The sequence below is a fragment of the Mesorhizobium sp. WSM4815 genome, from assembly GCF_055811575.1.
Map to the genome: position 1 here is coordinate 7685 of NZ_JBVVQS010000080.1, position 57671 is coordinate 65355.

Sequence of the window (57671 nt, forward strand, 5' to 3'; positions counted from 1 at the left end):
CACCCCGTTGGGGCGGGGGGGGCGCCCCCCGGCGGGGGGTTGGGGGGGCGCCCCCCCGTTTTTTTTTGTGGGGGGGGGGGCTTTTGCGCTTCCCCGCTGGGGGGCCCCCCCCGGGCCCCCCCCACGCTAGTGGTCGGAAACCACCTGCATTAGCATCGCAGGAACGACGATACGGTGAAATGGCTTCACCAACGCGAGATAGCTGCTGCCCACCAAATTGTGGGTTTTGACTGCGGTCGAGACCGAGATCTCATGCTCGGTCGATGTGCGTTCCTTGACTTCCAATAACACGCGGAAAGCGAGATGCCAGTCATCGAGACCGAACACGACACAATTGGAGGACTGCCTGACAACTGGCAAGAAGCCAAGATGGGGGTCAGATTTACTTCTCCGCTCCGGTCCAGTTTTCAAGCCGAAAGGCGTCACAATGCCATTTCGCAACGCCAGCAGCCACTTGATCCAACTTGGCTGCCTCCCGAATACCTGCTGCGAAACGCCGACCGCGTCCAAGGCGAGACCTGTTACAACCAATGCATAAGTGTCGCCGAAGTTTGCGCCGGGAAGAAGCCTGTCAGCGTGCGCAAACGGCCTGGCAAAAGGTTTCGCCACAACTTGCGGCCGAGGAGGGCGATGCCTGGCGATGCACATCATTGGGCCTTAGTCCCCCGCACGCCAAAGCACAGGCCGATCAGAACAAGCACGAGTAGCGGAAAGCCGCTTGGCAGCATGATCAGCGTAGCAACAGTTCCCCATCCCAACAATGCCAAGCCGACGAACCGTGGCACGACGATGCCCCTGCGCGTCATCCAGAGGAGGAGCAGGCCCAGGACGATCAATGGGATTGCAAAGCTGCCGATCGTCGACCAGAAGGCGAATCCGCTGAGGATCAGGCCGGGACGCTGATCAGCTAGCGGCCCCCAGTGGTCCCATGTCCACAATGCGCCCCCGAGCCAACCTGGCGCCTGGATCAAGGCGTCGCCGCCCAGAACGAACAGGTGGGCGATTCCGACAGACGTTAACCCGTAGATCGAGTACTTCAACATTTCCTATCCTATTAAATGACTGTGGAAGCTGTTCGACTATTTGCACTTGCCATCCCCCGGAAGCCGCCGTGCAGGCCAGTGCGATTTCTGCGAGCATGCTGCCCGTACCGTCGCCGTCAGCGTTACCGTCATTGATAATCTTGGCATGGTTCTGTTCCGCCCTCATTCGCCTCTTTTGCGGCCCACCTGTTGCCGGGATTGTGACCACGTCGGTATGAAAGCACCTACTCCGCGAGCTCTATACGTACCCGTATACATCGACTTGGTTGTCGAGTCTATACGGCACCGTATAGAAGTGCTATGAGCGGCGTTCCGCGGAGCATGCGAGGAGTTTCATGGCGCAGCGATCGGCAGGTCCCTCAAAAGAGGATTGGGTAGGCGCTGGCCTGACGGCCCTTATCGAAGGCGGTATCGAGTCGGTCAGGATTGAACGCTTGGCCGTCTCGCTCGGGGTCAGCAAGGGGCCCTTCTACTGGCGTTTCAAGAATCGGGACGAGCTACTCAAGGCTATCATCGAGTTTTGGAAGCGGGATTTCACCACTCTGCTCATTGACCAGACCCGGGAGTTTGCCACGGCGCGCGAACGATTGGTTGTACTCGCTGAGTTGTCTTTGGTTCAGCGAATGGGGTCCGTGGACGTTGCGCAGGCCGAGTGCGCTTTGCGGGCTTGGGCTGCACGGGACCCAATGCCCAGGGCTACAGCGGCGGAAGTCGACGCGGCTCGTATCGATCACCTGACCAAAGAGTTTGCCCTAGCGGGCGCTCCACAGCCATTGGCCGGACGGTTGGCCAAAGCGGTCTACGTTGCCCTTCTCGGGCTCTATATGCTTCGCCAATACACTCCGGAATTGGCGGACGACCAATCATTCTTGACCGCGGTTGAGACCGCTTTGGACGTCGCCGAGGCCGCATGCGAGCGCGGGGCCGGTGATATCTGAGTGCTCAGACGATAAGGTGGGCTGCCTGGCTGGTCGTGCTGTAGGCTTCCGCGCCTGGCTTCCTCAGCAATCCAAACGCCGTACAGTCCGCTCGGGCCCGTTGCTTGGTCCGTTCGGCGCCATTCGGCTTCCGCTTCTCCGAGAATGCCTGATGGGGATAAGAGCGTCATCGCTTCATTTGAAAAGGGCGGCAACGATCAGCGACGTGTCGAGATAGTGCATCAGTAACGGTCGCCATCCCGCATCGACCGTACCAGATCGGCAGAACTCTCGGCCTGAGGAGGCATGGTCGCGGTCAAGGATTGCAGGAGCGTCGCGTCGATCCGCTGCCGCGGTCTCGCCACGGCGGTGAGCCGTGCGACCGGTTTACCCCGCCGGGTGATGTCGATCGTATCTCCCGCCTCGACCCTATCCACTAGCTCGCTCAGATGGGCTTTGGCATCTGCCAAGTTGATCACACTCATGTCACGCTCCTGACTATGGAAATGGTCATATGCGTGTTGCGCTTAACACTTCCAGCGAGAGGTTTTTCACGCGTCACGTTCTGCCCCGGCAGCGCTCAATGACATGATCTGCGAGCGTGCCGCGTCCGAAGTGCTGCTGTCAGGCTGAAAATGCGTCCCGCTTTGAAGAATGCAGCCTCATCGATCGTCGAGGTCCGGCAACAACGTGGCGGCCAGCGCCTCTTCGGCGATGGCCACTCCGTGCTGACGCATCGCGGGCGCCAGCGCTCCGTCCCATGACGCTTCGGCCACCTTTCCCTCAAGCGGGTGCGCCAGGCCGGGCGCAGTCCGCACAGCGGCAATATAGTCCGCGGCGCCAAAGCGCCATGGCTCTGCACCGTGTTCTCGCATGACCTGGTTGCCGATACGCAATCCGGGCCAGTCGAAATCGCCGTGATAGCGCAGCTGCGCGCCGGCCTGTGCGAGTTGGGCCAATAGGCATCGTTGCGCGGCGGCCGGCATCCCGTCGGTACACACCAGCGGCGCACAGCCTGCCCCCCATCGGTCCGCGGCGATGGCGAGCAGGTTGGGATTTTCGCAGACGTAAACGTTGCGGTCCGCTACCTCCCATCGCTGCGGCGAGCGCAGCAGCGATCGCAACGACGCATAGGCCGGTTCTCCCAGGGGCAAACGATCGCTTTCGGTCGCGCCTGTCGGCAGGTTCAGGAACAGGGCCGGGCGTGCCAGCTCGTTGACCAGAACGCCTGCTCTGGCCCATGTCTCGCGTATCCGCTCCGCGCCGGCGGCCGGTTCCGCACCGACGTCCTCTCTCGAATCGCGTACCGTCTCGCCATCTTCGTCGGCAGCTGCGGCGTCGGAAGCGGGCATGGCGGTCTGGCGCAGGATCGCCAGCACGAGTGTCGCGGCGCCGCGACCATTGTCAAGCGCATGGGCATCGCTCAGCGCGTCCGCGGCCAGTTGCGAACGTGTTACGCCTTTTGCCGGTAGGCGCCGCAGCACCGCTTCGGCGCGCCGGAAAAGCTCCGCAGCCGCGACCGTATCCCGCCGAGCGAGCCGCTTGACAAGGCCGATGCCTGCCGGCGTCAGCAGCAGCTTGGCCAAGTCGGGATGGCTGCAACCATCTATCACGCTCGACCACAATTTTTGCTGTCGAAGGCGTGCTCCGGCGAGATGAACGATGGAGCCGTCAAGCCTTTCCAGGGCATCGCACAGCGATGTGGCGATGCCGGCGCGCCGCAGGTCGGCGTCGACGCGGCGGACGTCGATCTGCAAGGAGTTCGATCGGCGCTGCGGGCGGCCGAGCAGCGCCGCCAGTGCCGCGTGCTCCTCGTCACTGAGCCCGACGACGCGAATCTGATCGACAGCGCCTTCGAGCGGCGCGCGCTCGAAACGCTGGCGCAGCCGCTTGCGCAGCGAGGCAAGGTGGTCGCCACCGAGCAGGCGTTGAAGACGCGGGTCGACCTGATCGCTCATGCCGGCGCAAATCTGCGATCTGGATCGGCCTCGGGCTTCTTCTCTCGTCCGTCCCAGGTCCATCGCGAGACGAATACGGCATCGATGCCTTCGCGCCGCTGCAATTGGCAGATGGCGACACCTGGCAGTTCGGCATAACAGGCCCACTCGCGCTCGCTGGTGATGACGAAGTCCAGATCGAACTCGCGGATCAGCCCCATGCAATGCGCTCGCGCTGTGTCATCGATGCCGGCAAAGGCTTCGTCGAGCAGCATCAACCGTGGGGACAAGGCATAGCTGCTCTGGCTGTAGAAGCTGGCGACCGCGGCAAAGAGTGGCACCGTGAGGCCGAGCGCCCGCTCGCCGCTCGAAGCGGGTCCGGAAAGCTTGCGCCAATGGCCGTCCTGCCAGCGTTCGACGCGGAAGCGGTGCCAATGGCGATAATCGAGCGCGCGGGCCAGTTGGTCGAGCAAGGTGCCGCCGCTGTCCTTTCCGCCGGTGGCATCAGCGCGCTCGCGCTCGGCGGCGATGCGCTGCTGCAGCATCGCGCCGACGACGCGCCGGTCGTCTGCCGACCATAGGTCCGCGCTGGTGTTGAGCAGGCGCTTGCGCGCCACGTCGAGGCCCACCGGCGCGCCTTCCTCTTCGGACAGCGGCTGCCACAACAGGCGATATCGCACGCCGGTGGAGGTCGGGCGCTTGTGCAGTTCGACGTTGATGGCGTCGACCTGGCGTTCGGCGGCCTGCAACAGGCGCTGGATCTCTGCCGCGATTTCGGCCTGCAGATGGTTCTCCAGGACGGCGCGTTCGTTGGCGCTGAGCAGTTCGCCGCGCTGGGCGATCTCTTCGGCCAGCCGGATGGCGAGGCGGTCCGGCCGTTCGCGACGGTTCTGATAGACGATATCCACCCTGAAACCCCAATCGCTGGGATCAGCCTGGGCCTGGTGACCCAACGCGCTGAGTGCGCGCTGCAGCTCGTTAAATTCTTCAGCTATCTGCCGCCGGACGCGCGCCCACGCCTCATCGTCGTCCCTGAGATTCGACAGCTCCTGTTCCGCGCGTCTGGCCAGCGTCAGCGCGGGGTCGATCGTCCACGGGCTGCCCATGTCAGGCAGTTCGATATACGGCAGCCCTGCAGACAGCAGGCCGGTGCCTGCAAACAGCTGAAATCTGGAGATCGTCTGGGCGCGTGCTTCGCCGCGTTCCTGAAGCACGGCGTTCGCTGTCTCGGCCTGTTGCCCGGCGACCGCGCGTGCCTCACCCGCTTTGCGCAATCTATCGCCGGCGAGCTTCAGCTCGGCTTCGCCGGTTTCGACAGCGCGGCGGGCATCGGTCAGCCTTCGCTGCAGTTCCTCGACCTTGGCGCCGACCGTTTCCCGCAGCAGCTCGAGCCGGGCAGTGGCGTCTTCCGTTTCAATGCGGGCCGCCACGAGTTCCGCTTCGCGCTGCTGCACCTCGCTGCGCGCCTCGCCCTGGCGGGCACGCTGCCGTTGCAACTCGGGCAGTGCCAGACAAAACTCGTGAGCTGCTTGCTCGAGCCGGACCTGTGCATCGCGGTAATGATCCAGCGCCGCTTCGACGGCAGGCAGTGCATCGGGCGTTGCCGGCAGGCGCAAGTCCACGGCATCTGCGGCGAGCCGTTCCCGCACGGCTTTGAGCGCCTGTTCGGCCTCGCGGCTCCGCGTCTCCGCTTCGGTCAGTTTTCGCCAGCCAGACGCGCGGCGTGAGCGGCTGCGGTAGCGGCCATATGAGCGCGCCGCAATTCCTCGTCGGAAGGCGCAAGGCGCCATTCCTCGTCGGCCTGTTCGCGATCCAGCGCGAGCTGCTCGGCTTTTGCCCGCACGGCCCTCAATTCATCGGAGAGTTGCGCCAGGCGGCCAGCAATCTCGGCCAGGCGGCGCGCGCGGGCTCCGGCGCGGGCGGCGTGGCCAACGTAGACCGCCTCCGGCTTGCCCCACGCTCCGGACAGCGCGCCGAGGCGGAAACGGCCGTCGGTGGAGACCCAGGCCTCGCTATCGATCGGATCGTCATCCGCCGAGGCGATGCCCGACAGCACCCGATCAACGATATTGGCCGGCACGGCGCAGCCCGCGGGCACGGTGGCTTCCAGCCAGTCGCCGAGGGATGGAGAATGCTTTTGCCGTTCCAGCAGCTGGGTATCGTAAGGCAGGGTGCCGCCGTCGCCGGCCTGGAGGCGTCCGTCAGGCGATAACCAGGCGTCGAGCAACCCGGCCGCTTCGAGCGCGGCTTCAAGGCCGGCGCGTTGCGGTGCAGCTACTGCGCCGCGAAAATCGATCACTTGCCAGAGCGGCGCGCCCTGACGCGCGTCCCGGACGGAGGCATCACGCGTGTAGGGCAGGGGCGGCGCCATGTCGTCGCCGGCTTCGAGGCGTCCGCGTTCGCCTTCAAGGAGCCCGTATTCCATCTCCAGCGCCTGTCGCTGGCCGTCGAGCGCCACGCGACGCTGTGTCAGAGAGAGACTGGCTCCTTGATACGCCGATTGCAGAAGGTGGCGGGCAGGGTTGTCGCCTTGCAGCGACGCTGTCCATTCCGCCAGAGTCGTCAGCGCCGCCGGCCTGCTGTCGGGATCGATCTGCAGTTGCTTCAGGCCGATGAAATGACGGTCCCAGCCTTCCACCAGGTCCCGGCTTTGCCGTTCGACCTCGGCGTCAGCTCGGGTCCGACGCTCGGCGGCCTCTTCGGCTTCGACCTGCCGCTCACCCCGGATTTCGCGGCGCCGCGTGTAGGCAGCCTCGGCCTGAGCGACTTCGCCGTGGCGGCGACGCAGCAACCCGATCTGTTCACGCCGGCCGGCAACGAGGCTGCGAAGCTCGGCGCAGGCCGCGTCGAAAGCATGCTGCGTCAGTGCGGCCAGCGCGGAAGCCTCCAATCTGGCGAGGGGGTTTGCTGCGTGTTGGCCGGCGATGCCTGCGTCATCGGCGTGAACGGCGGTTTCCCGGCGCAGATCGGCCAATGCGCGTTCCGCCTGCCCCACGCGCCGGGTTGCCCGTTCGCTTTCCTCCGTGCTGAGCTCCAGTCGTCGGCCCGCCGCTTCGACGGCCAATGTCGCCCTCTGCATCGCCCGCAGTCGCGCCGCCTTCTCTTTTTCGGCATTTTCGAGGCGGTTGGCGTCCTGCATCGTCGGGTCGGAGCGCAAGGTATCGAGCCGCGCACGCCCGCGCGCCAGAGTGATCTCGGCGCTATCATGAGCGGTCCGCTCCAGCGCTTCCTGGCTTTGCGCTTCGTCGAAGCGAGCCTGGGCCTCACCTCGTGCTCGGCTGGCATTGTCGAACTCCGTCTGGGCCTGGCGCAACAAGCGTGCCTGCCGGCGGGTCAGCGTACCGGCGTAGACGCGATAACGCTCCTCGAATCGGCTGACGGCCTTGGCCAAGGCTTGATATTCGTCGAGCTGGCGGCGGTCTTCCTCCAACTGCCCGAGCGCTTCAGCAACGTCGCCGAGCAGTTCCGGCGCCAGCGGCGGCAGGGCCTCGGTCAGCGCATTCGAAAGCGCGGTTTCGTCCGGCTTTCTGGAAAGCTGCGGCTGGCGAAGCTGGATCAGTGTGTCCATCAACGCGTCGTAGCGCTTGGTGCCCAGATGGAACAGGCGCTCGTCGACGGCGCGACGGTAGCCGGCCGCGGTGTCGAACACCTGGCCACGGCCATCGAGCGCGTCGCGCAGGCGCTCCTTGGTCAGCACTACCTGCTGCGGACTGATCAACCGCAGATCGCGGTTGATACGCGGCGCGTCGTCGGTGTCTTCCAGCAGGAAGAACCAGCTGTCGACCTGCGGACGAGCTGCTGTCGCAAAAAGGCCGGCGCCGAGCGAAAGAAAACGTGGCGTGCCGTCTTCGGCAACGCGACCGAACTCGATCCACGCATAGCCGATGCGCCGGTCGTGGCTGTTCATCAGCAGGTTCCATGCCATCTTCTTGCCGCTGTCGCCATCAGGCTCGACGCGCGAAGACTTGAGCTGCGCGTCGAGCAGCAGCGGCAGCGTGAGCGACAAAACCTTGGACTTGCCCGTGCCATTATTGCCGCGCAGCAACAGATGGCCGTTGCGGAACCAGAATTCCTCGCTGTCGTAGTGAAAGAGCTCCACCAGGCCCAGGCGCAGAGGCTGCCAGCGCTGCCTTGTGGGCATCGGCAAAGCCGGTTTTTCCGGCGTCAGGCCGAGCAGGTCCAGGCGGTCGTTCATGTCGGTTCGAACCGAAAGCCGAAATCCGCAGCCGGCGCGTTGCGCGTTTCGCGAATTTCGGCGTCGCCCAACGCGAAGCGCGCGAGCGCCGGCAGCGGGCGGACGACGCCGGCTTCCCGCACCGCCAGCTGCAGTTTTTCCAATCTTTCGATCGCAATGGCGGCGAGCTCGCGTTCGGCGCCTGGTTCGCGTGCCGATTTACGCCAGTAACGGCCGTACTGCGCCTTGGCCTCGTGCAGGAAGCCGGCAATGTCATGCTCGTGGATATCCCGGCCGGAGGCCTGCGCCATGTCGCCGCCACCGGCTCGCCGCTGCCTTTGCCCGGCGCCCAGATATTCGGCGACGAGCAGTGTTACATGGGCGTCGGTGCCTTCGGCCGGCACCGCCAGGTCGGTCAGCAGACCGGCTTCGTCGACCAGCGCCAGCCCTTCCGCGCGCTGTTCCGCCACCAGGCCGGCGGCGTCGCAGAGGCGCGCAGCCATCGTTCCGCGCTGGTTGAAGAAATACGCACGAGCTTCCGGGTCCAACGTCTCGACATAGACGACCGGATCGTCGAGGAGTCGGCGTGCGAGTTGGTGGCGCAGCGCCGTGCGCCGGCCTTCCTCGCTGTCCGCCACATGTTCTCCGACCAGCGCGCACAGCCGCTCTTCGAGCGTTGCCGGCGCCTCTTCCGGAGTCCAGGTGGAGGGGCCACGCACCGCCGCCAGCATGCCGGACAGCATGCGGCGCTGCACGTCGTAGAGCGCATCCGCCTGATCTCCTCCGGCCTGCACGAACGTTTCCTCGTCGCCGGCCACGCGGTGCAGCACCCCGAGGATCAGCAATGTGCGGCACACCGAAACGAGTTCGCGCCGCTCGTGTTGCGCCTCGAGGGCGAAGCTGAAGTCGAGCGTCGGCTCGGCGGCGAGCTCCAGCAGCCTCTCGCCGAGCAGGCGCAAAGTGATCTGCGGGTCGGCGCGTTCGAGCACCGCGCAGGCGAGGCAAAGCAGCACGTAGCGCCGGCGATCGTAGCCGGCAATGCCACGCGTGGTGTCGGTCAGGTTTCCGGGCCGCTTGTAGAGGCGCGCGCCCTCGCGCTCGACTTGCAGTATCCAGCCGGTCTCGCGAGAAAACCATTCGCGCAATGCTTCGGCCTGGCGGCGTATGGCGGCGAAATCCTCGTGCCCCGGGCCGATCAGCGGCGTCATCAAAAGCGCGCGCACGCAGGCGCGAAACTCCTCGCGCTGGAAGCGCTGCTGCAGCAGGCCGATGCCACGATCGTCGTTGGAACCGTTCGCCGCCTTCATCGGCCGTCCTGCAAGGGGGTGATGGTGATCAGATGGTCGCGCCCGGCAAAGACGCCATGTGGCGTGTCGATCGTGGCGCGGCTGTCGGCGGCAAGCGGCTTCAGGTGGATGTGCAGCAAGCCGTCGCTGGTCTGGCGTTGCACCGCCGTCTCCGGCCCGGCTTGCTCGGCCAGTGTCTCCCCGAGCAGGCCCAGGAAGAGGCCGAAGGCGTGCTTGTCGAGTTCCCCGAGATCCGAAAGCCGCGCCGGTCGGCTGGTGGCGAGACGCTTGCGCGCCGCTTCGACCTGCTGTGATTCCTCCGCGAGCTGAAGCGCCAGGAACGCACGCTCCTCGGCGCGGTCGCGCACGCGCGGCAGCGGTCCGCGCGGGGTAGCTTCGCCATATTCGCGCAAACGCGGGTGAATCTTGAGCGGCGGGGCGTCGGCCCAGGAGGTGCTGGCCGGCAGCTCGGCGTCCACACTGGCGTTGAGCGAGAAATGCCGCGCCGGATTGAGAGCGAAGGCAGCCCGCGCAAGCCGGTGCGCCTCGCCGTCGTCTGCGCAAGCGGCAAACCAGCCGGCGAGCAGGCGGAAGTCGGCAGAGCGATCGCTGCGGCCGCTGCGGCGCTCATTCAGCGCGGCGATAGCGGCCAGAAGCTGCGGGATGGCCGACCGTGCCCGCGCCCGCAACAGTTCGGCTTGCGGCGGCTCATGGCCGGTGCTGAGGAACCAGCCGCGCAGACCCTTCCAGCGTTCTCGCCATGCTTGCAGGTAGGCTTTCCTCGCCTCGGCCTGATCGTGCGCGCCGCCTGGAGCCGTGTCCCGCGATTCGCGCTCGGCCACCTGTCCAAGCAGCGCCTCAACCTCAGGCTCTAACGCCAAAATGAGGCGTGCGATGGTGTCGGAACGGCGTACCAGATCGCCCATGAAGCGTTCGAGATAATCGATCAGCCGCTTCTTGTAGTTTGCGACCGCCCCAGCTTCGGCTTGCTGCAGCTCGATGCTGCGAGCGACGCCGGCCATGAACGCCTGCGCGTTCTCGGCCAAACTTTCGAAGACACGCACCAGATCCCGCAGTGTTTCGTGGATCTTGGCCACGTCGGGTTGGGTTGCTTGCGCCAGCGCCTGCAGTGCCTGCAGTCGGCTCGCTATGTCCTCGAGGGCCACGGTTTGCAGCTCGGCACGGCGCTGCAAGGTCTGCACGAATGTCGCCAAGGCTGATTCCACTGCCTCGCCGCCCTGCGAGAGCCGGTAGAGGAAGCGTGCACGGTAGAAGTCGCTAAGGCTTGAAACCCGCGCGGTGTCGGGATGCGATTCGAGATTGCCCCATTCCGTGAGCTGAGTGAGCGCCGTATTCACGTCCTCTATGCGCGGCGGCTTGTTCGGCCATCGGGCTTCGGTAAGCACTTCGTCTGGCCGCAGCTGCAGACGGTATTGCCGCTTCGCCGCCGAGAATACGTCCATGATGCAGCGGTAAAATACGGCCTTCTCGGCGCTCACGTGACGGAATAGATCCGCCGGGTCATTCGCAATATGCACAGGCAATCGCCGCCTCCCGGACTCACTCCGAGCGTTTTCGCTTTGTCCTTGCGCCCCGTCAAGACCGCCTGGCGAGCTTTAGGCCTCCGTCTTCCTTGCATGGCGGTCGGTTCGCGCCGGTTCATACACCTTTTCTAAGTACGTACGGGGCGGTAGATGTCAAAGCGCCGCTCGGCGCAAAGCTGGCTCATTGCAGCCGGCTGTTGTGGCGCAGCACCAGGCCAACTGCGCCGAGCAATGCATCGTTCTGCGTGTGCTTGCCAACGATTATCCGCGTGCGCAGTGCGGGCGCGATATCGCGGGACTTGATGAGCGTGTGGCGTTCATATGACGCGATCAGCGGTGCCAGGAGAATATCGCCTGCCAAGGCCATGCGGCCACCGATGATGATGAGCGGCGGATTGATCACCGAGCCGATCAGACCAAGGCCACGACCGGCGAAGTCCGCGGTGTCCTCGATCATCCGCAGCGCCCCGACGTCGCCCTGTTCAGCCATCATGATCACCTCGTCCATCGTCACCGGCCGCCGCACGATGCGCGAAATCTGCTCGAGCGGCCGGGCAAAACTCGCATAAAGCTCCAGGCATCCGCGATTGCCGCACCGGCAAAGATCGCCGCCGGGATCGATGCTGATATGCCCGAATTCGCCGGCGCCGCCGGCGATGCCCGTGACCAGCCGGCCATGCTGGACTATGGCCCCGCCGACGCCGAGATCGATCTTGAACAGGACGAAATCGTCTTGGCCAACGGCCGCGCCCCACATCAGCTCGGCAATGGCCGAGCAGTTGCTCTCGTTGTCGGCGAAAATCGGCTGTTCGAGAACCGGCCCGAACACATCGCGGATGTTGACCCCAGCCCAGGTCGGAACAATACTCGCACGCTGCACCATGCCTTCGCGGCTGACAGGGCCCGAGACGGAAACCCCAACCCCCAGGAGCCCCGCCATCGGCAGACCGTTCTCTACGTAGCATTGGGCAATTGCTGACTTGGCGAGCTCGGCCGCCTGTTGTGGCTGGTAGTCCAGGCCCATGGCGATAGTTTGTTCGGCAATGACAGAATGCGAGACGTCGGCGATGAGGCAACGCATCTCATCGAGGCCTAGGTGGATGCCGACGCAGGTGCCCGCAGCGGGATTGAGCGTCAAGGTCGCGGCAGGCCTGCCAATGCCCCTGGCCCCGTCATGCTGGGCCGAGGATTCAATCACCATTCCGGACTTTCTCAAGCCATTGAGCGCGGTTGAAACTGTCGACCGCGCCAAACCGGTGATGTGCGCGATTTGCGAGGCAGAAAGCACGCCGCGCTCACGCAGGCATCGCACGATCAGGCTCTCCGGTGATGCGGAGGGCTTGTCGATCAGCCAATTTCTAAGCGAAGGTTTGTTCATGGTGAGCACAAAGGACGTTGACTGATAGCTCAAATATGTCATCTTGGAAAGAAGGGAGATGCTGCATCTCCCTCTGCGACGATCTCGAATTGCGTCACAAGCGGTCGATACGAACCGTACATCACATGGGAGTGAAACGATGGAATACCTGAGGACGGCCGTTGCGGCCGCTACGGCGTACACCCTTGTTGCGGGAGCCGCGCTCGCAGAGCCCAAGACCAACCTGTTGCATCAATGGGCGACCGGATCGGACGCCCAGGCTATTGCCAAGCTCGGCGAGATGTTCACCGCCAAGGGTGGCACCTGGCAGCAGACCTCCATCGCGGGCCACACGGCCAACACGCTGGCGAAACTGCGCGCCGACGTGATCGCCGGCAATGCACCGCCAGCGGTGCAGCTCAAGGGACCCGAGATCGCCGAATGGAACGAGACCGGCATGACAGCCAATCTCGACGACCTGGCGACAGCGGAAAATTGGGAGAAGGTCGTCGCTCCCGAATTGCTGCCGGTGATGAAGCCGACCGGCAGCTGGGTAGCGGCGCCGATGAATATCCATCGCATCAACTGGCTGTGGGCATCGCCGAAGGTCATGCAGGAAGCAGGCGTCGCCGAGGTGCCGAAGACGTGGGCGGACTTCAACGCCGCCTGCGACAAGGTCGTGGCGTCGGGCAAAATCTGCATCTCGCACTCGACTGCCGACTGGACCGATTCGACGGTCTTCGAGGTGGTGGTCTACGGAATGGATCTCGATCTCTTCAAGAAGGCCTTCGTCGAGGGTGACGTCGAGGCGATGCGCAGCGACGGCATGGTCAAGGCCTTCGAACAGTTCCGCACCATGACGACGAAATATATGGACCCCGGCATGAACGGCCGCGACTGGGATAGCATGTCGCATCTGGTCGGCCGCGGCGAGGCCGCCTTCCACATCATGGGCGACTGGACGCTCGGCCTGCTCACGGCCGGCGGCTTCAAGCAGGGCACCGACTATGTCTGCGCCCAGGCGCCTACTGACTGGGGCAAGCCGGGCTTCATCCTGAATTCCGACTCGGTGGTGTTCTTCCAGCAGAAGGATCCGGACTACGTCGAGGGCCAGAAACTGCTCGCCAGCACCATCCTGTCGCCCGAGTTCCAGACGATTTTCAATCAGACCAAGGGCTCGATCCCGGCCCGTCTCGACGTCGATCTTTCGAACGGCTTCAATCCCTGCCAGCAGCTTTCCCAGAAGGACCTGCAGGCGTCGATCGATGGCGGCACGCTTGTCCGTTCGATGGCGCATAACATGACGATCCCGCAGAAGGTGCGCGGCGCGATCATGGATACCGTCACCGAATTTGTGGCGACGCCGGACATGACCGCGCAGGACGCAGCCAGCGCGATGGCCGATGCGGCCGAAGCGCAGATGTGAAGACGCTGCCGATGATTGGCCCGGCGCGGCGGGCCCGGCCTGACTTCGCCGGAGCAGCCGATGTCCACGCATGACTTGAATGTACCGGTTGCGGCTCCCGCAACCCCGTGGCGGCAGCGCCTGGGCACGATGGTGCCCATTCTGGTGCTGGCGCCGTCGCTTGCGGCGAGTTTCGTCTACGTCTTCGTCTTCACGCTCTGGACACTCTATCTCTCGCTCTCCAGTTCGTCGCTGATGCCGACCTATGGGTTCGTCGGTCTGGACACTTACGGTTCGCTCTGGGCGAACCGGCGCTGGAACATCGCCTACACCAACCTCTTTCTGTTCAGCGGCTTCTATATCGTCGGCTCGATGGCCATCGGACTGCTTCTGGCGATCCTGATCGACCAGCGCGTTCGCGGCGAGGCGGTCTGGCGCACGATCTTCCTCTATCCGCTGGCAGTCTCCTTCATCGTCACCGGCACGGTGTGGAGCTGGCTCTATAATCCCGTCGACGGCATCCAGGCCTTCGTGCGGGGGCTCGGCTGGACCGACTTCAGCTTCGCCCTGACGGCCAACCGCAACACCGCAATCTATGCGGTGATCATAACCGGTATCTGGCAGTCGTCCGGCTTCGCAATGGCGCTTTTCCTGGCTGGCCTGCGATCGGTCGATCCGGATCTCATCAAAGCAGCGCAGATCGACGGTGCGTCGGTTTCCCGAACCTATCGGAAGGTCATCCTGCCGACGATCGCCCCGATTTTTCTGGCGGTGGCCGTCATCCAGATCCAGTTCGCCATCAAGACCTTCGACCTGGTGGCGGCGTTGACGCGGGGTGGGCCAGGTGTGTCGACTACCTTCCCGGCGATCTATGTCTACGACCTGATGTTCCAGCGTGGGCAGATCGGCGAGGGTGCCGCCGCGGCGATGATGATGCTCGCGGCCCTCGCGGTTGTGCTGGTGCCCTATTCCTTGTGGATCGTTTGGCGCAGGCGGGCGGAGGGCCGCAATGGCTGAAATTGTCACCAACGCCCGGCATGATCCCGAAGCGGCCGCGGCTACGCGGCGATATTTCTGGGGTCGCTTCCTTGTCTATGCGGTGCTGACGCTTTTCGCCGTCATCTACCTTGCACCGCTGCTGGTCGTCGTCTTCAACTCGTTGCGGGAGCAGTCCGACATTGCCCGTAACGGCCTTATCTCGCTGCCGCGCAGCTTCCGCCTCGACGCGTGGGCGCAGGCTTGGGGCACTTATTGCGTCAGCGGCACCTGCGAAGGCATGAAGCGCAATTTCTTCAACTCGCTCTGGATGACGATCCCAGCAACGCTCATCTCCACGCTCCTCGGCGCCATGAACGGCTACGTGCTGTCGAAATGGCGCTTCAAGGGCTCGGAAATTCTGTTCAACCTGATGCTGCTCGGCGTCTTCATGCCAGGCCAGATCTCGCTGATGCCGTGGGCGTTCCTGCTCGGCAAGCTCGGCCTGACCAATTCGACATACGGGCTGGTACTAATACACGTCGTCCAGGGCATCTCGTTCACCACCCTGTTCTGCCGCAACTTCTACGTCAGCATACCCGACGATCTTATCAAGGCGGCACGCATCGACGGCGCCGGCTTCTGGCGGATTTTTCGCAAGATCATCCTGCCGCTGTCGCCGCCGATTTTGATTGTCACCGTCATCTGGCAATTCACCGGTATCTGGAACGAGTATCTGTTCGGCGTCGTCTTCACTTCCGGCCAGCAGCAGCCGATTACGGCGGCATTGGTCGCGCTCACTGCTGGCGGCACGACCGCCCGCGCTTACGATGTGATGAGCGCAGCCGTACTGATCGGCGCGCTGCCGCCGCTGCTGATCTACCTGTTCGGTGGAAAATACTTCGTGCGCGGCCTGACACAGGGCGCCATCAAATGAGGCATCGCCCATGTCCGCGCTGATGATCCGCGACCTTCACAAGAGCTATGGCGGGCTCGAGATTCTGGCCGGCATCAATCTCGAGGCGCGAACCGGGGAGTTTGTCGCCCTCGTCGGCCCGTCGGGATGCGGCAAGTCAACCTTGCTCGCCATGATCGCCGGCCTGGAAACCGTCACCTCGGGCGAGATCTGGATCGGCGATCGGCTGGTGAACTCCGTGCAGCCCAAGGACCGCGACATAGCGATGGTGTTCCAGTCCTATGCCCTCTATCCGACCATGACGGTGCGCCAGAACATCACCTTCGGCATGGAAAGCCGGGGCGTGCCGAAAGCGGAGCAGGCGGAAGCTGTAAAGCGGGTTGCCGCACTCCTGCAGATCGAGCAGCTGCTCAACCGCAAGCCTGGGCAGCTGTCGGGAGGACAGCGGCAGCGCGTTGCGATGGGACGCGCGCTGGTACGCGATCCAAAACTGTTTTTGTTCGACGAGCCGCTGTCCAATCTCGACGCCAAGCTGCGCGTCGACATGCGCACCGAAATCAAGAAGCTGCACCATCGCGTCGGCAAGACGACGGTGTACGTCACTCACGATCAGGTCGAGGCGATGACGCTCGCGTCCCGCATTGCGGTGATGAATCAGGGCTCGGTGCAGCAGTTCGACACGCCGAAGCGGATCTATGACCGGCCGACCAACATGTTCGTGGCCGGTTTCATGGGATCGCCGGCGATGAATTTCATCCCCGCCCGGCTTACCGGCTCAACCAGCATCGCAGTGCGCGCCGCTGACGGCAGCGACGCTGCTCTTGCCCTTGCCGCGCCGCTGTCCGCCGGTGCGCCAAAGGACGTGGTGCTCGGTGTTCGGCCCGAACACATCTACCGCTTCACGACGGACCTGAAGTCGCGCAAACCTGCTGTGCAGCCCTTGCAGGCGCCGGTAGAACTGGTCGAACCGACCGGCGCCGAGACGCTTGCCGTCCTCAGGCTAGGCGACCTGGAGATCACCGGCCGTTTCGAGCCGGATGACGCTCCCGTCATGGGCGAGACGATAACGCTCGGCATCGACATGTCGCGCGCCTGTCTGTTCGATCCAGCAACCAGGGCGCTTCTGTGATCTGATGTCCGTGCAATTCGCGACTTACCCGAGCTTGACCGATCGCGTCGTGCTGATCTCCGGCGGCGCCTCCGGGATCGGCGCCGATATGGTTCGCGCTTTCGTGGCGAATGGCGCCCGCGTATGCTTTCTCGATGTGCAGGATGGACCCGCGGAGGCGCTGGTGCGCGAGCTCGGTGGCGTCGCCAAACAGGCCTCCCTGTACCTCCATTGTGATGTGACCGACGTTGATGCGCTGCAGGCTTCGGTAGAAGACGTGCGCGCTAGGCTCGGTCCGGTCGCCGTTCTGGTAAACAACGCTGCCGATGATCAGCGCCACCCCGTTGACACGGTGACGGTCGAATGTTGGGACCGCAGCTTCGACGTCAATCTCCGGCATCACTTCTTCGCTGCGCAGGCGGTGCATCCGCATATGAAGGAACTCGGCTTCGGCTCGATCATAAACTTCTCTTCCATCGCCTGGCGTTTCGGCGCGGACCAAATGGTGGCCTATGCCACCGCCAAGGGTGCCGTTGTGGCGCTGACGCGCGCATTGGCGCGGTCGTTTGGATCCGACAACATCCGCGTCAATGCAGTCGAACCCGGCGCCGTCATCACCGAGCGGCAGCGCCAGCTGTGGTTCAAGACCCAGGACGCAATCGACCAGACGGTGCAGCGGCAACTGATCCGCCGCGTCCTGCTGGGCGAGGAGATCGCGCGGACCGTGCTCTTCCTTGCCGCCGATGACAGCCGCATGATCACGAAGCAGTCCATCGCCGTCGATGCCGGTCTGCGCTGATGCGATCGCTTCCAAATCCTTCAACGGAACTGCCAAGCTGATGTTTCGTCTCGGCCTCAACCCATACGGACTGACCTACACTCTCGGCCTACAGGGACGCGGCACGCCGCGGCATAATCCGGACGGGACGGGGCTCGGAGGCTTCATAGCGCTTGCGCAGGAACTGGGCGCACGCACGCTCGAGATCTACGAACCGTGGTTGACCGACTTGCCAGACCCCGAAATCGTCGACCTGCGCAGGCGTCTGGCCGCGCTCGACATCGTCCCGGTGGTCAGCGGCGGACTTCTGATGGCCGGTCCGTTGGACAGCGCGTTTCGGGTGGCGCGCCTGCTCGAGGCGACAACGATCCGTATCGCACTGACCCCCGTCCTGTGCGGCGACCGCAACCTGTGGGGCCCGAAATGGAGCGAGTTCGACGCGACAATCCGCGCTGCCTTGACGGAATGGGGGCCGCGTGCGGCGGCTGAGGGCCGGGTGCTCGGCATCGAAAACCATCAGGACTTCGGCAGCGACGAACTGGTCGCGTTCTGCGAACTCGGTGGGCCGGGCGTCGGCATCACCTACGACACCGGCAACACCTTCCCTGTCGGCGAGGCGCCGCTTGCCTTCACGCGGCGCATCGCACCGCACGTCCGCCATGTCCACCTCAAGGACTATCGCGTGCAGTTCACCGATGCGGGCTATCGTCTGGTCCGCTGCGCGATCGGCGACGGCGCCGTGCCCTTCGCCGGACTGGCAGCCATCCTCGCCGAGCATCACGACACGCTGACCGCCGTGCTCGAGCCGGGCGCGCTGGAAGCCCGCCACGTTCGCTGTCTCAGCGACGACTGGTGGAACGGGTATGCGCCGAAGACTGCGCGCGAGTTCGCCGCCTGCCTGAGTGCTGCGCGCGTAAACCGCCTTGCTGACGACGCCGACTACCGGACGCCGTGGGAGCGCGACGATGACGGCGCGCTGGTTTCGTATGAGCTCGACATGATCCGGCGCAGCGCCGCCAACATGAAGAAGTTCGATTTCATTGCAATGGAGAAATCAGCATGACTGCCCGAGAACTCAGCGGCCTGACCGCCTTCGTGACCGGCTCGGGACGCGGCCTCGGCCGCGTCATGGCCGAACGTCTGGCCGAACTCGGCGCAAACGTCGCCATCCACGATCTCGACTGGACCCGGCCGTCGCAATATGGCGAATTCGCAGACCTCGGCGAATCCGCCAGGGGTCTGGAAAAGCATGGGACACGGGTAACCGCGGTTACGGGCAACATCGGTGACAGGCAAGCCGTTGCCGAAATGAAGAGGAAGATCGAAGCGGAGCTCGGCGATGTGCACGTTCTGGTCAACTGCGCCGGCGGCGACATCGGCGCCAAGGGGGTAAAGCCCAGTCCCAACAACGCGCTCGACATCGACTATGAAGACATCAAGGTGCTGACCGAGAACAATCTCATCGGCACGATGCTGGTCTGCCAGGCGTTCATTCCGCCCATGGTCAAACGCGGCTCAGGCTCGGTGATCAACATTGCCTCAGCGGCAGCGCATATCGGATGCTCGCCGGAGGTGGTCTACTCCACGCTCAAGGCGGCCGTCGTCCATTATACGCGCTGCCTCGCCAAGGAACTGATCGACGATGGCGTGCGCATCAATGCGGTGAGCCCCGGCGCCACCAAGACGGCACGGTTCCAGGCGAGCCGCGTCGTCGATCCGGAGCGCATGGATTCGAGCAAGAAATCGCTGAACCGCTATGCCGAGCCTGAAGAGATCGCTGAGGCGGTGGCCTTCCTCGCCGGTCCGCGTGCGCGCTTCATCAACGGGCAGGTCATTCGCGTCGATGGCGGTTTCACCATCTTCCCAGGTTGAATCGCGACCGTTCACATGGCGAATTGTTGGGCTGAGCGCACCCCCATGAGCAGGGCCACGACTGCCCATTGCCGACCTTACTTCGTTGATGGGTTGCGATGTGCTCGCAGAGCCAGGAATCGACGGTGAAGTTCGGCAACACGTCAATTCTCTTGGCGACACGCTGACGTTACAGCCCGCCTGTATGCACCCACGCAATGGCTCAGATTTGTCTGGGTCGGTCTACTCGGCGCCCTGAGAAGGCGAAGATTCCGGATCGAGGCGCTTGGGCCACCGTGCGCCTGGGCAGAGCGAAACGGTCCGGTCTATAAGCTCAGAGGCGCAACATTAGAGGTTGGGGGAACAGATGAGGGAAGAGAACGACATTGAGAAGTTGGTGCGCACGCTGCGTGCTCGAGCACCTGACGACGCGGCTGAATTGCTTGCCCGAGAGTCTCCCGAGTTCATCCGCGACGCACTAAAGTTGTTACCGGATAGGCACGCCCGGAAGGTGGCGGAGCATTTTCCCTCGCAAAGGAGGCCCATCAAATCTCATACCGACGGCAAGGATCTCGCGATCCCCGAGGCCATCGTTGAGCTGATGGATCCGATCCCCGCCAGCGTTGCTGTCGGGACGACGGTAGCCGCCGCTGTCGAGGCCGTCAGGCGCGCGCAGGTGCCGACCGAGTTGACTTACCTCTACATCACGGACGAGGGCGATAGACTGGTTGGCCTAGTGGTCTTGCGCGATCTGATGCTGAGCGGGGCCGACGCGACGGTGGATCAGATTATGCTGGCAAGTCCGTTCGCCCTTCACGTCGATATGCCTTTGAGCGAAGCCTGCAAGGCGGCGGTACGCCGTCACTACCCAGTCTATCCCGTGGTGGACGCGGAGAACCGGCTGCTCGGGCAGGTTCGCGGCTGGCGGCTGTTCGAGCAGCAAATCATCGAGATTTCTGCCCAGCCTGGCCAGATGGTGGGTGTCCAGAAGGAGGAGCGTTCTTTCACTCCGCTGTTTTCAGCCTTCTTGAAACGTCATCCGTGGCTGCAGCTCAACCTGCTGACGGCCTTCATAGCCGCTTTCGTGGTCGGCTCGTTCACAGGCACGATCGAGAAGATCGTCGCGTTGGCGGCGTTCCTCCCGGTGTTGGCCGGACAGAGCGGAAACACCGGCTGTCAGGCGCTGGCTATTACGCTGCGTGGCCTCGCCTTAGGGGATGTGGACAAACGACCGAAGCTGCACTTGGTGCTGAGGGAGGGAGCGCTCGGGATCGCCAACGGCTTGCTCGTCGGTCTGGTGGCGGCTGCGGCCATGTGGTTCTACGCTTCACGGCAGCCGGAGTCGGCATCCCAGGCGCCCATGCTGGCGCTTGTGATCCTGCTCGCCATGTCCGGATCGTGCCTCATGTCCGGGATCTCCGGCGTGCTGATCCCGTTGGGCCTGCGGCGGGTCGGCGCCGATCCGGCCGTGGCTTCCGCGATCTTCCTCACGACGGTGACCGATATTGTAGGCATGGGCTTGATGCTGGGACTGGCCACCATGCTTGTGCTGTAGGCACGCTCGACGGACGTGATCGCGGACGAGGACGTTGTTGCCTATGAAGTGACCTCGTCGGCGTTCAACAAGATAACAAAGGCTAAGCCGCACATCGCGCAGGCCGTCCTGAGAAGCATCGCCCGCCAGCTCTCCGAGCGCTTGCGCACCGCGGCGGAAGACCTTCGGATGAGCTCCATGTGACCCTGATGCGTCGTGCGGCGACCAGATACGTGGAGAATCGCGCAAACAATATTGATCTTGTCGGCTGCGCAATCCACCGCTGATTATGATTTTGATTAGTTGCCGTTTGTAGCGAATACTTTCTGGAAGCCAAGCAACGCTGAGAAGATGTTTGACCAACCAGCGTAGGCGAAATGCGAATGGACGCGATAGTTTGTTGCGCAGCTGCAACAGCTGCTGAAGACTCGGAGGTTTCCTGACAGTTCTGTCGCTTTTTTTCGTGCAGGCGTGCTAGATCCGCTGCACTAGTCGGGTTGGGGTGGGTTCTCGGCATGCATTCCTCGTTTTCAATGATCCTCGGCTTCGCCGCGGCGCTGCTTTGTACCGGCATATTGCCGGCCGGCGCACAAGGTCTCTATCCGGCCTATGACGATGCGTTTTCGGCCCGCATTGCCAATCCGACCGACAACGGAGCGCTAGCTCAATTCGTCACAGTTGCCGTCAACGCAGGGCAGTACGATCAGGCGATCTCGTCGATCGAGCAGTATCTCATCAAACATCCTCGCGATGCGCGCGCCCGGCTCTCGGCCAGCCGGTTGTATTATCATGTCGGCTCCTATGAATTGGCCCGGCGGCAGGCGCAGTACGGCCTCGAGGTCGGGGACCTGTCCGCGGATGAGCAGCAGGAAGCCGTGCGCCTGCTCGCCCGCATCGAGCGCGCGTTACGTGGCGTCACCTGGGAAATCGCTCTGACTGGCGGCATGTTCAGCGCATCCACCGATTTTGAGCCGGGCGGGGCCGAAGACGACCGCACCTTGGTCTCGCCCTATGGGCGGGCGGAAGGCTTTATCCGATGGGATCTCGGGACGCCAAGTGCTGATGCACTTGTCCTCTCGGGCTCGCTGGCAGCGACAGAGCGCTTTTTCACAAAAGACCTGTCGGTTCCCGGTGCCGAGGAGACTTTTATCCACGGGAACGCCGCCATTACCTTGGACAAGGGACTGCCCAACAGCGGGATCGATTCGCTACGGCTGCTACTTTCCGCGTTCGCCGTCACAGATCGCTTCGACAGCGACGTTCACGAGACCGGCGTCGGTCTAAGTGGGCGCTTCCTCGTGCGCCCCACCGTCGAGACGACGCTTTTTGCAGGTGCCGGCTACATCGATCTAAGCAGCTCGAAAGGCATCTTCGCCGATAGCAGGGTCTTCTATGAGGCAGGCGGCAGCTACCGATTCCGCAATGGCCAGGCGCTCGGACTGCGCCTAGTCGGCTCGACTGACTTCGCCTCCGGAGCTGGCGAAATCGGCCGCAGCTACATGGGAGAGGTCCGCTACGGCGGCGTGGTGATGGAAGTACCGGACCTTTTCGCATGGTCTCACCAGGTCGCCGTCTCGGCCGGCCACAGCGACACTCCCGACTTGTCCGCCGGCATCGGCACGAACATCCAGAGCGACTTCTGGCGCATTGCCTCGGAAAGCGATTTTCAGCTCACTGAATGGCAGAAGGTCAGTGTCGATCTCGCCTATCGCGAAACCGACTTCGAGATCGCCAACGGCGACCGAGATTCATTCGAATTGCTCGTGAGTTACACGTTGACACTCAACTGAAGAGGCCGCGATGAGGACCCTGTATCGTCAGATAGCCACTTGTATCGCCTGCCTTGCCTTTGCGGCACCATCTGGCGCTGAAACGGTTGGGTCCATGACGGCCTACCAGACCAACATCATCCGCAATCACGGCGAGGCGATGAACGTCGGCGCTGGCGTCGAACTCGGCGACCAGCTGCGCAGCAATATCACCGGTCTCGGAATGCTCGTGTTCCGGGACGAGTCGAGCGCCAAGATTGGTCCGAACACCAGCCTGACGATCGATGAATTCGTCTACAATCCGGGGTCCCGATCAGGAAAGATCGACATCAGGATGAACAGCGGCCTGGCCCGTTTCTACGGCGGCCAGGTTTCGAAAGGCGGCGACATGCAAGTTGCGACGCCACACATGGTGCTCGGAGCCAGAGGTGGCATCATTGAAGTGCTTGTGATTGCTGGTCAGACCGTCGGCATACTGCGCGCCGGCCGCATGACCTGCATGATGAATGGTCGCAAGCTCGTGATCACAAACCCGGGCCACGCCTGCACGTCGGACAATGACAAACTGCTGACCGGCTACGGCGGTATCGACGCGTTCCCGATTTTGGACAGCATCGATCGAATAGCCGGCACCGGCCTGCCAGGCGAACCGGGTCCGGGGCTGAACGTAAGCGCGATTTGTGCGTCAGCACTCGGCAATTCGCTCAAAGCCTGCAAGTCCACCGACGGCGCATTGCCCGGCGTGGCCATGGAGTTCCCTGACAGCCCAACGCCCCCTGTAGGCAGTGGGGTGGATGATGAGGATGATGACTGCTTTCCCGACTGCCGGTAAGGCTGGCCGAGCGGCATGAGCCCCTCGCTTGATTGGCGGCGGGCTGCCAGGCGGAAAATACCTGGTCTTGCGGTCGTACTCTTGCTGCTCGCTTGCCATTTTGCTTTCGACGGGCCGCTGTCGCGCCTGCGCGAGCGCACGTACGACCTCTACCAGTCCCTCGCCCCGCGCCAGGCGACGAACAATCCTGTTGTCATTGTCTCGATAGACGACGCGAGCCTTAAGGCATATGGGCGATGGCCTTGGAACCGTGGCCTTTTGGCCGATCTGGTCGATGGTGTCGCCGAGTCCGGTGCCGCGGTGATCGGGCTTGCGCTGGTGCTGCCCGAGGCTGATATCTCTCCTGATGGCATCGCTGGAGACAAGCGCCTCGCCAGCGCACTGGCGAAAAATCGAACGGCGCTCGCCGTCAGCCTGGGCAACGAGGTGACGGTTTCAGAAGCAGAGCCCAAAGCCGGCTGGTCGATCGTCGGGCAGGTACCCGAGACGCTTCCTGGCTTCACCGGTCTGACAGGCTCCCTTCCTGATTTCTCGAGCGCCGCTGCAGGCCTCGGCGTAATTCGCACTTTGCCCGATCCCGACGGCGTACTACGCCATGTGCCGCTGCTCTGGCTCCGAAATACGGCTCAAGGCGTGCAGCTCTGGCCGTCGTTCGCGCTCGAACTCCTGCGCCTCTACGCCGGAGAGAACGGCTACGTAGCTCGGATGAATGTCGCCGGGTTTGACGCGCTCAGGATGGCCGGGACCATTGTGCCACTTGAGCCGCAGGGCAGCATCCGCCTCTGGGAAACCGACACCAATACGCCGCGCATATCTGCCAGTAATATCCTTTCGGGTCGCGGCGATCCGCTGCTCCGGAACGCGATCGCCATTGTTGATCTGTCAGCCGTGGGATTGACGCAGTATCTGCCCACCCCGGCGCGTCCGGCGCGACCAGGCGTGGACATCCACGCTGATGCAATCGGCCAGATCCTTGCCGGGCGCTATCTTGTAGAGCCAACGCAAGCGCGTACGCTGGAGCGGCTGTGGTTGGTCCTCAGTGGCATCGTTTTCATCGGGCTTTCTGGAGTGCTCGCCCAGCGTGTCATGCTTGGCGCCCTCGCTCTGGCGCTCCTGGCTGCCACGCCCTTCGCGTTCGGCGCTCTCGAATACAGCCTGCAGGGTAAGCTCTATGACCCACTGCAGCCGGCGCTTGCGACGATCCTCGTAGCTGGCTTCGAAGGCTATGCCCTCTACAGGCGCAGCGAGCAGCGCCGGTCCACCCTGGCACGGCAGTTTTCCCAATATCTGTCGCCCTCCGTGGTGCAGCGCCTCGCAAATTCGGACACCGAAGCGATCCTGTCCGGCGAGAAGCGCGAGATCACAATCCTGCTGAGTGACATACGCGGCTTCACGACGATGAGCGAACAACTCGATGCCCAGGAAATCGGAAAGGTGGTCAATCACTTTCTCGGCCTTGCGACCGATGAGATACTCAAGCGCGACGGGACCATCGATAAGTTCATGGGCGATGCCGTGCTTGCCTTCTGGAACGCGCCGCTTGATCAGCCAGATCATCGTGAGCGCGCGCTCGAAGCCGGGCTCGCCCTGATCGAACGGGTCAAGCGCGAAAACGCCGCGTTCACCGCGCGCGGGCACCCCCCTATCGAAATCGGTGTCGCCATCGAGACTGGCATCTGCTCCGTAGGGAATTTCGGCTCCGAACGGCGCTTCGATTACACCGCGATCGGCTCGCCGGTGAACCGCACGGCACGGCTCGAGTCAACGACCAAAAAGCTGAGCATCCCCCTGGTGCTTGGTCCCGGATTTGCGCAAGGAGCATCGATGCCGGTTGTCCAGGCGGGTGCCTTCGAACTCCAAGGCTTCAAGGGTGAGGTGCCGGTTTTCACCGTTCCGGAGATACAGCCCACGTCGCAATCTGCCGAGGCAGTGTGATGCTTGGCACCAGTTCAACTCGCTATGTCATTGGCAGCCGGCGAGCGGAAGCCAAGGGCGGCGGAAATACGATGGGCGGCCCGGGCCACCATGTCGCCCAGTTCGCTTATACGCTCTTCCGGCACCCGGTTTTCCGGGGCAGCGATGTTCAGCGCCGCGATTATCTTACCCGGCGCCACGAACACCGGTGCGGTGATCGAAATCAGATCGTCGTTGATCTCGCCGCGACTGACGAAAAACTTCGCCTTGCGGATTTGCTCGAGCCCGCCCCTAAGAAGCCGAGGATCGGTCACCGTTTTCCTGGTGAAGCGCTTCAACGGGCCGGAAAGAATGGCCTCGCGCTCCTCATCACCCATATGGGCCAGGAACGCCTTGCTCGAACCGGCATGTAGCGGACGCCGCCGGCCGACAATCGCATTGACGCGAAGATCCCGCTTCGGCTCCCATTTGGCGACGCAAAGGCTTTCCTGGTCATCGCGGATCCGCAACTGGGTGGTTTCGCCGATCTTCTGACCGAGTTCTTCCAGAACAGGGTTTGCTATGCGGATCAGGTCCATCTGTTCGCTGGCGGCGTGGCCCAGCATCAATGCAGCGAGGCCGAGGCGATAGCCTTTTCCATCCGATGATCGCGCCAGCAAGCCGCGCCGCACCAGCGTCTGCAAAAGCCGGAAAGCGCGCGCCTTGCTGTCGCCGGAACGCCGCGCGATTTCGGAAACGCCAAGATCTGCCTCGCCGGCCACAGTCTGCAACAAACTGATCGCGCGATCGACGGAATCGACCGTGTACCGGGTATCTGCTTGATCGGTCATTTCTCACTTCCTCGCCAAAGCGTCTCGTGCAGGAGGTTAAACGAGAAAATTTGTATCGTCTAGTGAAACGATGGTTTATCTGTGTTGACAAATAGTGAAGCTTTCGTTTCACTCGCTGTCAGGAAGGAGGCCGGCACCATCAGCGGATCCCAAGCTGGGCTCGATCATGGCAAGCGGCAGCGGAAAAGAACTCCTCCGATGGAACTATCCAGAGTGGACACGGAGAAAACCAATGATGAACCGGACAATATCGCGCCGTGCGCTGATGCAATGGGCGCTCGGCGGTGCCGCCGTCTTGCAAGGCATTAGCTTGACGGGGCTGGCCCAGGCAGCGGCAACCGGCCAATTGCGGATCGGCATGGCTGCTCCGCCGACGACGCTAGACCCGCATCTGAAGAGCAATGCGCCGAACAACGCGCTTGCCACCCATATCTACGACACGCTTGTCACCAACGACGAAAAGTCGATCTCCAGACCGGGGCTGGCGACGGCCTGGCGCGCGGTCGACGACACCCATTGGGAGTTCGACCTGCGCCCAGACGTGCGCTTCAGCGACGGTGAGCCGCTCACCGTAGACGACATCGTCGTCTCATTCGACCGGGCCAACACCATCGACAGCACGGCGTCGTTCCGGACCTACACGCGCAACATCAAGTCGATCACCTCGCCCCAAACCGGCAAGCTTCTCATCGAAACCAAGCAGCCGGAGCCGCTTCTGCCCAATTCGCTCAGTCGCATTCGCATCATCCGCGCCAAGTTCAAGGATACCCCGAGCGATCAGTTCAACAACGGCACCGCGGCGATCGGAACTGGCCCCTATGTGCTGAAGGAATATGTTTCCGGCAACCGTGTCGCGCTTTCCGCCAATCCCAACTACTGGGGACCGAGGCCTGCTTTGCCGGACGTCGAGCTCCGCATCGTCACCGATGCCGGCGCGCGGCTTGCCAACCTGCTCGCCGGCGATCTCGATCTCGTCGAACAGGTGCCCTACGAGGGTGTTGCCCGCGTCGAACAAGACGAGCGCTTTCACATCATCCGCGGCGTATCGAGCCGGGTGGTCTTCTTCTCGCTGGACACGTTCAGGGACGTGACGCCCTTCATCAGCGGCAAGGATGGCAAGCCGCTCGACCGCAACCCGCTGAAGGATCTGCGTGTGCGGCAGGCGCTGTCCATGGCGATCGACCGCAGCGCCATTGTCGAGCGCTTGATGCAGGGCAATGCCATTGTCGCTTCACAGTTTCTGCCCGCCGGCGCACCGGGCACCTCGGCTGCTATCAAACCCGTTCCATTCGACGCTGCAAAAGCCACGGCCCTGCTTGCCGAGGCCGGCTACCCCGATGGCTTCCGCCTGACGATCCACGGGCCCAATGATCGTATCGTCAACGATTCGAAGATCGTGCAGGCCGTGGCCCAGATGTTCTCTCGCATCGGCCTGGAAGTCAGCGTCGAGGTCATGCCCTGGTCGGTTTACGCCGACAAGGCGGATGCCCATGAGTTCAGCGTCAATCTGGACTCCTGGGGCGTCAACACAGGCGAATCCTCGAACCCGATGACAGCTCTGGTCGCGACGCAGAATCCGGACGCCGGTATGGGCATCGCCAATTCGGGCCGCTACTCCAATCCCGATCTCGATGCCAAACTGGCTGTGGCGAAGCGGACGCTGGACGACACCAAACGCGAAATGATGCTCTCGGAGCTCAGCGACATCGTCTTCAACGACGTCGCCCTGATTCCGCTGCACCATGAGGTTCTCGTCGTGGCTGCCCGAAAGGACCTTCAGTTCACGACGCGGGCCGACCAGTATACGCTGGCCATGAACGCCAAGATTGTCTGAGGAGGTGTAGACTTGACGAGCATCGCCACGGGATCTGTTGCGGATCGCGGTCGCGCTACATACGATCTTGGCGCGACCGCCATCTTTGCTTCCAAATCGGACCCACGCTTCCACTATTGCCTGTATGTACCGCCCGCGGTTGGGGAAGGCGCCCAAGTCGACTTGCTGGTGGCCGTCCATGGTACCGGCCGCACCTCGTTCCTGGGTTTCCGTGATGCGTTCGCCGAGTTCGGACGCTGGAACAACTGCGCCATTTTGTGCCCGGTGTTTCCAATGGGGGTTCTCGGCGACGATGCCCGCAGCGGATACAAATACATGATCGAGGGCGACATCCGCTACGATCAGGTGCTGCTCGCGATAGTCGAGGAAGTCGTCGCGAAATACCGTCAGGACTGGACCCGCTTCGCAATGTTCGGATTTTCCGGCGGCGGGCATTTCACCCATCGCTTCGCCATCCTTCATCCCGACAGGCTATGGGCGGCGTCGATCGGCGCACCGGGATCGGTGACCCTGCTCGATCCCACGCGGGACTGGTGGGTGGGGATTCGCGACCTGCCGGAGAAGTTCGGCATCACCTTCGACGCCGCCGCGCTGGCAAAAGTGCCTGTCCAGATGATCGTCGGCGATGCCGACCTGGAGACCTGGGAAATCACGCACGCCCAGGGCAGCACCCATTGGATGCCGGGCGCCAACGATGCAGGACAAACGAGGCCGGAGCGCCTCAGCACGTTGTGTCGATCGTTCGAGGAAGCGGGTGTGCGCGTACGCTTTGATTTGCTGCCCGGGGTAGCCCACGAACGCGACGCGGTTCTCGATCCGGTCAAGGATTTCCTGGCCCAGGCGCTCAAGGAACGACGGAACGCATCAAGATGAATGCAATGATCGTTGCGCCGCAGCCGGAGGCGGTCGAGGCGGGCGCTCTGGTGCTCAAACGCGGCGGCAACGCCGTCGATGCGGCGATCGCCTGCGCTTTCATGCAAGGCGTCGTCGACCCTCAAATGGCCGGCATCGGGGGCTTTGGCTCGATGCAGGTCTATATGCCGCGACGCGGCGTGCACGAGGTGCTAGAATTCTACGCCAGGGCGCCGCTCAAAGCGTCGCCTGAAATGTGGAGCGACCTTCTGGTCGGCCAGTCGCGCGACGGCTTCGCCTTTCTGCTGGAAGGCGGCATCAGCGAGATCGGCTATCTCGCCGTCTGCACACCGGGCAGTGTCAAGGGCTATGCCGAGGCGCTGGCGAGATACGGCACTTTTGAGTGGGCCGACGTCGTCGCACCCGCGGCCAAGCAGGCGAGGCGCGGCTTTATGGTCCGCCCGCATGTCCATTGGTACTGGGCCCAGGACGGCGTAGATACCGGCGAAGTGCGGACCCTTGACAAGCTGCGCTTCAGCAACACGGGGCGCGCCATCTATTTTCGCCCGGACGGCGCGGTCAAGCTGCCAGGCGACGTCGTCGTCAACACCGACCTCGCCCAAACGCTCGAGCGCATCGCGGCCGCCGGTCCGGACATTTTCTACAAGGGCGAGATCGCCGAAGAAATCGCCGCCGACATGGCCGCCAACGGCGGCCTTATCGGGAAGGATGATCTGGCGCGCTATGAGCTATCCACCGCGCAACCGCTCTGGGGCGAGTATCGTGGCTACGATATCGCGACCAGCCCGCCGCCCGCCAGCGGCATATCCATGCTGCAATTGCTCCACATCCTCGAGCATTTTGATGTCGGAGCCATGGAGCATGACGGTGCCGAGCACATCGTCCTGCTGGCGGAGGCGATGAAGCGCATGACCATCGACAAGGACCGCCATCTCGGCGATCCTGCCTATGTCGACGTGCCGGTCGCGCGGCTGCTGTCCCGCGACTATTGCAGCGGGCTCGCCGCCGAGATCAAGGCCGGGCTGCGCGCCAGGATCGAGCGCGTCGATGACCGGTCGCCGCGCGAGACGACCCATATTTCGGTGGTCGACCGTGAGGGCAATGCCGTCGCCTTGACCCACACGCTGGGCAGTCCCTCGGGGGCGATCACCGATGGCCTGGGATTCATGTACAACGGAACGATGAGCCGCTTCGACCCAAGGCCGGGCCGGGCCGGATCGCTGGCTCCCGGCAAGCGGCGGGCCAGCTCTGCGGCGCCCACAATCGTATTCAAGGACGACCGGCCGGTGATCGTCATGGGAGCGCCCGGCGGCAGCTATATTGCGCCGTCCATGGCGCAGGGGCTGATGAATCTCATTGATTTCGATATGAGCATGTCGGAAGCGGTGGCCGCCCCGAGGATCGTGGCGGTGTCGAACACAATCGACGTCTCCAATCGCATTCCGCGCTATGTCACTGAAGAAATCGAGGGCCGGGGCTACGAGGTGAAGCGCTCCTGGCAAAGTTACGCTTTTGCCGCCCTCCACGGCATCCAGATCGAAGACGGAATTTGCCGCGGCGGCGCCGATCCGCAGCGCGACGGCATGGCGATGGCGGTGTCGGCGTGATGTGCCGCGCACAGACGACTGGCGACCCTTTCCGGCAATCAGGCTGCGGAGCGATGCCATGACCGCAGCCGTCGCGCGCCGGCTGCTCCAGGCCGTGATGGTCATGTTCGCCATGACGGTTATCGTCTTCATCGCGATCAACGTCATCGGCGACCCCGTCGACATTTTGATCTCGCCCGACGCCGATCAGATCGAGCGCGCGCGCGTCGTCCAGGCACTCGGGCTCGACCTGCCGCTTTGGCAGCAGTACCTCCGCTTCCTCTGGGCAGCGCTGCATGGCGACCTTGGCGAGAGCTACGTCTACAACGAGCCGGCGATCAGGGTGATCCTGCAGCGACTGCCGGCAACACTCGAACTGGCCGTCTCTGCCATCCTCATTGCCATCGTCGTCGGCGTGCCGCTCGGGCTTTATGCCGGACTGCGGCCGGATGGCATCTTGAGCCGCGTCATCATGACCGTCAGCATCCTCGGCTTCTCGTTGCCGACCTTCTGGGTCGGGCTGGTGCTGATCATGTTTTTCGGCGTGCAGCTCGGCTGGTTGCCGAGCGGCGGGCGCGGCCAGACCGCCGAACTGTTCGGTGTCCAATGGGCGTTCCTGACCAAAGACGGCCTTGCCCACCTGATCCTGCCGGCGGTGAACCTCGCCTTGTTCGACGCCTGCCTCATTCTGCGCCTGACGCGCGCCGGCGTCGCCGAAGTCCTGCCGCTCGATTTCGTCAAGTTCGCGCGGGCCAAGGGCCTCAGGGAAACGCGCGTGATCGGCGTCCACGTCTCGAAGAACATCATGATCCCGGTGGTGACCATCATCGGCCTGGAATTCGGCTCTATCGTCGCCTTCTCGGTCGTCACCGAAAGCGTGTTCAGCTGGCCTGGCATGGGCAAGTTGATCATCGACAGCATCAACGTGCTCGACCGTCCGATCATCACCGCATACCTGATGGCGATCGTCGCCTTCTTCGTCATCATCAATCTCGTCGTCGACCTGACCTATACGGCACTCGACCCGCGGGTGCGGCTCCAGGGCGAGGGACCGTGACATGAGCGTCGACACCTTGCCGCCACCGATGCCTACCGAGGCCGAGAAGGGTGAAGAGGCGCCGTTTCGAGTGCTCGTGCGGGCATTCTTCCGCTCGCCTGCCGCCATTGCCGGCTTCGTGCTGCTGACCGCGATCATCGGGCTGGCGCTGCTCGCGCCACTTATAGCGCCGCAAAATCCCTACGACCTCAACCAGCTCGACATCATGGACAGCCGCCTGCCGCCCGGCTCGCAATCGATGACGGGCATGATTTTCTGGCTCGGCACCGACGACCAGGGTCGTGACATGCTTTCCGGCATCATCTACGGCCTGCGCATATCGCTCGGCGTCGGCGTCAGCTCGGCGCTTTTCGCCGCGCTGTTCGGCGCCTCTTTAGGCCTGCTCGCCGCCTATGTCGGCGGTCGGACCGAGACGGCGATCATGCGCATCGTCGATCTGCAACTCTCCTTCCCCTCCATTCTCGTTGCCCTGATGATCCTCGCCTTTCTCGGCAAGGGAATCCTCAACGTCGTACTCGCTCTGGTGATCGTCGAATGGGCGACTTATGCACGTGCCGCGCGCGGCACGGCGCTGGTGGAGCGGCGCAAGGAATACATGGAGGCGGCAGAGTCGCTCGCCATTCCGCGATGGCGCATTCTGTTCGTCCATCTTCTGCCCAACTGCCTGCCGCCGCTGATCGTGATCGCAACGGTGCAGGTGGCGCGCGCCATTTCGCTGGAGGCGACCTTGTCCTTTCTTGGCCTCGGTGTGCCGATCACCGAGCCGAGTCTCGGCCTGCTGGTCGCCAACGGCTATCAGTACATGCTCTCCGGCATGACGTGGATCAGTTTCTATCCCGGCGTGGCGCTGCTGATTACCGTGGTTGCGATCAACCTCGTCGGTGATCGGCTCCGCGACGTGCTCAACCCGCGGGGGCGCGAATGAACGCGACCGTGCTCGAAGTCCGCGATCTCAGGACCCATTTCGGACAAGCAAAAGCCGTTGACGGCGTCTCGTTCAGCGTCGCGCGCGGCGAGGTTCTGGGTCTCGTCGGTGAAAGCGGGTCCGGCAAATCGGTCACCGGCTTTTCCATCATCGGCCTTGTCGATCCGCCAGGCACGATCGTCGGCGGCCAGATCGTCTTCGACGGCCGCGACATCACCCGCTCCAGCCGCGAGGAGATGCGAGCGCTGCGCGGGCGCCGCATGGCGATGATCTTCCAGGATCCGATGATGACCCTGAATCCGGTCCTGCGCATCGACACGCAGATGATCGAGGCGGTGCAGGCGCATGAAAACGTCTCGCGCATGGACGCCAGGGCGCGGGCGCGCGACGCGCTCGGCATGGTCGGGATCCCGAGTCCGGATGAGCGGCTGCAGGCCTATCCGCATCAGTTTTCCGGCGGCATGCGCCAGCGCGTCGTTATCGCTATTGCGCTGCTGCACCGGCCGGACTTCATCATCGCCGACGAGCCGACCACCGCGCTCGATGTGACGATCCAGGCACAGATTCTCGCCGAGATGCAAAAGCTCGTGGCGCAGAACAACACGTCGCTGATCTGGATCACGCATGATCTCGCCGTCGTCTCGCGGCTCGCCGACCGGATCGCCGTGATGTATGCGGGCCGCATCGTCGAATCCGGCCCGGTGTCGGACGTTCTCGCCCGTCCGTTGCACCCTTATACCGCCGGTCTGATCGACTCCGTTCCCAGCCGCAACCGGCGTGGCGAGCGGCTTCGGCAGATCCCGGGAATGGCGCCCAGTGTTGCGCGGCTGCCGGCCGGATGCGCTTTCGCCCCGCGCTGCGCGCGCGCCGACGCGGCGTGTGCCCAGGCGGTGCCTCTGCTCACTGCTGGCCCGCGCGAGCACCGCTGCGTTCATCCCTTGCCGGAGTTCCGCGTATGATCCCCTCCACTCCGGTTGCGGCAGACATTCAAAGCTCCTCAGCGGGTTCTAGCGGGATGGCGCCGCTGATCGAGCTGAACGAGATTTCTCACAGCTTCGGCACGCGGCCGGATCTCGCGGCCCGTTTGGCGATCTCGTTCAAACTCGCCAAACCGACGGCAAGCGTGCAGGCGATCGACGGTGTCAGCCTCGCCGTTCGCAGGGGCGAGGTTCTGGGCCTCGTTGGCGAGTCGGGATGCGGCAAGTCCACACTGGGGCGGATCGTCGCCGGCATCGTGGCGCCCAGCAAGGGATCGGTATCATGGCGCGGCAAGGACTTGAAGGCGCTTCCGCCGCTCGAACGGCGTGAGGCCAAGCTGCGCGTGCAGATGATATTCCAGAATCCCTACGCCTCGCTCAATCCGCGCCGCAAAGCGGCCGATATCGTCAGCGAGGCGCCGCGCGTACACGGGCTGGTTGAGGGCGATCTCGGTACCTTTGTCGATCAACAGTTCCGGCGTGCGGGTCTCGATCCGGCGCTAAAACACCGCTTTCCGCATCAGTTCAGCGGCGGCCAGCGCCAGCGGATCGGCATTGCGCGCGCGCTCGCCGTGCAGCCGGAATTTCTCGTCTGCGATGAGGCCGTTGCCGCTTTGGACGTCTCGATCCAGGCGCAAATCCTCAATCTCTTCATGGACCTGCGCGAGAGGCTGAACCTCACTTACTTGTTCATCAGCCACGATCTCGGAGTGGTCGAGCACATCTCCGATCGGGTGGCGATCATGTATCTCGGCCGCATTGTCGAAGAGGCTCCGGCCGAGGAGATCTTTGCACGGGCCAACCATCCCTACACGCAGGCGCTTCTCGCCGAGGTGCCGCGGATCGAAACCACCAAACGCGGCTTTGCCGCGATCAAGGGTGAATTGCCGAGCTCGCTCTCGCCGCCGAGCGGATGTCATTTCCACCCGCGCTGCCCGCACGCGATGCCTCGTTGCCGCACCGAAGCGCCCCGACTGAAGGTGGTTGCTGCCGGACACAAGAGCGCATGCCACCTCAATGACGCCGTCGCCTGAACGCCTTGGAATTTTTTGAGATGACCGACCTCCAAGCGTTCCAGTCCGTGACCGATGACATGGTCCTCTGCCGCGATATCATGGTCACGATGCGCGATGGGGTAAGACTGGCGACCGACGTCTACCGACCGGCAAGGGGAGGCCGCGCGCTGGACCGGCCAGCTCCCGTCATCGTTGAGCGGACGCCTTATGGCAAGGCGATGGCATCGCGCGCCGAACTCGAGGTCAGCATGACCGAACCGATGGATCGCGCGACGGTCGCCGAGCATTTCGTGCGCCATGGCTACATCGTCGTCTACCAGGACTGCCGCGGCCGCTACGGCTCGGAAGGCGAGTTCGTCAAATATCGCTCCGAAGGTCCGGACGGCTACGACACGCTTGCATGGATCGCAGCCCAGCCCTGGTGCAATGGCCGGATCGGCACCATGGGCCTTTCCTATGCTGCGCATACCCAAATGGCGGCGGCGTGCCTTGCGCCGCCGGCTCTTGCAACCATGATCCTCGATTCCGGCGGATTCTCTAACGCCTTCACCTGCGGCATCCGCCAAGGCGGCGCGTTCGAGCTGAAACAGGCGACCTGGGCCTACCGGGAAGCCCGCGAGAGCGCCGTCGCCGCCGGCGACGAGTTGGCCCGAAAGGCGCTCGAAGCGGAAAACCTGCATCGCTGGTTCGGCAAAATGCCCTGGTCGGAGGGCCGTTCCCCGCTCCGCTGGGCTCCGGACTACGAGGCTTACCTGCTGGAGCAGTGGCGGCACGAGACCTTCGACGGCTTCTGGAAGCAGGTCGGCATTCATGCAGCGGGCTTCTACGACGCCATTCCCCACCTTCCGATCGCCCTGATCTCGAGCTGGTTCGACGTCTATGTCCCGACGACGTTCGAGAATTTCGCCGGCCTTGCACGCAATGGCAAACGGCCGCTCGCCTTGATCATGGGTCCGGGTCTGCACGGCGATCGCAATCTGACCTTTGCCGGCGACGTCGATTTCGGACCGAACGCTCCGCTCGGCGGCAATGTGGCGGCGAGCTGGCTGGAGTTTCGTCGCCGCTGGTTCGATCGCTGGCTGAGGAGCGGGCCGGAGGACAATCTCGACGAGGAGCCGATCCGCCTTTTTGTCATGGGCGGGGGAAAGGGCACGAAAACTGCAACGGGCCGTCTCGATCACGGCGGGCGCTGGATCAAAGCCAAGCGGTGGCCGCTGCCGGACATGACCGACCAAACCTACTACCTGCACCCCAACGGCAGGCTTTCGGAGGCCTTTCCCGCGCCCGACGCCGCCGCGCTAAGCTATGATTTCGATCCCGCCGACCCGGTCCCGACCATTGGCGGCGCGCTGACCAGCGGTCAGCCGATCTTCACAGGGGGCGGCTTCGACCAGAGAGAGGACGAGAGGTTCTTCGGCTGCCGCAATTTCGGACTGCCGCTTTCCGCCCGTCTCGATGTCCTCTCCTTCGAGACCGAGCCGCTTGCCGACGATTTGACCGTGCTCGGAAGGGTGGCGGTGGATCTCTGGGCGACGACCGATGCGCCAGACACCGACTTCACCGCGAAACTGATCGACGTCCATCCACCGAGCGCCGACTATCCGACGGGTTTTGCCTTGAACCTGTCAGACGGGATTTTCCGCTGTCGTTTCCGGCATTCATTCGAAAGAGCCGAGCTCGTGAAACCTGGCGAGATCATGCGGCTTCACATCGAGCTGTTTGCGACCGCCAATCTGTTCCGTGCCGGCCATCGGCTGCGGCTGGACATCTCTTCGAGCAATTTTCCGAAGTTCGACGTCAATCCGAACACCGGTGCGCCGGCGGGGCTCGGCCGTAGCCGGCAAGTGGCGCGCAACACGGTTTTCCTCGATGCAACGAGGCCATCGCGGCTGATCGTGGAGAGATTATGAGCAAATCGGGCGGGCTCTAAGCCCAGCACAATCAGCTTGCGCAAAGACAGGCCGCTGTGGGGCATGGGCCTCAATCGTATTTGGCGACAAAACGTCCGACGGCGGCGAGGCAGTCGTCCTTCTCCTCGACATGCGGCATATGGCTGGAATTTGGGAAGACCATACCTTCGACGTCGGGAATATGATCGAGAAAGGGCTGGACGCAGGCTTCGGTCGCTTCGTCGTAAAATCCGCGGAACGCCAGCGTCGGCGCCTCGATCAGATGCAGGCGCTCGACGATGGTCCAGTTCCGCATCGTGCCGATGACGTGGAATTCATTGGGTCCGTTCATGGTGTGATAAACCGTCGGATCCGCGTCGATTGCCGCGAATGTCCGGGCGACCTCCCGCGGCGTTGGACGGACACGGCAGACGTGGCGGTCATAGAAGGCTTTGGTTGCCGCAACATAATCCGGGTGATCGGTGGTCCCGGCTGCCTCGTGCCGGTCAAGCGCGAGTTGCACATCGGCCGGCAGCCCGGCCCGCAATTGCAGCGCGCCTTCCACCCATAGCGCCATTGAGGCCAGCGAATTGGCCAGGATCAATGCCTTGAGCCCGGCAGGGCGTCGTACGGCATGTTCGGCCGAAAGTATGCCGCCCCAGGACTGGCCGAGCAGGGCGTAACGCTCGGCAATGCCAATGTGAGCGAGCAGCGCATCGAGTTCGCCCAAAAAGAAATCGACGGTCCAGAAGTCGCCGCCCTTGTCGGGCAGATGGGTCGACTTGCCGTTGCCGATCTGATCGTAGTGGATGACGGCCCGCCCGGTATCGGCAAGCTCCCTGAATGAATCGACATAGTCGTGGGTGCAGCCCGGCCCGCCGTGAGCGATGACCAATGGCAGCTTGCCCGAGTTGAGATCTCCGATCACGCGATACCAGGTGCGGTAGCCCCGGTAGTCGCTAAATCCTTCGGTGGTCGCATGTGCCGTCACAGTTCCAAGCTCCGGGTCATGGCGCGGCAGGAACCAAAGTGACGGACCCTCCCAAGCCTTGTTTGCGGCCGACGGTACTAAGCGGCCCGGCGCATTTACAGCTAGCACTATTTATAGGTTTGCCGTGGCGGGAGGAGCCCTCAGGCGGAGAGCCTCAATGCTCCGGCTCGAGCAGCCGGTAGTGGGCAGCCAGCGCGATGGCGTGGAAGCGGTTGCGCGCGCCAAGCTTGCGTGTCGCCGCGTTGAGATGCAGCGTTGCTGTCGGCACCGCGCGGCCAATCGCGCGCGCGACCTGCTTGGCCGTCAGTCCGGCGGCGGCGAGGCGCAGGCACTGGCGCTCGCGCGACGTCAGGTGGACGTATTGGCAGGTGCGGATACCGGCATCGAAACCGGCGTAGACGGAGTCGTGCAAGAGATGGCCCAGATCGCCGATTTCGGCGATTAACTGCCTTGCTTCGGCCTCGAACCCTGGCTCTGGGTCGGCGCGGATCGCGGTGAAGGTGGCCAGATCCCCACCGGCAAGACGGATGGGCACAGTGACGCCGCAGGTCATCCTGGTATCGAGCAGATAGCTGATCACCGGATCATGCCTGGACCGAAGCACATGCTGCATGACGGTGCTCTGAACGCCCTTGTGCGACCAGAGGAACGGCCTCGATACGGCGAGCGCGGCTTCCTGCACCGGGTCAAGCTGATAATAGCCGCCTTTGCACCAGAGATCCTGCATGTCGCGCGGCACGTTGTGCAGAGCCATCAGCGACGGGGTGATCAGTTCGCCCTCATGGCTGACCGGCACGGGCGTATAGTCATAGATGAATGAGGTGAAACCGACGGGCTCCAGCACATCGGTCGCCACCGCCATGGCGCCGTCGATGCTCATTCCCGTTCGGAACCGGCTCTCTAGATCGCCTGAAAAGCCCTGCATGCGACAAGCTTACCCGCTGGCCATTGCTTGTCAAATAGCCATGTCACCCGCGTGCCCAATAAATAGGCTTAAGGCTGGCCTCTCCGACCTATCTATCTTAATAGCTATCCTGCTCGGCTTCGCTGGTCGTAGTCTTTTGCGATTGGGAAGGTGCGGAGACCACCCGCGACCCAGATCATTTCCAGCCACGCCGCGGTCGTCGATTGCGTATAGCGTGGCCAGTCGACACGCTTTCCACGAGGAAACACAGCCATGCGATCCCAAAAGGCACTTGCAGTCCAAAAGGCACTGGCAGCGTTGATACCCGGCCTGGCTCTGCTCGGCATGACGATCGTGTCGCCGCCGAGCAGTGCCTTGGCCGCGGAAGGCAAGCTTGGCGGCACGCTCCGCTTGCTGGCCAACGCCGCTGCCGGCACCGCCGATCCGCATATCAATTACACGCTGCAGTTTTTCCAGATGAACTATATTCTCTACGATGGTCTGGTGACCTACAAAAAGGCCGGGGACAAGACCGGCTTCGAGGTGGTCCCGGACCTCGCCGAATCCCTGCCGAAAGTCGAAAACAGCGGCAAGACCTACGTGTTCAAGCTGCGCAAAGGCATCAAGTTCGCCGACGGCTCGGACGTCACCAGCAAGGATGTGGTGGCTTCGTTCCAGCGCATCTTCAAGATCAGCGGGCCGACGGCCGGGACCTTCTACAACGGCATCGTCGGCGCCGATGCGTGTTTGAAAACTCCGGCGACATGCACCCTCGATGGCGGCCTGTCGGTTGACGACGCAGCCGGAACGATCACCTTCAACCTGGTCCAGCCGGATGCCGAGTTCCTGCAGAAGATCGCCATTCCGCACGCGGCGATCCTGCCGGCGGGCGCGCCGCTCAAGGATGCCGGCACTGATCCGATCCCGGGCACTGGGCCCTACATGATCGCGAGCTATGACCCGAACAAGCTGATGAAAATGGTGCGCAATCCTCACTTCAAGGAATGGAGCAAGGAAGCCCAGCCGGCAGGGTATCCCGACGAGATCGACTATGAATTCGGCCTCACCGACGAAGCGGCGGTGACGGCGGTCGAGAACGGGCAGGCGGACTGGATGTTCGATCCGCCGCCGGCGGACCGTCTCGGCGAACTCGGCACCAAATATGCCAAGCAGGTCACGGTGCATCCGCTGATGGCGATGTGGTATGCGCCGATGAACAACAATCTGGCGCCGTTCGACGACATCCGTGTTCGCCAGGCGGTGAACTTCGCCATCGACCGCGCCGCGATCATCAAGCTCTTTGGCGGCAGCAATCTGGCGCAGCCGGCTTGCCAGATCCTGCCGCCGGGCTTCCCGTCATTCGCGCCTTATTGCCCATTCACCGCCAATCCGGGCGAAAAGTGGTCGGCGCCGGATATGGACAAGGCCAAACAACTGGTTGCTGAATCGGGAACTGCTGGTCAGGAGGTGACGATCATCACCGAGGACAGCAGCGTCTCGAAGTCGATCGGGGTCTATCTGCAGGACGTGCTCAACCAGCTCGGCTACAAGACATCGGTCAAGCCGATCTCGCAGAACATCCAGTTCACCTACATACAGAACACCAACAACAAGGTGCAGATCTCGGTCTCGCAATGGTTCCAGGATTACCCGGCGCCATCCAATTTTCTGGAAGTGCTGTTCAGCTGTGCCTCATTCACGCCGGGCTCGGACGCCTCGGTCAATATTTCCGGGTTCTGCGACAAATCGATCGACGGGTCGATGGCCGAAGCAGAGACAGCCACCATCGCCGACCCAGCCAAGGGCGCAACACTGTGGACGGCCATCGACAAGGCGGTGACGGACAAGGCCCCGGTCGCTGTTTTGTTCACACCCAAGCGGGTCGATGTCGTCTCTTCCAGGCTGAAGAACTTCACCTTCAGCCCGCAATTCTACTGGATCGTCAGCCAGTCCTGGGTCGAATGATCCCCTCGAGCCAATGCGACGGAGTGCCACCGGCGCTCCGTCGCATTTCCTTTTCCGCCGGATCAGCGCATCTTCCAGGTCGAGATTTTTGCCAGGCAATCCCGTTTATGGTCCCCCGTTCATGGTCAATGTCATTGCGGACCAGCCTGACGCCCCGGTCCGCCAGGCCGCCGCTGGCCCATGGCGCACGGCATGGCGCAAGCTTAAAGCCGATCGTTCGGCAATAGCGGCGTTCGGTGTGCTCGTCGTCATCGTCATCGCTTCGCTGGCGGCGCCGCTTTATGCGCAATACATCGCCCACACGGATCCTTTCGTAACCAATCTCAACGGCGAGATCGTCATCGATGGGGTGACCCAGCCGGTACTGCAGCCTTCCACCGAAGGCCTTGGCCTCGGCATGACGCCGATTGGGCCGACCTGGCGGATCGGCCCGTATCTGCTCGGCGCCGACAATCAGGGCCGTGACGTCGCTGCGCGACTGCTTTATGGCGGGCGGGATTCGCTGCTGATCTCGGGCGCTGCAGCTGTGCTGTGCCTCGTCCTGGCGACCTTTCTGGGGGTTGTTTCCGGGTTCTTCGGCGGCATTGTCGATGTCGGCCTGTCGCGCATTCTCGACGTGCTCTGGGCGTTCCCGGTTTTCCTGCTGGCGATTTCCCTGTCAATCGTGCTGATCGCGCAGAGCATCCAGATCGGTCCGTTCGAAATCCGCTCCGGCAGCCTGTGGCTGCCGATCTTCATCATCGGCATCGTCTATGTGCCCTATGTGGCACGGCCGATCCGTGGCCATGTCCTGACCTTGATGCAGGCCGAATTCGTCACCGCGGCGATCGGGCTTGGCGCGTCGCCCTGGCGCATCCTGCTGCGCGACATCATGCCAAATGTGGTGACGCGCATCATCGTTTTCGTGCCGTTGATCCTGGCACTCAACATGATGACCGAATCCTCGCTGTCGTTTCTGTCGATCGGCGTGCAACCGCCGGACGCCAGCTGGGGCACGATCATCCAGGACGGTCAGGGCCTGCTCTATTCCAGGCCGATCGTGGCGCTGGCGCCCGGGCTTGCCATTGTCATCACTGTGCTGGCTCTCAACATTCTCGGCGACGGCGTGCGCGATGCGCTCGATCCGAAATCCTCGCCGAGGGGCATCTAGTGCTTGCCGCCATGAGTTTTCGGCTCGGCCAGATGGTGCTGGTCATGTTCGGCATCAGCGTCGTCGCTTTCCTGATCTTCTTCGCCACGCCCGGTGCCGATCCCTCGGCGCGCATTGCCGGCCGCAACGCGTCCCAGGAGACATTGGTCCAGGTCCGCCACGATTTCGGTCTCGATCGGCCATTGCCGGTGCAATACGGGCTGATGATGAATCGGCTTTTCGTCAGCCGCGACCTCACCTCCTTCGTCAATCGCGGGCAGCGCGTGATTCCTGCGGTGACAGGCGCCATTCCGGTTACGCTGTCGCTGGTCGGCGGCGCAGCGGTGCTGTGGGTGCTCGGCGGACTGATCGTCGGGGTGATCGCCGGCGCGACGCGCGGCACATTCATCGACCGGGCGCTGATGATCCTGAGCCTGATTGGAGTGTCCGTTCCGGTCTTCTGGCTCGGCGAGGTCGCCAATCTGCTGACACAGAGCCGCTGGCATGACACCTGGCTGTTTTCTTGGGTTCCTCCGCTCGGCTACATCCCCCTGACACAGGACCCCTGGGGCTGGTTCAAGGCGCTCGTCATTCCGTGGTTCACGCTGGCGACGCTTTATGTCGGCCTTTACGGACGGGTGCTGAGGGCAAGTCTGATCGAGATGATGCAGGAGGATTTTATCCGCACCGCGCGGGCCAAGGGGATCGGCGAGCGGCGGGTTTTGCTGCATCACGGCCTCAGGACGTCACTGGTGGCATTCGTCACCATGTTCGGTCTCGATTTCGGTGCCTTGGTCGGCGGCGGCGCGCTGTTGACCGAAGTGGTCTTCGGGCTGCAGGGCGTCGGGAAATTGACCTATGAGGCACTGCAGACCCTCGACCTGCCGATGATCCTTGCCACGGTGATCTACGCCTCGTTTTTCGTGGTGATGGCAAACTTCGTCGTCGACGTCGTCTTCGTCTTTATCGACCCGAGGGCTCGCGATGTCCGTTAACGCTCCCCTTCTCGTCGTCGAGGGTCTCACCGTATCCTTCCGCAGCGACGCGGGGCTGGTGCGGGCTGTGGCAGGCGTCTCATTTGCCGTCGAGCAGCGGGAGATCGTCGGTGTCGTCGGTGAGTCCGGTTCCGGCAAAAGCCAGACCTTGCTGGCCATCATGGGGCTGATCGACCGCCCCAATGCCGTCGTCTCCGGTTCAATCCGCTTCATGGGGCAGGAGCTCGTCGGGCTCAACCGGCGTGCGCTCGATGCCATTCGCGGCCGCCAGATCGCGATGATCTTCCAGGATCCGATGTCGGCGCTCACCCCGGTGCACACGATCGGCAACCAGATCGGCGAGCAGGTGCGTGCGCATGAGAAAGTGTCGGCGCGGGCGGCACGGGCGAGGGCTGTGCAGTTGCTGGATGCGGTCGGCATTGCCAATCCTGATCGGGTCGTCGACGGCTATCCGCACCAACTCTCCGGTGGCATGCGCCAGCGTGCGGTGATTGCGATGGCGCTCTCGTGCAACCCGGCGCTGCTTGTCGCGGATGAACCGACTACGGCCCTGGACGTGACCGTGCAGGCGCAGATCCTCGAACTGATCGGACGGCTGCGCGATCAGTTCGGCTCGGCGGTGATCCTGGTCACACACGATCTTGGCGTCGTCGCCCAGGTCGCGGATCGGGTCTTGGTCATGTATGGCGGACGCTTCGTCGAGGAGGGCCGCAAGAGCAGCGTGTTCCGAACGCCGCTGCATCCTTACACCTGGGGCCTGTTCGGCTCGATCCCGCCGATGGATGGTGAGCGTCCGGCACGGCTCGCCGCGATTCCGGGAGCTCCGCCTTCCCTCTCCAGCTTGCCGAAAGGCTGCGCCTTCGGTCCGCGCTGTGCCTTTCGCCACGATGCCTGCCTGGTCCAGCTCCCGACAATGCGTGGCGACGGCCATCGCGCCGCCTGCGTATTACCGGAAGCCAGACGCAAGCAATTCAACATCCACAAGGCTGTCGGCGTGGAAATGCAACGATGAGTGCTGCGCCACGCGAGCGCCCGCTACTTCGCGCCGGAGATCTTTCGAAGCATTATCACGTCGGCCGCTCGATTTTCCCGGCGCAGCGCCGGACGGTCCAGGCGGTCGACACGGTATCGCTCGACATCTGGCCCGGGGAAACGCTTGGCATCGTCGGGGAGTCAGGTTGCGGTAAATCCACTCTTGGCCGCTGCCTGGTGCGTCTGACCGATATCACCTCCGGTTCTCTGGAGTTCGAGGGCCGCGACATTACCGACGCGTCCCAGCGTCAGCTCCGTCCGTTGCGGCGACAGATGCAGATGGTCTTTCAGGATCCGAGCGCCTCGCTCAATCCACGTCGGCGGGTCGGCGATCTGCTGGCCGATCCGTTCCGCATCCATGAGCGCCTCTCGGCATCGGAAATGACGGACCGCGTCGCCGAGCTTCTGCGCCGGGTCGAATTGTCCCCCGAGCACGCGTCGCGCTATCCCCACGAATTCTCGGGCGGCCAGCGGCAGCGGATCGGCATTGCTCGCGCGCTGGCGCTCCGGCCAAGGCTGATCGTGGCCGACGAGCCGGTCTCGGCGCTCGACGTTTCGATCCAGGCCCAGATCGTCAATCTGCTGGCCGATCTGCGCGAGGAGTTCAACCTGACCTATGTATTCATCGCCCATGATCTATCCGTGGTGCGCCAGATTTCGACGCGCGTGGCCGTCATGTATCTGGGATCGGTCGTGGAGAGCGGGCCGACCGATCTGGTCTTTGCGGCGCCCAGGCACCACTACACCACGGCACTCCGTTCCGCGGTGCCGATACCCAGTATCGATCGGGCACGACGCGAGCGGCTTGTCCTGAAGGGTGACTTGCCGAGCCCGATGAACCCACCCTCCGGCTGCCGGTTTCACACCCGCTGCCCGGCTGCCACTTCCATGTGCCGCAACGAACGTCCGCTGCTGCAGAGCACGGGCGACGGTCGCCTGGTTGCTTGCCATCATCCGGGCGGCGGGTAAGGCGCGGGATTCTCGTTGGGGGAGGGGCAGGTCGTTGCGTCTGGCGGCGAAGTCGAAGCACAACGGTCAAGATTGCTCCCGTCCGCTCAAGCGGGCGCGGCTGTGCCGAGAGCTGCTGCGGCCAGGACGTCAGCAAGGCCACGGCCGGCGCTGCCGTCCTCGTCGAGGCGCGGATTGTAGATGGTGACCTCGATGCCGACCGCCTTGCCGCTCGCCAGGATGATGCGGAGTGCCGCCGACAGTTCGTCCCAAGACAGCCCGCCCGGTATGCGGAAATCGACCGCCGGCATGATCGCATCGTCGAGACAATCGGCGTCGAGATGGATGAAGAAGCCGTCGAGTTCCGCCCGCGTCAGGTGGCCGACGGCGGCCCGGGCGGCGGCTTCGACGCCCAGGCGGCGGATGGCGTGCAGATCGTAGGCCATGAACTCGGCTGGCAAAGGCTGGCTGCCGAATTCGGCCTGGTCCTCGTGGTCGCGAAATGCGAAGGCGACGACGTCCCCGGAGCGCACCAACGGGCGGCGGCCCTCCAGGTCGGTCAGCAGCGCCGGCCCGTAGCCGGTGACGAAGGCCAGCTCCATCGACGCGCCTTCGCTGTTGGGCTCCGCTTCCGGCTGGAAGAAATCGGCGTGGCCGTCGATGAAGAACAGGCCGTAGCGGCCGCGCCGGCGCAGCGCGAGCATCGGACCCAGCAGGATCGTACAGTCGCCGCCCAGCACCACCGGGAATTCGCGGGCGTGCAGCACCTCCTCCACGGCGTCGGCGAGCTTGGGTGACCACGCCGCGATCGCCTTGGCATTCAGCGTCAGGGTGGCAGGGTCGGGCTTCGGGTCTTTCGGCGGGACCGCCAGCCGCCCGGCGCGGCGCGCATGGATGCGTTCGGCGAGGCCCAGTTCCAGCAGCCGACCGGGCAAGGCTTCAACGCCGTCGGTCGCCAGGCCCAGCGAGGACGGCGCTTCAAGGATGGCATAGCGGCGGCTCGGCATCGGCTGCTCCAGCTATCGCGAGTGAGAGGGCGTTGCGTAGTTTCACTACGTGGGCGAGACCGAAGAAATTTCAAGCCGCCGCCCAAATTCCCTGTTGAAGGCAAGATGAGCGCATTCGGAGAGAACGTTGCGGCCGGATGAATGGCCTGTTGTAGCTCAAGACGATCCAAAACGGGGCCTACGGCCACCCGCACCTCGCCAATTTTGCCGGCAGGGCCTATCTCCTGGTGAACGACCTGAACCACGAAGGAGATCGACGATGGATGCCAAAGCTAAAGCGGCCGAATCGTTCGTTCGCGAGCCGGCGGCCGGCTCGACGCTCAACGTTCTGGGAATCACGCATATCTACAAAGCCACCGGCGCCGAAACCGCCGGGTCCTTCTCGCTCTGGGAGTCCGTGGTTCCGCCGGGTGCGGCAACGCCACCGCACACCCATGCCCGTGAGGATGAAACCTTCTATGTGCTGAGCGGCGAACTCGTCATCGAATTCGAGAGCGACTCCGCGCCCCATCGCGTTGCGCCCGGCGGCTTCTTCTTCGGCGCACGCGGCCGGCGCCATTCCATCCGCAATGACGCCGACAAGGCGGCTCGCGTGCTCGTCTTTTGCGCGCCGAGTTGCGGCCTTGATCAGATGTTCGCGGAAATGGACGCCGCGACCGCCACCGGCATGCCGGAGATGGCAAAGGTCGTGGCCATTGCCGCCAAATACGGCGTCACCATCGAGGCGCCGGCCGATCCGCCGGGCTGAGGTCGAACGGTCGTCTGTCAGGCGGGAAACAGAAATGCGGCGGCGGGATCGAAAAAAATCTGTCTGCTCGAGGCGATGCCTTCCTGTGATTGCGCCATGTCGGATGTCGGCCTGACGTCGATCTCCTGGCCGGCGGCCGTGCGCGCGATGACGCGCCGCCGCTCGCCGAAGAAGGCGGTGTCGATGAATTCGACCGCAAGCCCGGCAGTGGCCGGGCCGGGTCTCAGCCGAAAAGCTTCCGGCCGCACCATCAGCCGGGTTTTCTGGCCTTGGCTGAACGCCTGATCGATCCTCACGCCGGAGACGACCGAGCCATCGGCGAGGCGGATCGTGGCGGCGCCGTCGACGGTTTCAAGATGCTCGGCCGGCAGGAAATTGGAATTTCCGATAAAACTGGCTACAAATTCGCTCGCAGGTCTCAGATATAGGTCCTCACCGGTGCCGATCTGCTCGATGCGCCCGTCCCGAAACAGGGCGATGCGATCCGAAAGATGCAGGGCCTCGTCCTGATCGTGGGTGACGTAAAGGATCGTTACGCCGGTTTCGCGGTGGATGCGCCGTATCTCGGCCTGGATCTCCTCGCGCAGCTTCTTGTCGAGCGCCGAAAGCGGCTCGTCCATCAGGAGGATCGGCGGATCGTAGGCCAGCGCCCTGGCAAGCGCCACGCGCTGCTGCTGTCCGCCGGAAAGCGCGCCAGGATATCGGCCGCCGAAACTCTCGAGCCGCACCAGCGACAGCATCTCGGCGACCTTTCGGTTCACCTCTGCGTCCGGCCGGCGGCGCACGCGCAACGGAAAGGCAACGTTCTCGGCGACGGTGAGATGCTGGAACAGCGTGTAGCGCTGGAACACCATGCCGATATTGCGCTTGTGCGACGGCACCGACAGCAGCGACCTGCCTTCGAGAAGAACGTCGCCGGATGTCGGGTGCTGAAAGCCGGCGATCGCATAAAGCGTCGTCGATTTGCCAGAACCGGAAGGGCCGAGAAAGGTCAGGAACTCGCCCTTGGGTATGTCGATGGTGACATCGTGCACGGCGACGAAGCTGCCGAACGCCTTGCGCAGGTCGCGAATGGAGAGGAACGGTTCGGTCATTTCGACAATTTCCGCCGAATGAGTGCGGTTACGATCATCAGGCTCAGCGTCAGAAGAACGAGAAGGCTGGAGGCCGCAGCGATGACCGGGCTAAGATCCTGGCGCAGGCTGCCCCAGATCTTGACCGGCAAGGTCTGCAAGGTGGGGCTGGCCATGAAGATCGCGACCACCACCTCGTCCCATGAGGCGAGAAAGGCGAAGATCGCCGCCGAGAAGATCCCGATCTTGATCGCCGGCAAGGTCACCCGGAGTTTTGCTTCGAATGGGCTTGCGCCGCAGACGATCGCCGCATCCTCGATGGATTTGTCAAAACCTTCGAGTGCCGCAGTGATCGGAATGATGGCGAAGGGCAGTGCCAGGACCGTGTGAGCGATGACGAAGCCTGCCGTGGTGCCGCCGAGCCCGATCCGCAGGAAGAATGCATAGATGGCGATGGCGAAGACGACAACCGGCAGCACCATTGGCGTCAGCACCAGACCGCGAAGCGTATTGCGCCCGCGAAACTGTCCCCTGACCAGCGCGAAAGAAGCCAGCAGCCCGATTACAACGGCAAGAATCGCGGCCATGGTGGCAATGCGCGCGCTGGTCAGCGCCGCTTCGAGCCAGGCCGGATCGGCGAAGAGCTCCTCATACCATTTCAGCGTCCAGCTTGGTGGCGGAAAAGCCAGCCACCGCGACGACCCGAACGACAAAAGCACGATGAAAACCACCGGCAGCAGCAGAAACGCGGCAACCAGGCCGGTGAAACCCAGAAGTGCTGCGCGCAGCCAGCCCAGCCGGTCGTAGTCGAGCAGCATCTCAGATGCCTCCTGTCATGCGCTTGGCGCCGACGAGGCGCAGCTGCAGCGCGTAGAGCGCCATGGTCACCAAAAGCAGGATGAAAGCCGCCGCGCTTCCGAGCCCCCAGTTGAGCAAGGACTGGATCATCTGGGCAATCATTGCGGCGAGCATCATGTTGGAGGTGCCGCCGAGCAGCGTCGGTGTCACGAAATAGCCGAGCGACGTGACGAAAACCATCAGGCCGCCTGCAGCGATTCCGGGAAGCGACAAGGGCAGCAGAATGCGGCGGAAGGCGTCGAAGGGGCTCGCACCGCACAGAGCGGCGGCGCGCAGCGTCATAGGATCGATGGCGCGCAGCGTTCCGACCAGTGGCAGTATCATGAAGGGCAGCATGATGTAGACCATGCCGATGGTGACGCCGGTCAGGTTGTTGATCAGCGGCAGCGGCTCGCTGATCAGGCCGATATCCATCAGCGTCCGATTGATGACGCCGGTGCGTTGGAGCAGCACCATCCAGGCATAGGTGCGGGTGAGCAGATTGGTCCACATCGACAGGATGATGATGCCGAACACGATCGAGCCGAGGGCAGGCGGCATGATCGCCAGCATCCAGGCGACTGGAAACGCCACGATCACGGTTACGGCGGTGACGACGGTGGCGACCAGAAAGGTGTTGAAGAAGACCCGCGCATAGGTGCCGTCGCCAAACAGGGTGGCGTAGTTCTGCAGGCCCGGCACGGGTTCGGTTACACTGCGCAACAGCAACGCAACAACCGGCACCACGAAGAACAGGGTGATGAGGGTCAGCGCCGGCAAGGCGCCGCCGACGCCATCTGGCCTTCGGAGGATTGGCTGTCGATGAAGCAAATTGCCCGACATGGCGATGATCCCGGCAGCTCAGGCGGGACGCCTAGCGACGCCCCGCCGGTTCATGGGTGAGGTCGGCTTCTATTTGGCCTGCCAGGCGTACCAGCGCTCCGCGATCTTATCGCGGTTTTCAGCCCAGTAGTTCATGTCGAGGTTGATCTGCCCGTCGACATAGGCGTCCGGCAGCGACTTGACGACATCGGCCGGCATTTCGGCCTTGGCTGCCGTGTTGATGGGGGCGTAGCCGCTTGCTTCAGCAAACATGGCCTGGCTTTTCGGGCTTGTCGCAGCGGCCAGAAATTTCATGGCGCTCGCCTTGTTCTTCGAACCCTTGGGGATAACGAGCACGTCGGCGGCAGTCATGTTCTGTTTCCAGGATGCGCCGACATCGGCGCCGTCCTGCTCGAGGGCGAAGACCCGTCCATTCCAGAGCTGCCCGAAGGCTGCTTCACCGGAGGCGATCAGCTGCTGCGACTGCGCGCCGCTGTCCCACCAGACGATTTCCGATTTGATCGTGTCGAGTTTCTTGAACGCCCTGTCGAGGTCGAGCGGATAGAGCTTGTCCGCCGGCACGCCGTCGGCCAACAGCGCAATCTCGATGACGCCCGGTGCCGACCATTTGTAAAACGTGCGTTTGCCGGGAAATTTCGTCAGGTCGAACATGTCGGCCCAGCCGGTTGGCTCGGCCGACACCGCCCCTTTGTTCCAGGCAAGAACGAAGGAGTAGTAGAAGCTGCCGACCGCATGCTCGGTGGTGAAGCGAGGATCGAGATCGGCTTTCGGCACGACGTTGAAATCGATCGGCTCGAGCAGGCCGTCCTTGGCCGCTTTGATGGCGAAGTCCATCTCGACATCGACGACATCCCAAGCGACGCTGCCGCCTTCCACCATGGCCTTCAGCTTGCCGTAGTCGGTCGGGCCGTCCTGCAGGACCTTGATGCCGGAACTGGCTTCGAACGGAGCAGCCCAGGATTTGGTCTGCGCCTCCTGGGTGGTCCCGCCCCAGCTGGTGAACACCATTTCATCGGCGTGCGCGGCAGTGGCTGCCAAGAGTCCGGCTACTAGTCCGGCCAAAATGCCGGTCAAAATCAGTTTCATGTCATTCTCCTCTGTTGGTTGCTTGGTTTCTTGTTTTTATGAATTGCGCGATTGCCTCATCGCATGACGAACGGGTCCGGGATCGGCTCGTCGGATATCCGTATCCAGACGGATTTCGGGCGCGTGTAGTCGCGGATGGCGTCGAGCCCGCCCTCGCGGCCGAACCCCGACTGACCATAGCCGCCGAACGGCACGAGCGGCGAAACGGCGCGGTATGTGTTGACCCAGACGATGCCGGCATGAATGTCGCGCGCCATGCGGTGCGCCTTGGCGAGATTGGTGGTGAACACGCCCGAAGCGAGGCCGAACGGCGTATCGTTGGCAAGCGCCAGGGCTTCGGCTTCCGTGTCGAAGGTGAGAACGCTGAGCACCGGACCGAACAATTCCTCGCGCACGCAGGGCAGCGCTGAATCCTCGGCATCGATGATGGTCGGTGCGTAGTAGAAGCCGTGCGGATGATTGTCGGGCCTTTTTCCGCCGGTGACCAACGTCCCGCCATTGGCGAGGCTCTCGGCAACGATCTTCTCGATCCATTCCCGCTGACGTGGCGTTGCCAGCGGTCCCATTTCGGTGGCTGGATCCTGCGGATCACCAATTTTGATGGCCTCGGCCTTGTGCTTCAGCCTGTCCAGGAACTCGGCCTTTATCGAACGCTCGACAAGCAGCCGGGAGCCGGCGACGCAGCTTTGTCCAGACGCTGCGAAAATCCCGGCCACCACCGCGTTGGCCGCGCTGTCCAAGTCGGCGTCGGCGAAAACGACAACCGGACTTTTCCCGCCCAGCTCCAGCGTCGTATAGGCGAGATTTTCCGCCGTGTTGCGGACGATAGCGCGAGCGGTCGAAGGTCCGCCGGTGAAGGCGACGCGTGAAACCAGCGGATGACTTGTCAGGCGCCGGCCGCAATCGTGTCCGAACCCGGTCAGTATGTTGACGCTTCCGGCGGGAAATCCGGCCTCATGAACGAGTTCGGCGAAGGCCAGCAGCGGCGCTGGACCATCCTCCGAGGCTTTCAGGACGACCGTGCAGCCGGCGGCCAGCGCCGGGCCGAGCTTGACGGCCGAAAGGAAGAGCTGCGAATTCCACGGCACGACGGCAGCGACGACGCCGATCGGCTCGCGTCGGATGGTGACGTCCATATCGGCCTTGTCGATCGGCACATGCGAGCCTTCATGCTTGTCGGCAAGCCCGCCATAGTAGCGATAATAGTCGCCGACATAGGCGATCTGGGCGCGGGTCTCGCGGATGATCTTGCCGGTGTCGCGCGTTTCCAGTTCGGCCAGGCGGCCGGCATTGGCGACGACCAGGTCGCCGAGGCGCACCAGCAGCTTGCCGCGCGCCGTCGCCGTCAGCGAGGCCCACGCGACCGAGTGCAGCGTCCGGTGCGCCGCCTCGACGGCGCGGTCGACATCGGCCGCGGTTGCGGCGGGCATCGTCGCCCAGGGCGCTCCGGTTGATGGATCGGTGCTTTCGAAGGTGGCTGTCGGCGTATCGAACGCCCCATCTATGAAGTTGCTGAAGGCCACAAGGGTCATTGCGGCCTCCCATGCCCGAAGGCCGGCATCACCTTGTCGACGAACAGCTGCAGCGACTTCTTCTTGCGTTCGTGCGGCAGACCGCTGTCGATCCAGATCGAGTACTGGTCATAGCCGAGCGCCTCATATGCCTTAAGCCGGGTGATCACCTCTTTGGCTTCGCCGATGACCAGGTTCTGTCGGATTTTGTCCGGCGCATATTGCGGCATGGCTGCGATCTCGTCGTCGGAGAGCGCTTCCAATATGCCTTGGCGAACCGGCTTCTTGTTCTGGAACCACGCGCCGAACTGGCAGTAGAACAGCGACAGGTCCCTCGTCAGTTGCTCCGCATCGGCGGCGTCTTCGGCAACGAATGTGTGCATCAGCAGCATGATCTCGGGGCGGGCCATGTCGGGATGCGCCGCGCACGCCGCGTTGAAGCGCTCCATCAGGCTGGTTACTTCGTCGTCGCCGGAGGCGAGCGGCGTCACCTGGACGTTGCAGCCGTTGGAGACGGCGAAGTCGTGCGAGTTCGGATCGCGCGCCGCCACCCAGATCGGCGGGTGCGGCTTTTGCACCGGCTTGGGCGACGAGGTGGTCGAGGGAAACGACCAGAATTCGCCGGACATCTCGAAATCGCCTTCCCAGAGGCCCTTGATGGCCGGGATGATCTCGCGCATGCGCTGGCCCGCGCCCCAGGCGTCGAGCCCAGGGAACAGGCGTTGGTACTCGTAGCTGTAGGCGCCGCGGGCGATGCCGATGTCGAGCCGGCCGCCGGTGACGATATCGGTCATGGCTGCCTCGCCGGCGAGCTTGATCGGATGCCAGAACGGCGCGATGACGGTTCCTGTGCCGAGCCGGATGCGCTTCGTCCTGGCGCCGAGATAGGCGATGTTGATGAACGGGTTTGGCGAGATGGTGAACTCCATGCCGTGGTGTTCGCCGATCCAGGCCGTCTCGAAGCCTGCCGCCTCGGCCATCACGACCAGTTCCTCAAGCTCATCGATGAGGTCGGCATGCGGCTTTGCCGGGTCCGAGCGTTCCATATGGACGAAGAGCGAGAACTTCATGTCTGTTCACCCCGAAGTGTTGATTGCTACCGGCTTGGCGAGCGGACGGACTTCACCTTCGAGCTCGTTGCCGACATAGACTCCAAACGCATCCTCCCGACATTCGCGAACATAGCGGGCGAGCATCGAGCGCACGGCAGCGTCGGCGATGTTCAGCCCGGCAATCCTGTCGATGTCGACGAGCCGGACCTGGCGATCGCTGGAGTGGGGCGCGTCTACCGTGCCGCGGTAGTAGACATGCGTTCGCGACGGGCTTGCGGCGTCGTCCCAGACCGCAAACAGGAATCCGAGATGAGCCTCGATGGCTTTCGCAGCGAGGCGTCCCCTAAGGCTTCGCGTGTCGCCGGGCGCCCCGAGCCCTCGGCCCGCCGGCAGTTCGAAAAAGCCGTCGGCGGTTTCGAGGAACAGCACGCGGCCTTCGTCTTCGAGGATGGCGCCGACCTCCATGTCGGGCGGCGCGGCCGCCAGTGCTTCCTGGCTGAGGCCGGGCGAGACGTAGGCGCCACGGCAATAGCCGAGGGGCTGCGATGAATTGTGGGAGAATTCGCGAACGCGGCCGATGAGGATCGAATGGTCGCCGGCGTCGACCAATTGCTCCATGTCACAGTCGAACGTCGCCACCGATCCAGCGAGCAGCGGGCTGCCGGTCGGGCCGAAGCGCCACTCGACAGCCGAGAACTTGTCCTGCGATTTCGAAGCGAAGACGCCGGACGCGGCTCGCTGTTCCTCCGAGAGCACGTTGACGGCAAAGCATTTCGAGGTCGAAAACACCGGATGACCCAGCGCTTTCTTGGCGATGCAGACCAGCACAAGCGGCGGATCGAGCGAAACGGATGTAAACGAATTGGCGGTGAAGCCTCGAGGCTCTCCTTCCGGCCCGATCGCGGTGACGATTGTAACGCCGGTCAGGAAGGAACCGAGCGCCCGCCTGAATTCGCCCGCGTCGAAGGCTGTGTCCATTGCCGGTCGCGCCGATGTGCTTGCGCCGTCGTTGCTCTCGAGAAAATCGACAATGCGCCGTGTGACCACGTCAGGCGAGGCTACGGCCATCATATGTCGTTCGCCCTCCAGAACGACGCAGCGACCGCGCGGCGCGAGGCGTGCCATCGCCGCCGACATCGCAGGCGAGGAATTCCTGTCCTGCGAGCCGGTCATGAACAGGGCCGGCATTGCGAGACCGGAAAGACGATCGCCATGCGCCGCATCGGCATGGGCGAAAAGTCGATAGGTGCGCGCATAGCCCTCGGAGTTGACGCTTTGCAGTGCCACGCGCGTCATCCTTGCCGCCTCGGCCAGGCTGTCGGGGACCGGATTGCCGAACCAGCGCGCGATCGTTGCGTCCGTCCCCGACGGGTTTTCCGCGCCATTCAGTTCGGCGGCGCGCTCGCGCACTGCCTGCGCAAGCTCCGCCGGGCGGCGAAAAACCGCATTGAGCGAGACGAGGCTACGAACCCGTTCGGGTGCATTGAGAGCGATTTCCTGCCCGACCAGCGCCCCCATTGAATGGCCAACGATCGAGACGGCATCCAGGCCAAGGTGATCGAGAAGCCGAATTGCCTGTCCGGCATAATCGGCAAGGCTGGCGTCCTCGGGCGGCAACGGCGACTGGCCGTGTCCCAGGATGTCGATTGCGATCACATCCCATCTGTTTTTCATCAGCCCGATCTGGGGTGCCCAGATCGCCGCGTTCATGCCGACACCGTGGATGAGAAGGACCGGCGCGCCGGATCCGGCACGGATGAAACCGGTGCCGTCAGGCGCCGTTCCGCGATGCCAGCCACGGTCCGTCAGCTCAGCCATGCAGGTCGCCGACCTCCTTGAGATCCTGGTAGCGGTCGCCGATGCGATGATGCGGTCGTCCGCCGATCGAGGCGCCAAGCGCCACCACCAACTCGTCCGGCGCCGGCGCGTCGCCGATCTGGAAGTGTACCGTCAGGTAGTGCGAACGTCGGCCTTCATCGTTCTTGTCCATGAGCGGGATCATGATCGGCGTGTTCGGCCCGCCGCGCAGGTTGGTGAAGGCAAGATAGGTCTTGGCGCCGACGGCACGCCGATAGTGGTTGCCGAAATGCAGCGTGTGGATGAGCGCCGAGGCATGCTCGATCTCGCCTGATGTGCCGCAGATTGCGGCCTTGCCGTAGCCTTCGATCGCTTCGCCGGATCCGGCAACTGCGAGGATTTCATGGGTCAGCATCTCCCCCAGAACCGGCGCATAGGCGCGGATCTCGGGCGAAAGGTCGTCGGTGAAACCGCGCCCGGCCCAGGGGTTGTCGAGCACCGCCGCCACGCCGATCAGGCGCAGCGGCCGGGGGGCCGCCTTGCCGCCTTCGATTAGCGTGTTCTCGACATGGGTGACGATCTTTCGAATGGCCGGCTTCATCGAATCCTCGGTGTCGGGTCGGCTGAGGCATCCGGAAAAGTTCCGCTTTTGCCTAGATGTCTTATGGTATACCATACTATTGAAGACCAAATCCCTTGTCAACGGATCGTCGAATCTGTTTCTTGCGGATGCTGGGAGTATATGAATTGGCCGACGACACACTGAGGATCGAACGATCCGCCAAGACGCTGAGAACGCTGGCGCTGGAGCGCATGCGCGACGCGATCATGGGGTTTCACTTCCAGCCTGGCGAACGGTTGGTCGAGCGGCCGCTTTGCGACCAACTCGGCGTCAGTCGCTCGGTGGTGCGCGAGGTCCTGCGGCAGTTGGAGACCGAGGGCCTCGTCCAGATGATACCTGGCCATGGACCCGCGGTGGCCAGGCCGGATCTCAGCCGCACCGACGAGATTTATGAACTGCGCGCTCTGATGGAGGGCATCGCGGCGCGCGCCTGCGCGCTGACGGCGACTGAGGGCCAGATCGCCGCGCTGGAGCGCGCGTTCGATGTGCTGCTCAAGGCGTGGGCATCAGCCAATCCGATCGAGGTGATGCGGGCGACCACAAAATTCTACGAGGTGCTTTTCGATGCCGCCGACAAGCGCATCGCCTGGGAGATCGTCCAGGGTCTGAACGTCCGCATCAACCAGCTGCGTTCCATGACCATCGCTTCGGAGAATCGCCGCGATGCCGCAATTGCCGAAATGACCAACATTATGAACGCGATCAAGTCGCGCAACGGCGATGCCGCCGAAGCCGCGGCCCGGCGGCATGTGGAGCAGGCCTGGCGAATTGCGCAACAGAGTCTTCGCGATAGCTGAAGCAGAAATTTCACATTACGGAATCGTCCGTCGCCCTCGCACTGACGCACTGCAGGCAATTCCAACGCGCATCCAACCCGATGATGCGACGGTGTTGTTTCTGGCTGCTGACGAGAGCGCACTCTGGGTTTGCTGGTGTGGATGCTATTTCGAGCGTATTCTCTTCCTTTGGGAAACAAGCCAGGTCGACCTCGATTGGCGGTCGCTTGCGCTCGGCCGCCCCGCTCGGGAGGAGCCTCTGATTGCGATGGCGCGCTTTGCTCACCTTGCCCTTCTTGCCGTCGCCTTGGGATTATTACCTGGAATTGCACTGGCTGGGGAGCCTTTCGTCCCGAGCTGGATCAAGAATGATCCCGCAGCCAAGACAGTGGCCATAGAGATTGTTGCCGATTGGAACCAAGTCGAACGGTACCGCAGGGACAACATCCGGACCGACATTATCGACTTCAACGGTTACTGGGGCGGCAATCTCACCATCGTCGTGCCAGCGGAATGGTCGGTAAAGATCGAGTTCATCAATGGCTCTTCGTCTTTCCGGCACAGCCTGATGCTGACCAGGGTCTACGCTCAGTCAGAGATGCCGGTGAAGTTGACGGCCGAGGATGCGATCTGGGGGGTGTACACCGATCCGCCAGAGGGAATTAAAATCAATGAGAGGAGGCAACTCAACTTTGTTGCGCAGCAGGCCGGGAGCTATTTCCTCGCCTGCGGGAGGCAAACGCATCTAATGGACGGACATTGGATCGGTTTCGAGGTGAGAGACAGCATCGAGCAGGCGTTGGCAATCATAGACGAAAACAAATTTCCGCAGGAGCAGCCCCCAGGACGGCCTTAGGGGCTACGCGAGCAAGCCAGCGCCATGGCTTGGTCGTGGAGATCAATGCAGACCTAGGGCGGCTTACCGGAAATTCGAAAGTCTGGCGTGCCCGAGCAGCTGCCTTTGCTCGCCAAGCCACCAGCGGGGCAATGCTTTCGTCACTATTTCAGCTGCCCTATGCCACAAGGGCAATTCTGTACGGCTTGGTCGTTCTGGGCGCCGTCATGGCGCTGCGCGAACGGCGGCTGCAATGAGAAGGGATACACGATGAGCAAAGGGGCGCCGACATCGGCGGATGATTTTCTGACCGGGCTGAACGGGCAGCGCGTGCTGGTGACGGCAGGCGCCGGCGGCATCGGCCTGGCCATTGCAGAAACGCTGTCGCGGCTCGGCGCGCGCATCGTCGTTTGCGACGTCTCCGACGAGGCGCTAGCTGCCGCTCCGGACAAGATCGCCCTGGTCGCCGCGATCAAGGCCGATGTCTCGCGCGACGACGACGTCGACCTTCTGTTCGAGACGGTGAAGGAAAAGCTCGGCGGCCTCGACGCGCTGATCAACAATGCCGGCATCGCCGGGCCGACCGGCGGCGTCGACGAAATCGATCCGGCGGAGTGGCGGCGCTGCATCGACGTCTGCCTGACCGGCCAGTTCCTCTGCGCCAGGCGTGCCGTGCCGCTGATCAAGGCGGCGGGCGGCGGCTCGATCGTCTCGATGTCGTCCGCGGCCGGCCGCCATGGCTACGCTTTCCGCACCCCCTATTCGGCGGCCAAGTTCGGCGTCATCGGTTTCACGCAAAGCCTTGCCAAGGAACTCGGGCCGCACGGCATAAGGGTCAACGCCATCCTGCCCGGCATCATCGAGGGACCACGCATCGACAAGGTTATCGCCGACCGGGCCAGACAGCTCGGTGTGTCGAACGAGGAGATGACGCAGCGCTATCTCCACAACATCTCGCTGCGCCGCATGACCAGCCCCTATGACGTCGCCGCGATGGTCGCTTTCCTGTTGTCCGATGCGGCGATCAACATCTCCGGCCAGTCGCTCGGCGTCGACGGTAATGTCGAAACCCTTTGAGGAGCCCGACCATGATGAAAGTAGCGATTGTCGGCAGCGGGTTCATCGGGCGGGCCTGGGCGATCAGTTTTGCCCGCGCCGGCCACGATGTGCGGATGTGGGACCAGTCGCCGGCC

At 63.4% G+C, this 57671-nt stretch carries 50 protein-coding genes and 1 pseudogene (1 of these 51 cut by a window edge); 31 read left to right on the forward strand and 20 right to left on the reverse strand.

The genetic code is table 11. The annotated features are described in order from the left end of the window. Positions 1–126 precede the first annotated feature (126 nt). Positions 127–609 carry a DUF2867 domain-containing protein gene (locus tag AC0L2B_RS06050; protein WP_473744588.1) on the reverse strand — a complete coding sequence of 161 codons (483 nt, stop codon included), beginning with the start codon at positions 607–609 and terminating at the stop codon, positions 127–129. A 38-nt stretch (positions 610–647) separates the two neighbouring features. Then, on the reverse strand, positions 648–1043 hold the full coding sequence (locus AC0L2B_RS06055; protein WP_287119642.1) for a hypothetical protein: 396 nt from the start codon (positions 1041–1043) through the stop codon (positions 648–650). Between the two features lie 335 nt (positions 1044–1378). On the opposite strand from AC0L2B_RS06055, the gene AC0L2B_RS06060 reads away from it, so the two are divergent. After that, positions 1379–1981, forward strand: a complete 603-nt coding sequence (locus AC0L2B_RS06060) for a TetR/AcrR family transcriptional regulator (protein ID WP_473744589.1) — start codon at positions 1379–1381, stop codon at positions 1979–1981. 221 nt (positions 1982–2202) lie between these two features. Here the strand turns inward: AC0L2B_RS06060 and AC0L2B_RS06065 are convergent, their stop codons facing one another. From AC0L2B_RS06065 to AC0L2B_RS06090, 6 genes and pseudogenes are all read right to left on the reverse strand, one after another. Beyond that, a complete protein-coding gene (locus AC0L2B_RS06065) occupies positions 2203–2445 on the reverse strand; it encodes a type II toxin-antitoxin system Phd/YefM family antitoxin (protein ID WP_473534961.1) in 243 nt (80 codons plus the stop codon). Between the two features lie 177 nt (positions 2446–2622). Further along, positions 2623–3918: a TIGR02679 family protein gene (locus AC0L2B_RS06070; RefSeq protein ID WP_473744590.1), complete on the reverse strand. Its 1296-nt coding sequence runs from the start codon at positions 3916–3918 to the stop codon at positions 2623–2625. Further along, a pseudogene (locus tag AC0L2B_RS06075) lies at positions 3915–8092 on the reverse strand (TIGR02680 family protein). The gene AC0L2B_RS06070 and the pseudogene AC0L2B_RS06075 overlap by 4 nt, the downstream one beginning before the upstream one ends. Further along, a complete protein-coding gene (locus AC0L2B_RS06080) occupies positions 8089–9378 on the reverse strand; it encodes a TIGR02678 family protein (RefSeq protein ID WP_473534958.1) in 1290 nt (429 codons plus the stop codon). Before AC0L2B_RS06080 ends, AC0L2B_RS06075 begins: the two are co-directional and overlap by 4 nt. Then, positions 9375–10856: a TIGR02677 family protein gene (locus AC0L2B_RS06085; RefSeq protein ID WP_473744591.1), complete on the reverse strand. Its 1482-nt coding sequence runs from the start codon at positions 10854–10856 to the stop codon at positions 9375–9377. Before AC0L2B_RS06085 ends, AC0L2B_RS06080 begins: the two co-directional genes overlap by 4 nt. A gap of 226 nt (positions 10857–11082) precedes the next feature. Then, positions 11083–12279, reverse strand: a complete 1197-nt coding sequence (locus AC0L2B_RS06090; RefSeq protein WP_473744592.1) for an ROK family transcriptional regulator — start codon at positions 12277–12279, stop codon at positions 11083–11085. Positions 12280–12418: 139 nt separating this feature from the next. Here AC0L2B_RS06090 and AC0L2B_RS06095 point away from each other — a divergent pair, with 139 nt between their 5' ends. The 12 genes from AC0L2B_RS06095 to AC0L2B_RS06150 all read left to right on the forward strand — a co-directional run bounded on the left by AC0L2B_RS06095 (position 12419) and on the right by AC0L2B_RS06150 (position 25361). After that, positions 12419–13684, forward strand: coding sequence for an ABC transporter substrate-binding protein (locus AC0L2B_RS06095; RefSeq protein WP_128245420.1), 1266 nt, complete (start codon positions 12419–12421; stop codon positions 13682–13684). A 60-nt stretch (positions 13685–13744) separates the two neighbouring features. After that, positions 13745–14680, forward strand: coding sequence for a carbohydrate ABC transporter permease (locus tag AC0L2B_RS06100; protein WP_473744593.1), 936 nt, complete (start codon positions 13745–13747; stop codon positions 14678–14680). Then, a complete protein-coding gene (locus AC0L2B_RS06105; protein ID WP_236370549.1) occupies positions 14673–15575 on the forward strand; it encodes a carbohydrate ABC transporter permease in 903 nt (300 codons plus the stop codon). The genes AC0L2B_RS06100 and AC0L2B_RS06105 overlap by 8 nt, the downstream gene beginning before the upstream one ends. A gap of 10 nt (positions 15576–15585) precedes the next feature. Beyond that, a complete protein-coding gene (locus AC0L2B_RS06110) occupies positions 15586–16683 on the forward strand; it encodes an ABC transporter ATP-binding protein (protein ID WP_473744594.1) in 1098 nt (365 codons plus the stop codon). Positions 16684–16687: 4 nt separating this feature from the next. Continuing rightward, complete coding sequence (locus AC0L2B_RS06115; RefSeq protein ID WP_473744595.1) at positions 16688–17461, forward strand: SDR family NAD(P)-dependent oxidoreductase; 774 nt, start codon at positions 16688–16690, stop codon at positions 17459–17461. After that, positions 17445–18503, forward strand: a complete 1059-nt coding sequence (locus AC0L2B_RS06120) for a sugar phosphate isomerase/epimerase family protein (protein WP_473744596.1) — start codon at positions 17445–17447, stop codon at positions 18501–18503. The genes AC0L2B_RS06115 and AC0L2B_RS06120 overlap by 17 nt, the downstream gene beginning before the upstream one ends. Continuing rightward, on the forward strand, positions 18500–19312 hold the full coding sequence (locus AC0L2B_RS06125) for an SDR family NAD(P)-dependent oxidoreductase (RefSeq protein WP_091597406.1): 813 nt from the start codon (positions 18500–18502) through the stop codon (positions 19310–19312). Before AC0L2B_RS06120 ends, AC0L2B_RS06125 begins: the two co-directional genes overlap by 4 nt. Positions 19313–19658: 346 nt before the next feature. Then, on the forward strand, positions 19659–20846 hold the full coding sequence (locus tag AC0L2B_RS06130; protein ID WP_473614968.1) for a magnesium transporter: 1188 nt from the start codon (positions 19659–19661) through the stop codon (positions 20844–20846). A gap of 15 nt (positions 20847–20861) precedes the next feature. Continuing rightward, positions 20862–21029 (forward strand): hypothetical protein, encoded by a 168-nt coding sequence (locus AC0L2B_RS06135; RefSeq protein ID WP_473512461.1) that lies wholly within the window; start codon positions 20862–20864, stop codon positions 21027–21029. A 311-nt stretch (positions 21030–21340) separates the two neighbouring features. Next, entirely contained in the window at positions 21341–22615 is a 1275-nt protein-coding gene (locus tag AC0L2B_RS06140; protein WP_473744597.1) for a tetratricopeptide repeat protein, read from the forward strand. A gap of 94 nt (positions 22616–22709) precedes the next feature. Continuing rightward, positions 22710–23426 carry a FecR domain-containing protein gene (locus AC0L2B_RS06145; protein ID WP_027152473.1) on the forward strand — a complete coding sequence of 239 codons (717 nt, stop codon included), beginning with the start codon at positions 22710–22712 and terminating at the stop codon, positions 23424–23426. Between the two features lie 81 nt (positions 23427–23507). After that, positions 23508–25361 (forward strand): CHASE2 domain-containing protein, encoded by a 1854-nt coding sequence (locus AC0L2B_RS06150; protein WP_473744598.1) that lies wholly within the window; start codon positions 23508–23510, stop codon positions 25359–25361. A gap of 14 nt (positions 25362–25375) precedes the next feature. On the opposite strand, the gene AC0L2B_RS06155 is transcribed toward AC0L2B_RS06150, so the two are convergent. Then, positions 25376–26170 (reverse strand): IclR family transcriptional regulator, encoded by a 795-nt coding sequence (locus tag AC0L2B_RS06155; protein ID WP_473744599.1) that lies wholly within the window; start codon positions 26168–26170, stop codon positions 25376–25378. Between the two features lie 232 nt (positions 26171–26402). On the opposite strand from AC0L2B_RS06155, the gene AC0L2B_RS06160 reads away from it, so the two are divergent. The 8 genes from AC0L2B_RS06160 to AC0L2B_RS06195 are packed head-to-tail and all read left to right on the forward strand — an operon-like array spanning position 26403 to position 36348. Then, positions 26403–28004 (forward strand): ABC transporter substrate-binding protein, encoded by a 1602-nt coding sequence (locus tag AC0L2B_RS06160; protein ID WP_473744600.1) that lies wholly within the window; start codon positions 26403–26405, stop codon positions 28002–28004. Positions 28005–28016: 12 nt separating this feature from the next. Then, positions 28017–28877, forward strand: coding sequence for an alpha/beta hydrolase family protein (locus AC0L2B_RS06165; protein ID WP_473744601.1), 861 nt, complete (start codon positions 28017–28019; stop codon positions 28875–28877). Further along, on the forward strand, positions 28874–30484 hold the full coding sequence (gene ggt, locus AC0L2B_RS06170) for a gamma-glutamyltransferase (protein ID WP_473744602.1): 1611 nt from the start codon (positions 28874–28876) through the stop codon (positions 30482–30484). Before AC0L2B_RS06165 ends, ggt begins: the two co-directional genes overlap by 4 nt. Positions 30485–30542: 58 nt before the next feature. Next, the gene (locus tag AC0L2B_RS06175) at positions 30543–31520 is read left to right on the forward strand and encodes an ABC transporter permease (protein WP_091597385.1); all 978 of its coding nucleotides are present in this window, start codon (positions 30543–30545) and stop codon (positions 31518–31520) included. A gap of 1 nt (position 31521) precedes the next feature. Next, positions 31522–32445, forward strand: coding sequence for an ABC transporter permease (locus tag AC0L2B_RS06180; protein ID WP_413468470.1), 924 nt, complete (start codon positions 31522–31524; stop codon positions 32443–32445). Next, positions 32442–33404 (forward strand): ABC transporter ATP-binding protein, encoded by a 963-nt coding sequence (locus AC0L2B_RS06185; protein WP_091597382.1) that lies wholly within the window; start codon positions 32442–32444, stop codon positions 33402–33404. The genes AC0L2B_RS06180 and AC0L2B_RS06185 overlap by 4 nt, the downstream gene beginning before the upstream one ends. Before the next feature lie 56 nt (positions 33405–33460). Then, positions 33461–34456 carry an ABC transporter ATP-binding protein gene (locus AC0L2B_RS06190; RefSeq protein ID WP_473744650.1) on the forward strand — a complete coding sequence of 332 codons (996 nt, stop codon included), beginning with the start codon at positions 33461–33463 and terminating at the stop codon, positions 34454–34456. 20 nt (positions 34457–34476) lie between these two features. Further along, positions 34477–36348: a CocE/NonD family hydrolase gene (locus tag AC0L2B_RS06195; RefSeq protein WP_473744603.1), complete on the forward strand. Its 1872-nt coding sequence runs from the start codon at positions 34477–34479 to the stop codon at positions 36346–36348. A 70-nt stretch (positions 36349–36418) separates the two neighbouring features. On the opposite strand, the gene AC0L2B_RS06200 is transcribed toward AC0L2B_RS06195, so the two are convergent. After that, positions 36419–37318, reverse strand: a complete 900-nt coding sequence (locus AC0L2B_RS06200) for a proline iminopeptidase-family hydrolase (protein WP_473744604.1) — start codon at positions 37316–37318, stop codon at positions 36419–36421. A 154-nt stretch (positions 37319–37472) separates the two neighbouring features. Continuing rightward, positions 37473–38198 carry a LuxR family transcriptional regulator gene (locus AC0L2B_RS06205; RefSeq protein ID WP_473744605.1) on the reverse strand — a complete coding sequence of 242 codons (726 nt, stop codon included), beginning with the start codon at positions 38196–38198 and terminating at the stop codon, positions 37473–37475. Between the two features lie 297 nt (positions 38199–38495). Here AC0L2B_RS06205 and AC0L2B_RS06210 point away from each other — a divergent pair, with 297 nt between their 5' ends. The 5 genes from AC0L2B_RS06210 (at position 38496) to AC0L2B_RS06230 (ending at position 44312) form a co-directional block, all read left to right on the forward strand. Further along, entirely contained in the window at positions 38496–40187 is a 1692-nt protein-coding gene (locus AC0L2B_RS06210) for an ABC transporter substrate-binding protein (RefSeq protein ID WP_473744606.1), read from the forward strand. Positions 40188–40308: 121 nt separating this feature from the next. Beyond that, complete coding sequence (locus AC0L2B_RS06215; protein ID WP_473744607.1) at positions 40309–41337, forward strand: ABC transporter permease; 1029 nt, start codon at positions 40309–40311, stop codon at positions 41335–41337. A gap of 11 nt (positions 41338–41348) precedes the next feature. Then, the gene (locus tag AC0L2B_RS06220; RefSeq protein ID WP_236370505.1) at positions 41349–42311 is read left to right on the forward strand and encodes an ABC transporter permease; all 963 of its coding nucleotides are present in this window, start codon (positions 41349–41351) and stop codon (positions 42309–42311) included. Then, entirely contained in the window at positions 42301–43323 is a 1023-nt protein-coding gene (locus AC0L2B_RS06225; RefSeq protein WP_473744608.1) for an ABC transporter ATP-binding protein, read from the forward strand. The genes AC0L2B_RS06220 and AC0L2B_RS06225 overlap by 11 nt, the downstream gene beginning before the upstream one ends. Then, positions 43320–44312: an ABC transporter ATP-binding protein gene (locus AC0L2B_RS06230; RefSeq protein WP_128167568.1), complete on the forward strand. Its 993-nt coding sequence runs from the start codon at positions 43320–43322 to the stop codon at positions 44310–44312. The genes AC0L2B_RS06225 and AC0L2B_RS06230 overlap by 4 nt, the downstream gene beginning before the upstream one ends. 86 nt (positions 44313–44398) lie before the next feature. Here the strand turns inward: AC0L2B_RS06230 and AC0L2B_RS06235 are convergent, their stop codons facing one another. Further along, positions 44399–45298 (reverse strand): arginase family protein, encoded by a 900-nt coding sequence (locus tag AC0L2B_RS06235; RefSeq protein ID WP_287218150.1) that lies wholly within the window; start codon positions 45296–45298, stop codon positions 44399–44401. Between the two features lie 259 nt (positions 45299–45557). Between AC0L2B_RS06235 and AC0L2B_RS06240 the strand changes: the two genes are divergently transcribed. Then, positions 45558–46046, forward strand: a complete 489-nt coding sequence (locus AC0L2B_RS06240; protein WP_473744609.1) for a cupin domain-containing protein — start codon at positions 45558–45560, stop codon at positions 46044–46046. Positions 46047–46063: 17 nt separating this feature from the next. Here the strand turns inward: AC0L2B_RS06240 and AC0L2B_RS06245 are convergent, their stop codons facing one another. The 8 genes from AC0L2B_RS06245 to AC0L2B_RS06280 all read right to left on the reverse strand — a co-directional run bounded on the left by AC0L2B_RS06245 (position 46064) and on the right by AC0L2B_RS06280 (position 54846). Continuing rightward, the gene (locus AC0L2B_RS06245; protein WP_473744610.1) at positions 46064–47140 is read right to left on the reverse strand and encodes an ABC transporter ATP-binding protein; all 1077 of its coding nucleotides are present in this window, start codon (positions 47138–47140) and stop codon (positions 46064–46066) included. Next, the gene (locus AC0L2B_RS06250) at positions 47137–47937 is read right to left on the reverse strand and encodes an ABC transporter permease (RefSeq protein WP_473744611.1); all 801 of its coding nucleotides are present in this window, start codon (positions 47935–47937) and stop codon (positions 47137–47139) included. Before AC0L2B_RS06250 ends, AC0L2B_RS06245 begins: the two co-directional genes overlap by 4 nt. A 1-nt stretch (position 47938) precedes the next feature. Continuing rightward, positions 47939–48799, reverse strand: a complete 861-nt coding sequence (locus tag AC0L2B_RS06255) for an ABC transporter permease (RefSeq protein ID WP_473744612.1) — start codon at positions 48797–48799, stop codon at positions 47939–47941. Positions 48800–48868: 69 nt separating this feature from the next. After that, positions 48869–49885 carry an ABC transporter substrate-binding protein gene (locus AC0L2B_RS06260; RefSeq protein ID WP_473744613.1) on the reverse strand — a complete coding sequence of 339 codons (1017 nt, stop codon included), beginning with the start codon at positions 49883–49885 and terminating at the stop codon, positions 48869–48871. 56 nt (positions 49886–49941) lie between these two features. Further along, on the reverse strand, positions 49942–51417 hold the full coding sequence (locus tag AC0L2B_RS06265) for an aldehyde dehydrogenase (protein WP_473744614.1): 1476 nt from the start codon (positions 51415–51417) through the stop codon (positions 49942–49944). Then, positions 51414–52466 (reverse strand): LLM class flavin-dependent oxidoreductase, encoded by a 1053-nt coding sequence (locus tag AC0L2B_RS06270; RefSeq protein ID WP_473744615.1) that lies wholly within the window; start codon positions 52464–52466, stop codon positions 51414–51416. The genes AC0L2B_RS06265 and AC0L2B_RS06270 overlap by 4 nt, the downstream gene beginning before the upstream one ends. A gap of 6 nt (positions 52467–52472) precedes the next feature. Beyond that, entirely contained in the window at positions 52473–54266 is a 1794-nt protein-coding gene (locus AC0L2B_RS06275; protein WP_473744616.1) for an alpha/beta fold hydrolase, read from the reverse strand. Next, positions 54259–54846 carry an amino acid synthesis family protein gene (locus AC0L2B_RS06280; protein WP_473744617.1) on the reverse strand — a complete coding sequence of 196 codons (588 nt, stop codon included), beginning with the start codon at positions 54844–54846 and terminating at the stop codon, positions 54259–54261. The genes AC0L2B_RS06275 and AC0L2B_RS06280 overlap by 8 nt, the downstream gene beginning before the upstream one ends. A gap of 146 nt (positions 54847–54992) precedes the next feature. On the opposite strand from AC0L2B_RS06280, the gene AC0L2B_RS06285 reads away from it, so the two are divergent. The 4 genes from AC0L2B_RS06285 to AC0L2B_RS06300 form a co-directional block, all read left to right on the forward strand. Continuing rightward, a complete protein-coding gene (locus AC0L2B_RS06285) occupies positions 54993–55664 on the forward strand; it encodes a GntR family transcriptional regulator (RefSeq protein ID WP_473744618.1) in 672 nt (223 codons plus the stop codon). Then, positions 55636–56499 (forward strand): sulfocyanin-like copper-binding protein, encoded by an 864-nt coding sequence (locus AC0L2B_RS06290; protein WP_473744619.1) that lies wholly within the window; start codon positions 55636–55638, stop codon positions 56497–56499. Before AC0L2B_RS06285 ends, AC0L2B_RS06290 begins: the two co-directional genes overlap by 29 nt. A 249-nt stretch (positions 56500–56748) precedes the next feature. Then, positions 56749–57555, forward strand: a complete 807-nt coding sequence (locus AC0L2B_RS06295) for an SDR family oxidoreductase (RefSeq protein ID WP_473744620.1) — start codon at positions 56749–56751, stop codon at positions 57553–57555. An 11-nt stretch (positions 57556–57566) separates the two neighbouring features. Next, positions 57567–57671, forward strand: partial view of a 3-hydroxyacyl-CoA dehydrogenase gene (locus tag AC0L2B_RS06300; protein ID WP_473744621.1) — the 5' end (the start) only. It continues 843 nt past the right edge of the window; only the first 105 of its 948 coding nucleotides appear in the window; the start codon lies at positions 57567–57569; its stop codon lies beyond the right edge, outside the window.

Bases quoted from the DNA above. Each gene is read 5' to 3' on its own strand.
- AC0L2B_RS06055 (WP_287119642.1), bottom strand. From the start codon at position 1,043: ATGTTGAAGTACTCGATCTACGGGTTAACGTCTGTCGGAATCGCCCAC.
- AC0L2B_RS06060 (WP_473744589.1), top strand. From the start codon at position 1,379: ATGGCGCAGCGATCGGCAGGTCCCTCAAAAGAGGATTGGGTAGGCGCT.
- AC0L2B_RS06065 (WP_473534961.1), bottom strand. From the start codon at position 2,445: ATGAGTGTGATCAACTTGGCAGATGCCAAAGCCCATCTGAGCGAGCTA.
- AC0L2B_RS06070 (WP_473744590.1), bottom strand. From the start codon at position 3,918: ATGAGCGATCAGGTCGACCCGCGTCTTCAACGCCTGCTCGGTGGCGAC.
- AC0L2B_RS06080 (WP_473534958.1), bottom strand. From the start codon at position 9,378: ATGAAGGCGGCGAACGGTTCCAACGACGATCGTGGCATCGGCCTGCTG.
- AC0L2B_RS06090 (WP_473744592.1), bottom strand. From the start codon at position 12,279: ATGAACAAACCTTCGCTTAGAAATTGGCTGATCGACAAGCCCTCCGCA.
- AC0L2B_RS06095 (WP_128245420.1), top strand. From the start codon at position 12,419: ATGGAATACCTGAGGACGGCCGTTGCGGCCGCTACGGCGTACACCCTT.
- AC0L2B_RS06100 (WP_473744593.1), top strand. From the start codon at position 13,745: ATGTCCACGCATGACTTGAATGTACCGGTTGCGGCTCCCGCAACCCCG.
- AC0L2B_RS06105 (WP_236370549.1), top strand. From the start codon at position 14,673: ATGGCTGAAATTGTCACCAACGCCCGGCATGATCCCGAAGCGGCCGCG.
- AC0L2B_RS06110 (WP_473744594.1), top strand. From the start codon at position 15,586: ATGTCCGCGCTGATGATCCGCGACCTTCACAAGAGCTATGGCGGGCTC.
- AC0L2B_RS06115 (WP_473744595.1), top strand. From the start codon at position 16,688: ATGTCCGTGCAATTCGCGACTTACCCGAGCTTGACCGATCGCGTCGTG.
- AC0L2B_RS06120 (WP_473744596.1), top strand. From the start codon at position 17,445: ATGCCGGTCTGCGCTGATGCGATCGCTTCCAAATCCTTCAACGGAACT.
- AC0L2B_RS06125 (WP_091597406.1), top strand. From the start codon at position 18,500: ATGACTGCCCGAGAACTCAGCGGCCTGACCGCCTTCGTGACCGGCTCG.
- AC0L2B_RS06130 (WP_473614968.1), top strand. From the start codon at position 19,659: ATGAGGGAAGAGAACGACATTGAGAAGTTGGTGCGCACGCTGCGTGCT.
- AC0L2B_RS06140 (WP_473744597.1), top strand. From the start codon at position 21,341: ATGCATTCCTCGTTTTCAATGATCCTCGGCTTCGCCGCGGCGCTGCTT.
- AC0L2B_RS06145 (WP_027152473.1), top strand. From the start codon at position 22,710: ATGACGGCCTACCAGACCAACATCATCCGCAATCACGGCGAGGCGATG.
- AC0L2B_RS06155 (WP_473744599.1), bottom strand. From the start codon at position 26,170: ATGACCGATCAAGCAGATACCCGGTACACGGTCGATTCCGTCGATCGC.
- AC0L2B_RS06160 (WP_473744600.1), top strand. From the start codon at position 26,403: ATGATGAACCGGACAATATCGCGCCGTGCGCTGATGCAATGGGCGCTC.
- ggt (WP_473744602.1), top strand. From the start codon at position 28,874: ATGAATGCAATGATCGTTGCGCCGCAGCCGGAGGCGGTCGAGGCGGGC.
- AC0L2B_RS06175 (WP_091597385.1), top strand. From the start codon at position 30,543: ATGACCGCAGCCGTCGCGCGCCGGCTGCTCCAGGCCGTGATGGTCATG.
- AC0L2B_RS06180 (WP_413468470.1), top strand. From the start codon at position 31,522: ATGAGCGTCGACACCTTGCCGCCACCGATGCCTACCGAGGCCGAGAAG.
- AC0L2B_RS06185 (WP_091597382.1), top strand. From the start codon at position 32,442: ATGAACGCGACCGTGCTCGAAGTCCGCGATCTCAGGACCCATTTCGGA.
- AC0L2B_RS06190 (WP_473744650.1), top strand. From the start codon at position 33,461: ATGGCGCCGCTGATCGAGCTGAACGAGATTTCTCACAGCTTCGGCACG.
- AC0L2B_RS06195 (WP_473744603.1), top strand. From the start codon at position 34,477: ATGACCGACCTCCAAGCGTTCCAGTCCGTGACCGATGACATGGTCCTC.
- AC0L2B_RS06205 (WP_473744605.1), bottom strand. From the start codon at position 38,198: ATGAGCATCGACGGCGCCATGGCGGTGGCGACCGATGTGCTGGAGCCC.
- AC0L2B_RS06210 (WP_473744606.1), top strand. From the start codon at position 38,496: ATGCGATCCCAAAAGGCACTTGCAGTCCAAAAGGCACTGGCAGCGTTG.
- AC0L2B_RS06215 (WP_473744607.1), top strand. From the start codon at position 40,309: ATGGTCAATGTCATTGCGGACCAGCCTGACGCCCCGGTCCGCCAGGCC.
- AC0L2B_RS06220 (WP_236370505.1), top strand. From the start codon at position 41,349: ATGAGTTTTCGGCTCGGCCAGATGGTGCTGGTCATGTTCGGCATCAGC.
- AC0L2B_RS06225 (WP_473744608.1), top strand. From the start codon at position 42,301: ATGTCCGTTAACGCTCCCCTTCTCGTCGTCGAGGGTCTCACCGTATCC.
- AC0L2B_RS06230 (WP_128167568.1), top strand. From the start codon at position 43,320: ATGAGTGCTGCGCCACGCGAGCGCCCGCTACTTCGCGCCGGAGATCTT.
- AC0L2B_RS06235 (WP_287218150.1), bottom strand. From the start codon at position 45,298: ATGCCGAGCCGCCGCTATGCCATCCTTGAAGCGCCGTCCTCGCTGGGC.
- AC0L2B_RS06240 (WP_473744609.1), top strand. From the start codon at position 45,558: ATGGATGCCAAAGCTAAAGCGGCCGAATCGTTCGTTCGCGAGCCGGCG.
- AC0L2B_RS06245 (WP_473744610.1), bottom strand. From the start codon at position 47,140: ATGACCGAACCGTTCCTCTCCATTCGCGACCTGCGCAAGGCGTTCGGC.
- AC0L2B_RS06250 (WP_473744611.1), bottom strand. From the start codon at position 47,937: ATGCTGCTCGACTACGACCGGCTGGGCTGGCTGCGCGCAGCACTTCTG.
- AC0L2B_RS06255 (WP_473744612.1), bottom strand. From the start codon at position 48,799: ATGTCGGGCAATTTGCTTCATCGACAGCCAATCCTCCGAAGGCCAGAT.
- AC0L2B_RS06260 (WP_473744613.1), bottom strand. From the start codon at position 49,885: ATGAAACTGATTTTGACCGGCATTTTGGCCGGACTAGTAGCCGGACTC.
- AC0L2B_RS06265 (WP_473744614.1), bottom strand. From the start codon at position 51,417: ATGACCCTTGTGGCCTTCAGCAACTTCATAGATGGGGCGTTCGATACG.
- AC0L2B_RS06270 (WP_473744615.1), bottom strand. From the start codon at position 52,466: ATGAAGTTCTCGCTCTTCGTCCATATGGAACGCTCGGACCCGGCAAAG.
- AC0L2B_RS06275 (WP_473744616.1), bottom strand. From the start codon at position 54,266: ATGGCTGAGCTGACGGACCGTGGCTGGCATCGCGGAACGGCGCCTGAC.
- AC0L2B_RS06280 (WP_473744617.1), bottom strand. From the start codon at position 54,846: ATGAAGCCGGCCATTCGAAAGATCGTCACCCATGTCGAGAACACGCTA.
- AC0L2B_RS06295 (WP_473744620.1), top strand. From the start codon at position 56,749: ATGAGCAAAGGGGCGCCGACATCGGCGGATGATTTTCTGACCGGGCTG.